The organism is Streptomyces mashuensis (assembly GCF_014654785.1).
Taxonomy (GTDB): Bacteria; Actinomycetota; Actinomycetes; order Streptomycetales; family Streptomycetaceae; genus Streptomyces; species Streptomyces mashuensis.
The window spans coordinates 169,466-225,308 of the sequence record NZ_BNBD01000008.1 but is presented as its reverse complement, the minus strand read 5'-3'; the positions used below and the strand labels follow the sequence as shown (position 1 = coordinate 225,308).

The window sequence follows — 55,843 nt, the reverse complement described above, 5'->3', positions numbered from 1 at the left end:
CCGGCGGAGCCGCGTTCGACCTGTCCCTCCGCCTGGGCGTGGCCCGCGACCGCATCCTCACGCTGGTCGAGCACGACCGGGCGGCGGAGGCCGGGGTACGGGTGACGCCGCCCACGCGGTCGGCGGCCCGGCTGGCCGGGCTCGCGGAGCGGTACGCGCGCGGCGAACTCACCTGGCACGTCCGGGCGACGTACCCCCTGGAGCGGGCGGCCGACGCCCAGCGGGACGTGGAGACGGGGCACGGCCGGGGCAAGGTCGTGCTGCTCATGGGGGAGTAGGGGAGCGGCGGGCGTGCGGTCCCGCCCGACGCGGAACGTCGGAGGGACAACGGCTCAGCCGGCCGGGGCCGCCGCCGTGGATGCGTGTCCGGCGGGACCGGGCAGGCCGTCGACGGTCAGCCGGCGTCCGTCCCAGGACACCGGCATCGGGTCGCTCACACCCCCGGTGAAGCTGCCGTCGGGCCCGGTGTGGTGGAAGCCCATCAGCACCCAGGCCCCGTCGCGCCGGCGGACCAGTTTGCCGCTGTAGTAGCGGTCGTCGGTGACCTGCTGGGCGGCGTCGATGCCGAACGGCCCCAGCAGGCTCTCGGCCGGGGCGGCCCAGATGCCGCCGCGGGTGCCGCCGGCCCGGCGGCTGCCGGACGCGTGCTCGGCGAGGCAGGAGAAGAGCAGCAGGGGCTTGCCGTCGACGACCTCCGTCTGGAGGACCTCCAGCTGTCCGAAGCCGTGCGCGGCGGGCGCGGACAGCGGGGGCCGCAACCGCCAGTTCCGCAGGTCGGCGGAGACGGCGTGGCCGACCACCCCGCGTTCGAAGGCCGGGCCGGTGGTGGCCCGGGCGGTGATCAGCATGTGCCAGCCGTCGCCGTCGGGGTCGGGGAACACCCACGGGTCGCGGAACGCCTCGTCGTGCCACTGGCCGCTGTCGAGGGTCTCGTACCAGGCGGGATCGGCGCTCAGCACCGGGTTCGTGCCGGCCTTGTGCCAGGTGGTCAGGTCGGTGGAGGTGGCGTAGCCGATCCGTTGGACGTTCCTGCCGTCACCGGCGCGCGTGGCTCCGGTGTAGAAGAGGAACCAGGTGCCGTCGGGGTGGCGGACCACCGAGCCGGTCCAGGTGGCGAGGTCGTCGAAGGCGGGGGCGTCGGCGCGGACGAGGGCGTCGGGGACGCGGGTCCAGTGCGTCAGGTCGGTCGAGACGGCGTGACCGATGGAGGCGCGGTAGTGCCGGGCCTCGGGGTCGTGCAGGGCGCGGGAGGCGTGGAGGAAGAAGAGGTGGTGCTGTGCGCCGTCGTCGGCGAACCAGAAATCCCAGACCCAGGAGTCGGGCAGCGTGAACATGTCGGCCTTTCGGGCAGGCCTCGCGGGCCCTGACCGCGGCGGGCGGCGGGGCCGGTGGAGGGGATCGAAGGGGGTGGGGTGCGCCCGGGTCAGCCCTTGACGCCGCTGGCGGCGACGCTGCTGACGAAGGCGCGCTGGAAGGCGAGGAAGACCACCAGCACCGGAAGCGTGATCATCGACGTGTACGCCATGACCTCGCCCCAGGCCGGGTTGTCCTGGAAGAAGTACTGCATGCCCACCATGACGGGGCGCAGCTTCTCGTCCTGGACCACCATGGCCGGCCACAGGTACTGGTTCCAGGCGGGCAGGAAGGTCAGGACCGCCACCGTGGCGAACGCCGGCCCGGACAGCGGCACGGCGATCCTGCGGTAGATGGTGAACCAGCCGGCGCCGTCGATCCGGGCGGCCTCGTCGATCGAGACCGGGATGGTGGAGAAGTACTGGCGGAACAGGAAAATGGAGAAGGCGTTCGCGACGAAGGGGATGATCTGCACCTGGTAGCTGTCGAGCCAGCCGATGTCCCACACCGGGACGCCGTCCTGGAAGAACACGATCGGCAGGTGGGCGACCCAGTACACCAGCGGCACCGCGATCGTCTCGAACGGGACGATCAGCGTGGCGACGACGATGCCCGTCACCAGTCCCCGGCCGCGCCAGCGCAGCCGGGACAGGGCGAAGCCGGCCATCGAGTTGACCACCAGGCCGAGCACCACCACCGCGGCGGTGACCAGCAGCGAGTTCAGCAGGAACCGGCCGACCGGGACCCGGCCGAAGACGGCGCTGTAGTTGTCCAGGCTGATGTCGCCGACCGGGAGGAAGGCGCGCCAGCTGCCGATGTCGGAGAGCAGTTGCCCGTCCGGCTTGAGGCTGGAGATGAACATGAACACCAGGGGGAACAGGAAGAACGCGGCGAGCCCGGTCAGTGCCAGGTAGGACCACGCGCGGCGGCGCCGGCGCAACTGCTGCTCGCTCGTGCCGGTGCGCGCCGGCGGCGCGCCTGGGCTTTCGGCCATGGGTCAGTCCTTGTCGCGGGTGAGGTGGCGCTGGATCAGCGAGACGGCGAGCACGAGCACGAAGAAGATCAGCGAGAGGGCGGAGCCATAGCCGGTCTGCTGCTGTCGGTAGCCGGTGACCACGGCGTGGTGGACCAGCGTCGTGGTGGAGTCGACCGGGCCGCCCTGGGTCATCACGTCGATCTGGACGAACAGGCCGAGCGCGGCGATGGTGATGGTGACGAGGACGAAGATCCTGGTCGGGCGCAGGCACGGCCAGGTCACGTCCCTGAACTGCCGCCACACCCCCGCACCGTCCATCCGGGCGGCCTCGTAGAGCTCTTCCGGGACGGTCTGCAGGCCGGACAGCCAGATCAGCATGTGGAAGCCGACGGCCTGCCAGACCGACAGCACGATGATGGCGGACAGGGCGGTGCTGGGGTTGTTCAGCCACGCGGTGCCCTGCCAGGCGCCGAAGGTGATCGAGTCGATGAGGGAGTTCACCAGGCCGTCCGGCTGGTACATGAACTTCCACAGGATCGAGACGACGACGATCGAGGTCACCACCGGGATGAAGAAGATCACCCGGAACGCGGTGACGCCGCGGATCCTCTGGTTGACCAGCAGCGCCAGGAACAGTCCGAACCCGGCCTGCAGCGGTACCACCACGGCCGCGAAGGCGAAGGTGTTGAGCGCGGAGCGGAAGAACACCGGGTCGAGGGTGAACGCCCGGACGAAGTTGTCGAGGCCGACGAAACGCGGCGGCTCGGGGGAGACCAGCCTGGCGTTGGTGAAGGACAGGGCGAAGCCCAGCAGGACCGGCACGATCAGGAAGGCCAGGAGCAGGAGCACGGCCGGGAGGGCCATGGCCAGGCCGGCCCTGGCCTCGCCGCGACGGGCGGCACCGGGCCGCTTCCGGCGCCGTACGGCAGGAGCGTTCGGGATCGCGGTCCCGGGGGGTGGGGCGTTGTGGCCGGGGTCGGCCGGGGGGTCGAGGCGCAGGGTCGCCGTCATGAGGTCACGCCTTTCCGGTGGCAGGCCTGCACGGATGCCGTCTGTCCACCGCTCGCCGGTGCGTCAGTGGGCGTAGCCCTTGTTGGCCTTGATGTCGCTGTCGATCGCTTTCACGGCCGCGTCGAGGGCCGGCTTCACGCCGGCGCCGTTCATGATGTCCTTGGCGGCCTTCTCGAAGCGGGCGGAGATCACCGGGTAGGCGGGGGTGGCGGGCCGGGGGACGGCGAACTTCTGCGACAGGACGGCGAAGGGGCGCAGCTTTCCGTCGGGGCCGAAGTACTTGGAGGCGGCGGTGGCGCCGGCGGTGGCGGGGATGACGACCTGGTTGTCGGCGAACCGGGTGAGGTACTTGTCCTGGAAGCTGAACGTCAAATAGGCGCGTGCCCCTTCGGACTGGGTCTTGCCGCAGCCGGCCGAGATGCCCCACTGCCAGGAGCCGCCGCCGGTCTTCGGGCCGTTGCCGAAGTCCACCGGCGGGAGGATCAGCAGGTCCGGGCCGACTTTTTCCAGGGCGTCCTTGGCGTTCCACACGCCGGTGTAGCTGAGCGCGACCTTGTCGTCGATGAACTTTTGGTTGCCGACCGGGCCGTTGCTGGTGGCCCATCCGTTCGTGAACGCCTTCTGGAACCAGGTGAAGAACGCCACCGCCTCCGGCCCGTTGAGCGCTCCCTCGGCGGTCTTCATGCCGTTGCGGTCGATCTCGTCGCCACCGGCGCTCTGCAGCATGGGCGAGTAGGCGTAGCTCCACCACTCACCCTTGTCGGCGGCGCCCAGGTCGAGCGGGGTCCGGTAGCCGGAGTCCTTCAGTCTGACGACGGCGGCGTCGAATTCGGCGAGGCTCCAGGGCCGTTCGGCGGTCGGGATGCGTATGTTGTTCTTCACCAGCACGGACTTGCGGGCGAAGACCGCCAGTGCTGCGTCCCAGTAGCCGGCCGAGTAGACCTTGCCCTTGTAGCGGCCCACGGCGGTGGGCAGCAGCGAGTCGGTGAGGCTGCGGGGCAGGCCGAGCGGTTTCAGGTAGCCGGACCAGGCCCAGTTGGGCATGGCCGGGCCGTCCACGTCGAGCAGGCAGGGCAGCTTGCGGGCGGCGGCGGCCGTGGTGACCGCGTCGTTGTACGAGCCTTGCGGGAAGTTCTGCTGGACGACCTTGTACGTGCTCTGCGAGCCGTTGAAGTCGTCGATGATCTTCTTGTGGACGGCCAGTTCGCCGGGATTGCCCGCCGAGTGGGTCCACATGGTGATCCGGGTCGGGCCTCCGCCGGAGGACGCGCCGTCGTGGCCGGCCCTGGCACAGCCGGTCAGCGCGACCGTACCGAGCAGGCTTGCCGCTGCTAGCATCGCGAGGGGATGACGCACAGGTGGTCCCTTCCCGGGGCCGACCGCCAAGCCGGCCCCGGAGTGAACGGCAGCGCCAACTGCCGTGTGGTTTCTCCAGATGGACGGCAGCGCCAACTGCCGTGTACTGCGAGGAGTCCGCCGCCGCTCTCAGCCTGCCTGTGGCGGCGGCGGACCCACGGAGCCCCGTCGGACGACCGGGCACTCCATGAGGTGTGGCGCGGCCGGGTCGGCCGCCCGTTCCCGCAGCGCCACCTCCATCGCCCAGCGCCCCATCTCGTAGTGCGGCAGGGCGACGGTGGTGAGCGGCGGGTCGAGGTCTGCGGCGATCAACTGCTGGTCGTCGAAGCCGACGACCGACAGGTCCTCGGGAATGCGCAGACCGCGGCGGTGGGCCGCGGCGTACGCGCCCATCGCCATCCGGTCGTTGAAGCAGAACAGCCCGGTCGGCCGGCGGTCGGCCGGCAGGTCGAGCAGTCTCCCGGCGGCGGCCCTGCCGCCCCCGGCGTCGGTCTCGCCGTGGACGTGCAGGGCGGGGTCGGGGGTGATGCCGGCCTCGGCGAGCACCTGGAGGTAGCCCTGGTGGCGGAGGGCGGAGGCGACGGCGCCCGATCCCTGCGGCGCGTCGAGGTAGGCGATCCGCCGGTGCCCGGCAGCCACCAGCTCCCGGGTCGCCGTGACGCCGCCCTCCCGGTCGTCGGGCACCACGGCCGGCCAGCCCCCCTGAGCGGGACGGCAGTCCAGGAAGACGCTGCCCTCGGCCAGGCCCGCCGGGGCGTCGACGACCTGGTGCCACATCCGTGCGTACACCATCGCATCGACCTGCTGGCCGGTCAGCGCCTCGATCGCCCGGCGCTCCTGCGCCCGTTCGCCGTCGGTGTCCACCAGCACCACCAGGTGGCCGTGTTCCCGGGCCGCGTCGTTCGCCCCCGCGAGCATCCGGCCGGCGAACGGCGTGGTGGCGATGGTGTCGGAGATCAGGCCGATCATGCGGGTGCGCCGGGTGCGCAGGCTGCGGGCCACCGAGTTGGGTGCGTAGCCGATCGCTTCGGCCGCCTCCCGGACCTTCGCCTGCGTCAGTGCCGAGATCCGGTCGCTGCCGGCCCCGCTCAGCACCATCGACACCGTGGCCGTCGACACCCCGGCAGCGGCGGCGACGTCCGACATCCGCACCCGTGCCATCGCGTCTCCCTCTCGGCCAGTGTGTGTTTAATCGATTAAACGCCGGGAGTGAGTATGTAAGCGAGCTGACGACCGGTCAAGAGGCAGCGGAGAGCGGCGTCGCGATGTCCTCCAGCGACCGGCGCTCGGCGGGCATCGCCAGGAAGGCCGCGACGATGCCGGCCGCGGTCATCAGCGCCGCGCCGATGCCGAAGGCGAGCACGGTGTCCCCGACGACGCCCGTCTCCGTCAGCCGGGAGAACAGCAGCGGCCCGCTGATGCCCCCGGCGGCCGTGCCGACGGCGTAGAAGAACGCGATGGCCAGCGCCCTGGTCTCCATCGGGAAGATCTCGCTCACCGTCAGGTACGCACTGCTCGCGCCCGCCGAGGCGAAGAACAGCACCACGCACCAGCAGGCCGTGAGGGTGACGGCGCTGAGCGAGCCCCGGCCGAACAGCCACGCGGTGCCGAAGAGCAGGAGGCCGCTCAGGATGTACGTGCCCGCGATCATGGGCCGCCGGCCGAGCGTGTCGAAGAGCCGGCCGAGCAGCAGCGGGCCGAGGAAGTTGCCGAAGGCGATGACGGCGAAGTAGTAGCCGGTGTGGCCGGACGGCACGGAGAAGAACCGGGTGAGGATGGCCCCGAAGCCGAAGGTGATGGCGTTGTAGAGGAACGCCTGGCCGATGAAGAGGGCCAGGCCCAGGGCGGCGCGGCGCGGGTAGGAGCGGAAGACGGTCCGGGCGATGGTGAGGAACCCGACGGCACCGCGCTGGTGGATCGTGATGCGGCGGTCCACCGGCTCCAGGGGCCGCCCGGTCGACGTGGAGACCTCCCGCTCGATGGACGTCACCAGCTCCTCCGCCTCCTCGCCGCGGCCGTGCATGAACAGCCAGCGCGGCGACTCCGGCACGTGCCGCCGCACCAGCAGCACGGCCAGCCCGAGCACGACGCCGAGCGCGAAGGTCAGCCGCCACCCCACGGCGGCCGGGAACACGCCGGTGTCCAGCATCACGATCGACAGCAGCGAGCCGCCGACCGCGCCGAGCCAGAAACTGCCGTTGATGACCAGGTCGACGCGGCCCCGGTAGGCGGCGGGGATCAGTTCGTCGACCGCCGAGTTGATGGCCGCGTACTCGCCGCCGATGCCGCAGCCGGTCAGGAACCGGAAGACGAAGAACCACCACGCGTGGAAGGACAGCCCGGTGAGCGCCGTCGCACCCAGGTACAGCGCGAGCGTCACCATGAACAGCTTCCTGCGGCCGTGCCGGTCGGTCAGCCGGCCGAACACCAGCGCGCCCACGCACGCCCCCGCCACGTACAGGGCCGCGGCCAGCCCCGTCACCTCGGCGCTCGTGATGGGCAGGCCACTGCCCGGCTCCGACAGCCGGGCGGCGATGTTGCCGACGACGGTGACCTCCAAGCCGTCGAGTATCCACACCGTGCCCAGCCCCAGGACCACCATCCAGTGCCAGCGGGACCAGGGCAGCCGGTCCAGCCGGGCCGGAACCGCCGTGCTCACCGTCGCGGAGTCGCCGGACCGCCGGTCCGTCATGGCCATGTGCACCCCTCCTGCCGTGTCCTGGCCGCGCCCGCGCGACCGGTGGAACCGACGGGGAGCGGCCGGCAGCCGGTTACCCGGGAACCCGCCGGTCATGCCTGGCGTGGCCGGCGGCGCGCGGGGCACACGACAGGTGACGGAAAGCGCAACGCACGAGGAAGGAGGGAAAGGAGGGATGGAACGTCATGCTGTTCCTCACCGGCGCTCTCTTCCTGCTCGGTCTGCTGTCCGGCACCGCCGCGCACGTCCCCGTACCGGTCACTCTCGTGTCCGCGGCGGTGATCTGCGCGTGGATCCTGCTGTTCGCCGCGCGGGAACGCCGGCGGACCCGCCGTCGGCACAGGGGGGCGCGCGGCGCGACGCCGACCTGATGGCCGTCTGGTCGTTCCTCACCGGGCTGACCGGCCTGCTCGTCTTCAACGTCGTCCTGGGCCCGTGCGCCCTGGCCCTGGGCACCGGTGCGCTCGTCCGGAACACGCGCCGGCGGTTCCGCGCCTGGCTGGGCATCGCACTGGGCGCCGCCGGACTGCTGCTGTTCGTGGGGCTCTCCTGGGCGCAGCACACGCCCAGCTGGTCCCTGGAGGACTGAGCCGGCCCGCGGCGGTCCCGGCCGGCCCCGGTACCTCCCGGAGGCCGGCCGGCACTGCCGAACTAGTCTGTGCCCCATGCCCGACGAGTCCTCATCCCCGCTGATCAAGAGCTTGCGCACGGCGGTCGACGCCGCCCCCGACGACGTGCCCCTGCGCCTGCACCTGGCCGGGCTCCTGCTCGGGCAGGGGCTGCGGCAGGAAGCCATCGTCCAGGCCGCCGCGGCCCTCCAGCGGGAGCCGGGCAACGCCGAGGCGCAGGCCCTGATGGCCCGCGCGGTGGTCCCCGCGCCCGCGCCGGAGCCGGCACCCGCCGCGCCGCAGCCGACACCTCCCGCGCCGGAGCCCGCACCCGTCGCCCCGCAGCCCGCGCCTCCCGCGCCGGAACCGGCACCCGCCGCCGAGGAACCCTCCGCCGAGCCCCCCTCCGGTGGCTACGATTGGACCCGCGCCGAGGACGAGGTGGCCGGCATCGTCCCGCCCCGCTTCGTCACCGCCACCCCACCGCAGGCCCCCGCACCGGAAGCCCCGGCACACCCCGAAGCACCCGCCCCCGGTCCGGCCCCCCACGCGGAACACCCTGAACACCCCCTGCCCGCACACCCCCACGGCGCCGACGACGACGGCGCCTCCCCCTGGGACGTCGAGACCGGCGGCACCCTCACCCTCGCCGACGTCGGCGGCATGCACGAGGTCAAGGACCGCCTGAACGCCGCCTTCCTCGCACCCCTGCGCAACCCCGAGCTGCGCCGCCTCTACGGCAAGAGCCTGGGCGGCGGCCTGCTGCTGTACGGGCCGCCCGGCTGCGGCAAGACGTTCATCGCCCGCGCCGTGGCCGGCGAACTCGGCGCACGCTTCATGTCCGTCAGCATCAGCGACGTCCTCGACATGTGGATGGGCAACTCCGAGCGGAACCTCCGCCAGCTCTTCGAGACCGCCCGCCGCAACGCCCCCTGCGTCCTGTTCCTCGACGAGATCGACGCCCTCGGCGCCAAGCGCAGCCAGATCCGCCACACCGGCATGCGCACCACCGTCAACCAGCTCCTCACCGAGCTCGACGGCGTCGGCGGCTCCGCCGACGACGGCGTGTTCGTCCTGGCCGCGACCAACCACCCCTGGGACGTGGACACCGCGCTGCGCCGCCCCGGCCGCCTCGACCGGATGCTGCTCGTGCTGCCGCCCGACCAGCCCGCGCGCGAGACGATCCTCCACCACCACCTCAAGGACCGGCCCGTCGCCGGCATCGACCTGGCCAAGCTGGCCCGCCGTACCGACGGGTTCTCCGGCGCCGACCTCAAGCACCTGTGCGAGTCCGCCGCCGAGCGCGCGCTCATGGACTCCGTGCGCACCGGACGGCCCCGCATGATCGGCATGGCCGACTTCGCCGCCGCGCTCGGCCAACTCCGCCCCTCCACGGGCCCCTGGTTCGCCGCGGCGCGCAACGTCGCCCAGTTCGCCAACGAGGGCGGCGCCTACGACGACCTGCTGGTGTACCTGAAGAAGCGGAAGCTGCTGTGACCACCGACACCGGCGCCGACCTGCTGCGCCGCGCCGGCGCCCTCCTCGACCTGGAACGCTTCGAGCAGGCCGCGGAGCTGTACGTCCGGTACCTCGCCGAGGAACCAGGAAACGCCTGGGCCTGGGGCGACCTCGCCCGCTGCAAAGTGCGGACGGGTGACCGCGAGGGCGCGCTCGCGGCGGCCGACGCGGCCGTCGCCGCGGACCCGCAGTGCGACTACGCGTGGCGCATGCGGGCGTTCGTCCTCCCCCTCCTGGGGCGCCTCGACGAGGCCGTCGAGGCGTCCCGGACCGCCGTCCGGCTGGGCCCCGAGGAGGCGAACAACCACAGCATGCTCGCCCGCAGTCTGGTCATCGCCGCCGACCACGAGGGCGCCTTCCAGGCGGCCCTCAAGGCGGTCGAGCTCCGGCCCGACGACGCGGGGCTGCACTTCAACCTCGCCCACCCCGCCCACCGGACCGGCCGCCACGACATCCGCGAGAAGGCGCTCCTCGAGTGCCTGCGCCTCGACCCGCAGAACGCCGACGCCCGCGCCCAGCTCGCCGAACTGCGCGACGAGGCCGGGCGGATCAAGCTGCCCGAGCTGGCGGGCGAGTACACCGCCGCCCTGGGCACCCGGCCCGACGCGCACTACATCGAGCTCAAGCTCAACGAGCTGGTGCTCCGGCTGCTGCGCCGCACCCGCTGGTTCGCCCTGCTCTGCCTGGTCATCGCCGCCCAGGCCGGCCGCGTCTTCCCCACCGGCGACGCGCCCACGGCCCTGCCCGTGCCCCTCGGCATCCGGCTGTGGGCCCTGGCGCTGATGGCCCTGGCCTGGGCCCTGGGCGCCTGGTTCCTGGCGTACCGCAAGCTGCCCCGGGGCGCCCGCAGCGCCGTGTGGTCCCTGCTCCGCCGCTACTGGCCGGCCCGTCTCCCCCTGGCCCACGCCCTGTGGGGCACGGTGTGCGCCGTGGCCCTGGTGCTGGTCCCCTGGACGGACCGCGGCGACGCGCAGGTCCTGGCCGTCGTGGGCGCCGTGCCGGTGGTGATCCCCATGTGGTTCGGCAACGCCTGGCGTCGCGAGGAGAAACACCGCCGCGAGAAGGCGCACGCCCCCAAGAAGGCGTGACGACGCCCCGGGGCCCGCTCCGGCGGATCGGGCCCCGGGGCGCCTACGCTCAGCCGCCGTTCCGGGTCACTGCCCTGCGCAGGGCCCGGTCGACCGCCGGGAGGGCCGCGGCGACGTCCGTGTGGAGGACGTACTCCACCGTGGCCACGGTGTGCAGGCCCTGGACGAGGAACGTGTAGTCCCGGCCCCGTTCCAGCAGCAGCACGATGGGTTTGCCGAAGGCGCTGGCCCAGCCCATCTCGATGTGCGTGCCGGGCGAGGCGGGGGCGCCGGGCAGGGCCACGAACGCGTCGGCCCTGCGGATCTCGTCCTGGTCGATGCGTGTGCACTCCTCGGGGCGCATCAGCCGTGCGCCCCACGCCTCCCGGCGGTGCGCGTTGTGCACGGAGATGCCCTGGGCCTCGAAGTGCTTGATGAGGATGTCGAAGGGGGCCCGGGCGTCGCCGGGCATCTCCCCGGTGGCCGGGTCGAGCAGCCCCAGGAAGGGGCCCGCCAGGAAGACCGAGCGGACGGGCGGCGGGGTGACGGGAGTGGTCATGGGCCGGTCCCCTCAGTCCTTCAGGAAGCACTGGATGTACGCGTCGCCCTCCGTGCCGTACGTGTACGACGTGGTGGCGTACGCCGTGTAGGGCCGGCGCTCGACGCGGATGCGGCGGAAGTGCGGCAGGTACTGCCACCGCAGCTCCGGCCGGGTGCTGAAGAACGGGATGAACACCCCGCCGGGCCGCAGCACCCGCACCACCTCCGGCATCGTGCGGGCCCACAGCTCCGCGTCCTTCCAGACCTCCATGTCCAGCGCCGGGTCGAAGAACATCCCGTCGATGCTCTCGGACGGCAGCTCGAAGACGCGGGTGAAGAAGTCGCCGCGCTCGATGGTGAGGTTGCCGGGCAGCTCGGGGTGGCGGGCGCGGAAGAGGTCCTCGACCTCGCCGAAGAGCTCCAGGACGGTGTGGCTGCGGGTGGCCGGGTTGCCCGCGATGCGCAGCGCGGACAGGCCCAGGCCGAGCCCCACCTCGTAGAAGTCGTGGCCGTACTCGCACAGCATGTCGGCACTGGCCCACATCAGGTCGCGCTCCCATGCCTGCATGGCCTGTTCGCCGCCGATGCTCAGGGTGACCTCGCCGTCCTGTTCCAGCAGTGTGACGGGGGGTGTCGTCGGGTTCTCCATGCGTCCGTCCTTCGTCCGTCCGGTGGGTGGGTCGGATGGTGCGGCCGTGCCGTGCGCTACGCGCGCCGTGGGACGACTCCGAAGTGCCGCCGGGCGGTCGACACCGCCAGGTCCTGCACCGCGAAGACCGTGAAGTAGTAGGCCTGGGGTGCGGTCCCGTCCGCGCACCGCACCCGGAAGGTGACGTCCCTCACCTCGCCGGCGCCGCCCCGCACCTTCACCGTGCGCGGCTCGACGGCGGTGTCGGCGCGCAGGTACGTCGGGACGAACAGCCCCAGCCGGACGGGCCCGTTGCGGGCGGGGGTCAGCGCGGCGCGGACCTCCAGCACGCCGCCCTGCTCCACCTCGTCGGCGGCGTACGCCCACAGCGCGGGCGACTCCGGCACCCGGAACGTGACGTCGCCGCAGCGCATGCACACCGCGCACGTGGTGTCCAGGACGTACGGCAGCAGGCCGCGCCGGGTGAACTCCTGCGCGGGCCGCCCGCAGTGGCAGGTGACCTCGCGCACCCGCGGGTCGAGGCGGCTGCGGTCGCCGAAGTGGGCGGGGTAGTTCATCACCTCGTCCTCGGGGTGGGCCGCGACCTGTTCCGCGAGGGCGTGGTCGAGCGACTGGAGGTCGGCGGCGAGCGAGGCGCGGATCTCCTCGGGCGACCGGTCGGCGAGGTGGGTGGGCCGGGCCGTCCACTGGTCCGTCTTGCGGGCCAGCCTGGTCAGGCGCGGGCGCAGCGGGTGCTGCGGCGGCAGCAGGCCGGAGGCGAGGAGGGCGGTGAGCCGCCGGCCCGTGGTGAGCAGCAGCGGGTCGGGGCGGTGGTCGGCCGGCGCGGGCGCCGGCGGCGTCCTCTCCGGCCGGCCCGGCAGGCCGAAGCGCAGGAACGCGGGGTACGGGTGGGAGCCCGCGAGGCTGGCGTTGAGGACGTCGACGGAGTCGGCGCCGGCGAGGGCGGCCCGCATCCACGCCACGTTCTCCGGCCGGTCGGAGTCGTGCACGGACACGGCCGCGACGACGGTGCGCGCGGGTCCGTCCAGGGCGTTGAGCAGCAGCTGGTACTTGGGGTCGTACAGCGCGAGGTCGGCCAGCGGCCCGCTGTTGCAGGCGCTGAGCACCACCTCCACGGCCTCGACGGAGTGCAGCGGCACCAGCTTGTCCTCGGGCTTGTAGCACGGCAGTCCGTAGGCGCAGCGCGGCCCGAGCAGGCCCGGCACGGCGGGCACGGCGGTGTTGCGGCCGCAGACGGTGAACTCGCCGAGGTTGACGCTGTCGTCCTTGCCGTGCCCCTGGAAGACGACCCGCCGCCACCGGGTGCCGAGGATCTCCGTCCGGATGTCGGCCCGTTCGAAGTCCCGGTCGTCGAAGACCTGCACCCCGGGCAGCGGCGGCGGCCGGTCGGTGTCGGTGAACAGGCCCAGCGCGGCCACGTCCGCGGCGGGGACCGCGTACTGCTTGGCCACGTTCCACGCCACGGAGGCGCCGTCGCGCCCGCTGAGCAGCGTCAGGGCGCGCTCGCCCCCGTGCCGGCCGGCCAGCAGCAGCGCCCGTAGGGGGTGGAGCGTGAGCCGGCCGTAGGGGCCGACGACGAGCAGCGTCCCCGGATGCCGCCCGGGGAACCCCCCGGCGTCCTCCAGCTCCTTTTCCGCCACCCACCGCCGGGCCAGCGGACGGGCCAGTTCCGCCACCCCCGCCGGCAGGTCCTCCGCCCCCAGCAGCACGCCGACGTCCAGCGGCGCGGGCCGGTCGAGGCCGCCGTACAGCCCGTCGGCCAGGGCCACGGCGCGTTCCAGGTCGGGCCGGCCGTGCACCGGTACGGGCACGGGTGTGCGGTCCGGGGCCGCGAGGAACGCCGCGACGGCGTCCGGGAAGCAGCCGGGGGCGACCGGGCGGAACAGCTCCGGTACCGGCGTGGGGGCCGGCCCGTCGTGCCGTTGCTCGCCGACGGCAGGGTTCATGGGAGGACACCTCGTGGTTCGTGCGCTGAGCGGAAGGAGAAGCGGAGGGCGGACGGGAGGACCGGCGGGCCGCGCGCGCCCACGCGCGCCGTCACGACACCCGCTCCGCCGCCGCCACCGGGCGGCGGCCCAGCAGTCCCCGGCACGCGTAGGCCACGCCCGCCCCGGCCAGGGCCACCCCGGCCGCCACCGCGAACACCCCGCGCGGCCCCACCGGCTCCACCAGCAGGCCGCCGGCCTGCTGGCCCACCGCGTCACCGAGCACCGTCGCCAGCGACGCCCATGTGAACGCCTCCGTCAGCAGCCGGCTGTCCGCCACCCGGCTCACCAGCGTCATCTCCGTGGCCGACACCAGGGCGATGGGCACGCTGCCCACGGCCAGCGCCACCCCCAGCGTCAGGTCGGAGACGGCCAGCAGCGGCAGCGCCGTGCCCACCGCGTACGCCGCCACCAGCCGCGGGAACCGCAGGTGCACGGCCACCTCCGTCTGCGACCGGCCCAGCCACAGCGCGCCCACCGCGCTGCCCACGCCCCAGCACGCGTACACGACGCCGGTGCTGCCGGGCGAGCCATGGCCGGCGACGAAGGCGGGGATGGCCAGCGTCATCAGGCCGATCGGCACCGCGCACACCACCATGACGGACGTGAGCGCCAGCAGCGCCGGCTCCCGCAGCGGCCCCAGCAGGTGACGCCCGCCCTCCTCCGCCGGCCCGTCCGCGCCCGCCGGCCCGGCGGGCAGGCGGGTCAGGGCCAGCCCCAGCGCCCCGGCCCCGCCGACGGCCGCCACCGCCGTCAGCGCCACGCCCGCCGATCCCGGCAGCATCAGCGCCGCCAGCATCAGCGGCGCACCGATCACCAGCACCTCGGTGAGCAGCGCCTCCCACAGGTAGGCGATCTCCCGCTCGTCGTCCGCCAGGGGCAGCCGTGCCCACAGCGAACGCATACAGGCGTTGGCCGGCGGCAGGGCCACCCCGGCGACGGCCGCCGCGACCGGCTGCGCCCAGCCGTCCGGCCGCGTCGCCCACACCAGCAGCGCCAGCGCCGACGGATAGACCAGGCCGGTGGCGACGAGCACCGGGCGCCGCCCCCGCCGGTCCACGTACCGGGCGACGAGCGGCCCGCCCACCGCCATGCCGGCCGTGTACACGGCCGCCACCAGGCCCGCCCGCGCGTAGCTGCCGCCCTGCTCCCGCACCACCAGCACCATGGCCAGCGACATCAGGTAGACGGGCAGCCGCGCCACCACGCTCCAGCAGGCCACGCCCACCACGTGATGGTGCGTCAGCAGGTCCAGGAACCGCCGGGGCAACCCGTTCGTCACTGTCTCGGTCTCCGTTCGTGGCCGTCACGGTCCGCGCGGTGCGGCAGGTCAGGGGCGTGCCGCACCGGCCTCCCGGGCCGGCGCCGGAGGGCCGACCTCGATGGTGAAGGCGTCGAGCACCGCCCGCATGCGCTGCTCCACCTCGCGGACCGACGCACCCGTCACGTGCACGTACCCGGAAGCGTTGTGCGAGGCACGACGTGCCGTCACCGGATCGCCGGCGCCCACCCTGAGAACGGCCGCCACGACCCCGGGGATGCGCAACAGCTCCTCCCTGGGGGTGACGGACCGGACGACGCCCGAGCCCGGCAGGGGCAGCAGCAGGTCGCCCGCGCAGCGCCGCGCCCCGTAGCGGAGGGCCGGGCGGCGCCCCAGGTAGACGTCGAGGGTGGCGCCGAAGACGTCGAAGCCGTACGCGTACCCGTGGTTCGCGGTGATCTCGCAGCCGGCGAGCCGCACCCCGATCTCGCCCGCGTAGGGCTCGCCGTCGACGAGGAAGAACTCCATGTGCAGGTAGCCGTGGTCGACGCCCATGCCCGTGACGATGCGCTGGAGCAGCGACCGCAGGTCCACGGGCGGGCCCTCGGCGGTGGCGACGCTGATGTTGGCGTTCATCGCGCCGTCGACGATGTCCAGCGGCCGGCACGGCATCGCGCTCGGCCAGGCGTCCAGCACCTCGCCGTCGTGGACGAGCCCGCACACCTCCCACTCCGTGCCGCCGAGGAACTCCTCCACCATCCACTCCCGGGCCCCGAAATCGACCCCCGCGAGCGAGTCCGGCCCGGTCAGCCGGAAGGTGTCCACGCAGGCGAAGGAGTCCACGGGCTTGAGCACCAGCGGCCAGCCGCACTCCGCCGCAAACCGCTCGACGCAGGCCGGCCCGGCCACGCGCGCGTACCGCGCCGTCCGCAGCCCCAGCTGCCGGAACCTGTCCTTCATGGCGTGCTTGTCCCGCACCCACCTCACCTGCTGCTGCGTCAGGTGCGGCAGCCCGGCCAGCGCGGCGAACCGCTGGGCCACCGCCTGCCGGGGCTCCGAGGGGTTGCAGAACCGGTCCGGGCGCACCGGCAGGCCGGCCACCCACGCCTCGTAGCGCCGGACCTCCTCCTCCAGCGGCACGCCCTCCCGCACCCAGAACGCGGGCAGGTGCGCGGTCTCCCGCAGGTAGTCGTCCGACAGGTCGCGGCGGACGGCGGCGAAGCGCAGCAGCACCAGCCGGCCGGCCATCTCCCGTGCCACGTACCGGGTGAAGGAACTCGCCCGGTCGTCCGCCATCAGCAGCACGGGCCCGCTGCCGGTCACACGGCCTCCAGGGTCTGGCGCAGGGCCTTGACGGCCAGGACCTGGTCCTGCTCGGACAGTTCGGGCGACAGCGGGACGCACAGCGTGCGGTCCAGCAGGTCCCGGGTGCGGGCGAAGCCGTCCCGGCTGAGCATGAGGGGCCCGTCGGGGGCGAGGCTCCAGGGGAAGCCGTCGGCGTACAGGGACCTGCGGCCGGTGATCACCGGGTGCTCGGGCAAGAGGTACTTGCCGAGCGTCCAGTTGGCGATGCCGCGCGCGGTGAGCGCGGCCACCGCCGCGTCCCGCAGCTCCCGGCTCTCCCAGCGGAACCGCAGACTGATCTTCACGTCGCCGGCGGCCCGCGGCAGCACCCGCAGGTCGCGGCGGTCGGGCAGCTCCTCCATGGCGATGGCGTGCTGCCGCTCCAGGCCGGCCAGCAGCTCGTCGAGGTGGCGGAACTGCTGGTACTGGATGGCCGCCACGCCCTCGCTGGTGACGAAGTTCTCCCCGTAGTGGGCGTCCGGGTTCCACGCGGGGTAGCATCCGGGCACCCGGGCCGACCCGTGGTCGTGGTAGCAGCGCATGGTGGCCCAGGCCTCCGGGTCGCCGGTGACCACCAGGCCGCCCTCGCCCGACGTCAGCACCTTGTTGTGGTGGAAGCTGAACGTCCCCGCGTACCCGGCGGTGCCGGCGTGCCGGCCGTCGGGGTGGACGGCGCCCAGCGCCTGCGCGCAGTCCTCCACCACGTAGGGGATGCCCTCGGGGACCGGGGCCACCGTGCCCTCCATATGGGCGGTGATCACCCGTTCGGTGCCGGGTGGCAGCAGACCGGGGTCCAGGGAGAGCGACTCGTCGACGTCGACGAGCACCGGAACCAGCCCGCTGGCGAGCACGGCGCCCGCCACCGCCACGAACGTCACCGCCGGGATGTGCACGAGGTCGCCGGTGCGCGGCCGGGTGGAGATCAGCGCCAGGCGCAAGGCCTCGGTGCCGTTGTGCACGGCCAGGACGTGCCGGGCGCCCAGGCGTCCGGCGACCCGGCGCTCCAGCCGCGAGGCGACGGACTCGCCCTCGGTCTGGTAGCGGAACAGCACGCCCTGCTCGATCGCCTCGCGCAGCTCGTGCATGTCCGACCAGTCCAGGTAGTTGGCCCCGTAGGGCAGGAAACGCTGCCCGAGGCGCTTGTCGAGGCTCATCGGGCATCGTCCTCCGTGACCGGGCAGGTGGCGGCGTCCAGGGTCATCTCCTGCCCGGCGTGGTTGCGCAGCCGCAGGCCGCCGGGCGTGGGCGTGAAGTACGGGCGGGCCACGGGAATCTTGCCGATCCGCGTGGTGAGGACGTACTGCGGCACCCCGAACCCGGTGATGTGGCCCTGGAGGCCCTCCATGACCTCCCAGCCCTTCTCCACCGTGGTCATGAAGTGCGAGACACCGGTGACGTTGTCGCAGTGGTAGAGGTAGTAGGGGCGCACCCGGATGCGCAGCAGCTCCGTCATCAGCTTCCGCATGGTGGCCACGTCGTCGTTGATGCCGCGCAGCAGCACGGTCTGGTTGCCCACCGGGACGCCGTGCCGCAGCAGCCGGTCGACGGCCGCCGCCGACTCCGCCGTGATCTCCTTCGGGTGGTTGAAATGCGTGTTCAGCCAGACGGGGTGATAGCGCGCCAGCATGGCGCACAGCTCGTCGGTGATGCGCTGCGGCAGCAGCACCGGGAAACGGCTGCCGATCCGGACGATCTCCACGGTGGGGATCGCCCGCAGCCCGGCGACGATCTCCTCCAGGCGGCCGTCCGGGTACGACAGCGGGTCGCCGCCGGTCAGCAGCACGTCCCGGATCTCGGGGTGCTCGGCGATGTAGCGCAGGTCCTCGTCGAGCGCACCGCCCTCGTCGTCGCGGAAATAGGTGCCGGACAGGTCCGTGGTGTGGAACTTGCGCGTGCAGTGCCGGCAGTAGACCGGGCACGCCTCGGTGACCAGCAGGATCACGCGGTCGGGGTACTTGTGCACCACGCGGTTGGTCACCCGGTAGTACGTGTCGCCCACCGGGTCGACCTCGGCACCGGGGTGCTCGGTCAGCTCCGCCGGAGCGGGGACGGCCTGCTGCCGCACCGGGCAGGACGGGTCGTCGGGGTCCATCAGGGACGCGTAGTAGGGGGTGATGGACCAGCGGTACTTGCCGGCCGAGCCGGCGATGGCCTTCTCCTCCTCGGAGGTCAGGTGGATCCACTGCCGGGCCTTCTCGGTGCTGTTGATGCGTTTCCGCATGTGCCAGCGCCAGTCGTTCCACTCCGCGGCCGGAATGCGGGGCCGGAAGCCGGCGGTGGCTGCGGTCGCGTCGTGTTCGCCGGGTGTGCCGGACATGGCGGCTCCAGGGTCGACGGCCGATCGGACGGTGGGACGGTGGGACGGTTCCGGAGCGAAGAGGGGGCCGGTCAGGGCGGGGCGAGGCAGAGCTGGCGTACGCCCCGGGCCACGCGCTGCGCCCCGCGCAGGTCGTCGGCGTCCGGGTCCAGCGACCGCCACGGCCCGCCGTCGGGCGGGTCCCACACGGCGTCGTCCGGCCCCCCGGCCACGGGCACCGGGAGCAGGCGCGCCACCCGGTCGGCCAGGTCCGCCTGCGCGGCACCAAGCGGCGGCAGGAACGCCAGGGGCGCACGGCGTGCCTGGGCGAGTCCGAGCGCTGCCAGGGTGGGGGATGCCAGGAGCACGGCGCACCCGGCGTGCAGCGCGTCGGCGTCGGTGTCCGCGGCCCGGTGCCACCGCACCTGCCGGGGCGGGTGCGGTCCGGTCGCTGCGGACCGGGCCCCGGCGAGGCCGGTGTCGCAGACGACGTCGCACCGGCCGGTGCGCTCCACCGCCGTCCGGACCAGTGCCCGGAGCGGCCCCGCCGCGAACCGCTGGGCCTCGTCCGGCGGGACGCCCCACAGGGACAGCAGCAGGAGCGCACCCGTACGGGTCCGGTCCCGTGCCGTACGGGCCGGCCCCAGCAGCCCCGTGGGCCGGGCGCCGGGCCCGGCGGGCGAGGGGCCGGGCAGCCAGCCCGGCCGGTGCACGCGGTGCAGCGCGCGCCCGATGCCGTACGCCCCGGCGTCGTGGGGCTCGTCGTCCGGGGTGTGCCCGGAGCGCAGGTGCACCACGGGGACGCCCAGGTCCAGCAGACGCCCGGTGACGGCCGCGTCGTCGCAGACCAGGGCCACGTCCGGCGGGGTGCCGGGAGACCGGCGCGTGGTGGTGGCGAGCCCGGTGAGGTGCGCGGCGACGCGGCGCCGGGCCAGCACCGAGTCGAGCTGCTCCTCCCGCGCGGCCAGCAGCACCCGGGGGCGCGGCGGGGCGGCGGGCCCGCCGCCGGCCGGGGTCAGTAGCGCCATGGCGGCACCGTGCCGAGCCGGGCGACGTCGTCGCTGTAGCCCGCGGCCGTCGTGGAGCAGCCCCCGCACACCTCGGGGCCGTGCTCGCGGAAGAAGTCGGCGTGCGCCCGGAAGACGGGCGTGTCGAGCAGCACGGTGCCGTTCTCCCGCAGCGGCGCGCCGGCGGCCGGCCCGTCGCCGTCCCGGTGGGGCAGGCAACTGCACGCGTACACGCGCCCGTACCGCCCGTCGATGTAGATCACGTCGTCGACGACGTGGCACAGCGGCCGGGAGGCGCGCGGCGTCACCGACTCGGTGAAGTACCGCTCCTGTTCCTCGGGCGTGTCGCCGTAGAACCGCTTGCCCAGCGGCACGAGCACGGTGTCCGGGTCGGCGTCGTAGACCGGGTCGCACACCTGCCGCACGTGCGCGGGGTCGGGGTAGGTGATGCTGCGGTCCAGCTTGAGGGCGGACAGTTCCCACTGCACCACGCCCGCCTCGGTGAGCACCTTCTGGAGCTGCGGCACCTCGGTGTAGTTGTGGGGCCCGACGACGGTGTTGACGCGCGGCAGGACGCCGAGCGCCGCGGCCGCGCGCAGCCCTGCCAGCCCGTTGCCGAACATGCCGGGGGAACGGCGGTACACGTCGTGCGTCGCGGCCGAGGCGCCGTCCAGGCTGACGATCACCTGGGCCAGTCCGGCCGCGGCCAGGCGCTCCGCCATCCGCGGCAGCAGCATGCCGTTGGTGATGAGGGACATCTTCATGCCCGCGGCGGCGCCCGCCCGCACCAGCTCCACCACGCCCTGGTGCATGAGGGGTTCGCCGCCGGTGAAGCGCACGTACGCCACCCCGGCGGCGCGGGCGCGCGGCAGCAGCTCCTCGAAGTCCTCCAGGGAGAACCGGTAGGCGTCGCGCGACAGCGCGAACTCGCACATGAAGCAGTCGGCGTTGCAGGCTTCCAGGATCCGTACGAACAGGTAGCGGTGACGCTCGCGCGCCGGACGCTCAGGCATCGGACGTGGCCTTTCGGACCGTTCACGGGCACCGGACGGGGAGGCGGCTCACAGGACCGTCATGAGCGGTCCCGCACTATCGCCAGCACCGCGTCGGCCACCTGGGCCGCGCCGCCGGTGCCCACGCCCGCCGTGAGCGCACCCCAGTCCGCTCCCTCCGCGGCCCGGTCCAGCGCCGCCAGGAGGGCGTCCCGCAGCGCGGTCACCGCCGGCGCGCCGCCGGCCCGCGCGGCCGCCTCGCCGATGCCCGCGTAGACGTGCTCCAGGGCGTGCTCCTCGCCCTTCGCACGGAGCGCGAGCGCGTCCTCCTCGCGGAAGACGTCGTCCGGCCACGGCACCCGCACGTCGGCGCCCACCGCCCGGCTGTGGGCGCGGCCGTTGAAGATCTGGCTGAGGTTCTGCGGCGGCAGGCACACCGTGGGCACGCCCAGCCGCCCCGCCTCCAGCAGGGTGGTGAGCCCCGGGGAGGCGAGCAGGACGTCGCAGGAGGCCATCTCGGCGAGGAACGCGCCGTGCGGCAGCGGCCCGGCCGTCACCCGCAGCGGCGGCCGCTCGACGAACCCGGCCAGCAGGCCCGGCGGCACGTTGCCGGCCAGGTGCGCCTCGCGCACGCCCTGCGCGGCGAGGGCCTGCAGGGCGGCGGGGACGACCACGCGCGGATAGCCGGTCCAGTCGGCGAGCCGAGGGGCGCGCAGGCCGCCGAGGCTCACCAGCGCCCGGCGCCACGGCCGGACGGCGGCGGGCGGCGCGAGGCGCGGCGCCGGGGCGTCCCCGGCCGTTGCCACGACCGCCTCGACCCAGCGCAGCGACCTGACGGAGGCCAGCACGTCCCGGCACTCCGGGGGCAGTTCGGTGGACCGCTGGGCGCAGTAGACCGTCACGTCCAGCGGCAGCGCGGCCCGGTCGCCCTCGGTCCACAGGAACGGCAGGCTGTCCACGAACACGGTGGGCACCCCGGCCGCCTCCAGGTCCATGGCGAGCGGCCCGTCGAGCACGACCAGCGCCGCCCGCACCCCCTGGGAGCGCACGATCTCGCCGAGCGCCGCCCGCCGCCCCTCGGCGGAGCCCGGCAGGTCGTACCAGGCGATGTCGGAGCGTTCGGCGAGGACGGGGCGGCCCAGGCCGGAGGCGAGGCCGACGAACCGCAGCGCCACCGGGGACCGGTCCCGCAGCGCGGAGAGCACGGCGCTCAGCTTCCCCGAGCTGCCCCAGCCGAACTCGGCGCCGGCGAGGGCGACCGCGACGGGTTCCCGGCCGGGGGCCGGCGGCGGTGCTGCGGCGGGTGTGCGGAGGACGGGCGGGCGCAACTCGGGAACACGGCGCATCGGTGTCTTTCCGGCTTCGTCGGGCGGGCGGGGCCCTGGGCGGACGGGGAAAGGTGCCGGTGCCAACGTTCACGTATCGCCCCCCGCCCGCACAAGCCACTATCGGCAGAATCCAGTCGGGGGAGAAGAAGTCAGGTGACAGTAGATAAGTACGTCAAATCCACTTTTTCGCATCCGTGGGGGCGAGGGACGGTGCAGTAGCGGGACGGCCGGGGCGCAAGGGCTGGGAGTGACGGTCACCCGGCCGGCCCCCGCCGAAGTGCGCCGGGGGCGCGCGGCACGGCCCCGGCCAACCCCATGGCCGTAATGAGCTGTGCCCCACCACCCCCCGCCCCGCTCAGCCCTCCGTACGGCGCCCCAGCGGCAGCAGGTACTGGAGCGGCCGGTCGAGGTCGTCCAGACCGAACACCTCGTGCGCCAGGTCGTCGTGGAACCCGCCCAGCGGCGTGCCGCCCAGGCCCACGGCCGCCGCCGTCAGCAGCAGCGTCTGCGTCAGGTGGCCCGTCTCCAGCAGCGCCAGGCGCAGCGCACGCAGCCCGTACCGGCGCCGCAGCAGCCCCAGCTCCACGTACACGCCCAGCACCACCGGCGCCCCCTCGACACCGATCCAGTCGGGGTCCTCCGGCGGCCGCGAGAAGTACGTCGACAGCGGCACGACGTCCGCGACCGGCGGCACCGGGCCGACCGGGCGCAGCACACGGCGTTCCGGCACACAGTCGTACGTCCCCGCCGGCAGCCCCGCGACGTCCAGGGCCAGCAGCCGCACCCGGACCGTGTAGAGCGCGCCGGCACTCGGGTACGGCCGGTGCACCAGGGCCCGCCCGGAGCCGTCCGCGAGACGCTGCCGCGAACGGCTGCTCTCCGCCAGCGCGGACCACAGCACCGTGCCCAGCCCCGCGGCGTCCAGCGGCCCGCCCAGCGCGCCGCGCACCGACGCCCGGGCCGCCAGCGCCTCGCCCAGCGACACCGCCGGCAGCGGACCCGCCGGCAGGGGGACGTCCGCCGGGCCTCGCCCGCCCGCCGGCTCCGCGTCAGCACCGGGCAGGGGCCGCAGCGCCGTGTCCTCGTTGCGGCCGATCTGGAACTTGCTGCGCTCCAGATACTGCACGTCCGGCGCCCGGTGCCCCACGGGGAAGAACGACGGCGGCTCACCCGCGTCCAGCAGCGTCCGGGAGGCGAGCCGGCACACGGCCCGCTCCTCGTCCGGGCCCACGCCCAGCCGGTTGAGGAGCATGTGCAGCTGCGACGCCCACACCCACGGCAGCACTCGGTCCGCCTCGCCGGCCTCCGCGTACCGGGCCCGCAGCCGCCCGTCCGCCTCCCGCACGGCGGCCACCCACTCCAGCAGCCACGGCGCCCCGCTGCCCCGCTCCAGCCCCTCGCGCAGCGCCTCCGCCCGGGCCACCAGCGCCTTCTGCTGGGCGGCGTACACCGCGTTCACCCGCGTGTGCACCGCCGCACCCGGCAGCAGCGGCACCTCCGTGACCCACCGCCAGCCCGCCGCCTGCCGCCGCAGCCACCCCGCCGCCGCGAGCCGGTCCATGCCCAGCGCGTACGCCGTGGCGTGCGCCAGGTCCGCCGCGACCGTCAGCCGTCCGGCGGCGCCGGGCCCCGCCCGCAGCTCGCGCAGCGCCGCGACCGCCACACGCGACGAGACGGCGAACACCTCCTCGGCCACCGGCAGCGCGCCCGGCCCGCCGTAGCGGTCGGTCTCCGGCACGTAGGCCACAGCGCGCAGCTCGCCGTGGCGCGACGGCCACGGCCCGGGCACGGCGGGCCGCGCCGCGGCGGCCCGGGCCAGCTCCGTGGCCAGCCCCGACGCCGCCCCGCCGTCGATCCCGCGCACCCGTACGCGTACGTGCGGCCCCTCCTCCCCGTACCGGATGAAGAACCACTCGGCGGCGCCGTCGAGCAGCGGGGCCACGTCCTCGGTCAGGAACGCGTCGGTGTCCTCCGTGCCGGAGTGCAGGAAGAGGTGGAAGCTGTGCCACCTGGTCAGGGTTGCGGCATCAGTCACGGCGTCGGTCACGGAAGGTCCTCACGGGAACGGGTGGGGGTGGATCGTCAGGTCCTCGGGCCGCAGCGGACGTTCCGTACGGCCCAGCCGGTACGGCACGCCGAGCAGCCGGGGCAGGCCGCGCGTGCGGTGGTTGACGTGCCCGAACGTCATCGGCAGCGCACCGGGCACCACGACCTTCGCGCAGTGCAGGCCGAGCCGGTCGCGCAGCCCCGGCTCGGTCTGGTCGACGGCGATCACCTCCAGGCCCGCGCCGGCCAGCCGCTGCACGACCGCGCCGAGCAGGGCCGACAGGTCGGCCACCGGCTCCGGGGCGCCGGGCCACGCCTCGGCGACCGTCCGGCACGGCGTCTCCGCGAACAGGAACTCCAGGCGCGGGCCGGCCTCGGGCAGCGTGTTCAGCCCGACGTGGTCGTCGAGGCCCACCACGAGCTCCGGCCGGCCGAGCATCGGCCGCAGCCGGTCCGGATCGTGCGTCCGGCTCTCGGCGCGGGCCCGGTGCGGCGCCTCCAGGACGTTGGTCACCACCTCCGCGACCGCCGAACGGATCGCCACGCGCGGATCGTGGTGCGCCCCGGCCGCCAGGAACATCCGCGGCGCCTCGGCGTGGCCGCCCTCGTAGCGGCACACGGCCACGACCGCCGGAATGCCGAAGTCGTTGGTGGCGTCGAGGAGCACGAGCCGGTAGCCGGCCAGGGCGGCGCGGTCGGCGAGCAGCGCCGTCCCGGTGTCACCGGGCGGCAGCGCCACGCGCGGCAGCGGCGTGGCCGTGTACCAGGCCATGAGGAACGCGTCGCGCTCGGCGATCTCGAACAGGCCGTAGAGGGCCGCCTCCTCGGGGCTGTTGCCCAGCCCGCAGCCGTTCGACGACTCGTACACCACCCGTGCCCGGCCCGGGCCGGGCACGTCCCAGTACGCGACGTGCTCGGGCACCGCGACCGGCCGGCCGTGGGTGAGGGACCAGCCGTGCACCCAGTCCAGCGGCAGGCCGGGCGTGTACGGCACGGTGGGCGACGACGAGTGGCCGTGGAAGGCCGGGTCGGGCAGGCCGAGCCGTTCGGGGTCGAGGGCCCGCTCCGGGCCGAGTTCGGCGAACGAGGCGCGCAGCACGGTGCGCCGCCCGGTGGGGCGCATGCCGGCGAACCGTTCGACGCTCTCGAACAGCGCCACCCGCTCGCTGCCGGCGAAGTCGGCGGCGCGGCCGTAGCCGCCGTCGTCCAGCAGCCGCCCGTCGGTCACCCACGCCGTGGTCAGGCAGAACGCCGAGTCCTCCGACCGGAACAGCCGGCGCACCGGCCCGAACCGCTCGTCGTGGAGGGCCGCCCGCAGCCCGGCACCGCTCGTACGGTCGTTGGTGCCGCGCAGCACCGCCGGGTCGGGCAGCGGGCGCGGGGCGGACGGCAGGGGCTCGACCGTATCCGCCGAGTCCGGCGGCAGGGGCCGGCAGACGGCACAGCCACCGACGGGACGCACCTCGTGCGTGGACCAGGTGGCCCGACCGTTGTGCAGCAGGTGCACGGTGGCGGTGGTGGCGGCCGGCTCCTCGTCCAGCAGCTCCTGGGCGAGCGCGTTGGCTGCCTCGGCGAGGGCGGGGGAGGGCACGCCGGCCAGCGCCAGGGCGGGGCTCTGCCACGGCACGCGGCCGCCGGCCGTGGCAAGCCGCTGGTACTCGGTGCACGCCAGGCACGCCGCCGCACCCGGGCGCAGCACGGGCCCGATCACGGTGACCGGCCCGTCGTACCGCACCGGCACGAGGGCCACGGAGTGGGCGAGGGCGTGCCGGCTCAGCTCCTCGGCGAGGCCGAGCGTCCACTCCGTGAGGAGGACGACGGCGGTGCCGCTCGTGGTCGCCAGCGCGGTCGCCGCGTCGAGCACGGTCGTCACTTGCTGCTCTCCTCGGTGTGCAGGACGGTGAAGCCGAGCGCCGTGAGGTGCGCGGCCAGGCCGGCCGGCGCCGGTGCCGGGCCGGTGCGGAGCCGCGTCAGCCGGTGCAGCGCGGTGTGCAGGGCGGCCTCCCGGCGCGCCACGCCGGCCAGCCAGCCGGCGGTCCAGCCGGTGTCCTCCCACGCCGCCAGGGTCACGCCGGCGGCGGCCAGCGGCGCGACCGAGCCGTCACCGGTGGAGAGGTACCGGTGGGTGACGCCCTGCTCGGCGGCGCTGCGCGCGGCGATGGCGCCGAGCAGCGCGAACGCGGCCGCGTCACCCGGCGTGGCCTCGACGGCCCGCGCGCCGCACACGACGGCCTGGTACACCTCCCCGTCCGCTCCGACGGGGAACACCTCCACGGAGGCGGTGACCCCCAGGCGTTCCGTGAGCGTGGTCCAGCCGTGGCGGGCCTGCGGATGCCCGGACCAGGCGGCCGCGGGCAGCGGTACGCCGCCGGGGGCGGGGACGGCACGGCGCAGGGCCCGGCCCCACGCGTGGCCGGGGTCCGCACCGACGGCGCACCCGGCGCCGCCGAGCCGGAGTTCGGCGGCCCGGCAGAACGCGTCGAGCCGTGCGAGATCGAGGCGCGGCGCCCCGGCGAGCAGCGTGCCGCCGGGCACCTCGCAGGCGGCGAGCGGCACGGGCAACTGCCGCAACGCCCCGGGCTCGGGCGCCGCCAGCACCCCCACCCGCTCGTCCCCCAGCACGGCAACCCGCCGCAACGCCTCGTCCAGCGTCCGCGCAGGCCGCAGCTCCACCCGCGCGCCCCCGGCCCACGCCCGGTACTCGGCCCGCCCGGGCCGGACGGTGGCAACGAGCACGGCCGGCACCCCGGCCGGCAACCGCGGGTCGTCCCCTTCCTCGGCGGGATCCGGCATGCCGCCGGCAGCACACAGCAACCGCTGGGCGCCGGCTCCCGCGAGGAGGGAGACGAAGGAAGCGGGGACGTCGCGGAGGGGGCGGCCGGCCGTCCGAACCCCGCTGTCCACGCCGCCGGCCGGCGACGGTGTCGTCCGCAACCGCGCCGTCAGGGCCGTCGCGTCCGCCTGAGCCTGCGCCGGGGTGCCCGGCGCGGTGACGTAGCCCGAGTCGTCCGTCGTGCCGGCCGCCACCGCGTGTTCCCGTCCCGGGCCCCAGGCGCGTACCAGCACCGCTTCGTCCGGCAGGCCGTCCTCCCCGGGCGCGTGCGTGCAGGTGACGCCGCTGCGGGCCAGGGCCCGTATCACCGCCCCCGCCAGTGCGCCGCCCCGCGCGCCGGACGTCACCTCCGCCCGCACCGCGGCCAGCGCGGCCGCCGTCGTGGCGGGATCGGCGGCCGACGCCGCGAGCCAGTCCGGGGCGTCCGCAGCGGCGGCGGGCATCAGCAGGTCGTGCGCGCGGAGCTGGGCGAACACCGTGTCCAGGGCTGCGCGGACCGGTGTTCCCGGTTCGGCCTGCCGTAGCAACGCCTCGGCCTCGCCGGCCCGTAGCGGCCCCTCGAGGAGGCGCCACAGGCCCGGCAGTGCCGTGCTGCCCTCCAGCGTGACGCTGCCGCGCCGCCCCCGCAGGTGAAGGCCGTTGCGCAACGGCGTGACCGCGACGCCCGGGCGCAGCCGCTCGTCGTCCGCCGTCATGCCCGGCCCTCCACCGCGTCGATGACCGCGCCCACCTCGGCGCGCCAGTCGCACCCCGTCAGGGCCGGGACCGCACGCACCACCAGGTGCGCGGCGAGGTAGCGCTCCAGCGGCCGCACGTCGCAGATGGCGAACAGCCGGTACAGGGCATTGGTGCACGCCCGGTACACCAGGTAGTCCGGTCGGCTCCACATCGCGCCCTCCGGGTCCGAGCGCCGCAGCAGCCGGTGGAACTCGCTGTACCGGGTGCGGATGTCCTGGTTCCAGCGCTCGGCCGCCGCCGGGTCCCCGGTCGCGGCCGCCCGCACCCGGTACTCCAGCGGCACGCCGTGCAGGTCGGCGCCCGCGTCGTACCGTGCCTGCGCGAGCGCCCAGGCGGCGGACGACCAGCCGGCCCAGGCCCGTTCCCAGCCCTGGGCCCCGCCGCCGGCGATCCGGCCCACGAGGGCCGTCACCGCCTCCCCGGCGGTCTCCCAGCGGCGTTCGAACGCGGCCCGCAGCCGTCCGTCGGGGTCGTCGTGCACGAGGAAGTCCTCCAGGTGCGAGACGTACGAGTAGTGGCCGCCCACCAGGCCCCCGGGGTGCGCGGCGGCGTGCGCGGCGAGCGCCGCCACCACCAGCTGCACCCGCGCCTGACCACTGTCGCCGTGCTCGCCCAGGAACGCGGCGCCCGCGCGCAGCGCGTCCAGCCCGTCGCGCAGCAGGTTGTCGCGGAGCGCGACGCCGTCGTCGCCGAGGAGGCCGCGCAGCGGGGCGAGGTCGACGGGCTCGGTCCGCACCGTGTTGTCGGGCACGACCGGCCCGTAGGGCGGGGCGACGAGCTCGGAGCGCCCGGCCTCGGCGGCCTGCGCGAGCAGCTCTGCCTCGGTGAGGTCGCTCCGCGACGGGTGCGTGTCGACCCACGCGCGCAGCGCGGCCGCGGCCTCCTCGGCGGCCGCGGGCAGGTCGCCGGGCCCCTGGAGGCGGAGCCGCAGGTGGGGGCCGTGCAGCCAGTGCCGTTCGACGTGCGGGGTGAAGCCCCGCGCCGCCCACGTGGCGGCGAGCGGCAGCACGGCCTCGCGCAGCAGTGCCGCCTTCACCGGCTGGTGGTAGTAGGCCACGACGTCGAGGGCGGGTGAGGGAACGGTCATGTCCTCGGCTCTCCGGTAAGGGGGGCGGTGGTGCGGGCCCGGCCGGCCCGGTACGTCTCCACGACCAGCTCCACCGCGCGGACGGGCGCGGCACGGCCGCCGGGCGCGGGCAGCGCCTCCTCGAGGACCGCGCCGCCGGGGTGGCGGGCCAGCCACTTGCCGAGGCAGCGCAGGTGGAGCGCGTTGCCCAGGTCCACGAACTGCGGCTTGGGCCGCGCGAGGTGGGCGTGGAAGTCCTCGGCCGCCCGGCCCGTCGGCACGGTGGCGGCCGGGTGCAGGAATACCTGGTCCGGCAAGCCGAGCAGGGCCCGCCAGCGTGCCACGGTCCCGGCCGGGACCGTGGCACGCGGTGACGCGGCGAGCTCGGCCCGCAGCGCGCCGAGCACCCCCGCGGGCAGCGCCCAGCGGCGCCGTTGCAGGACGACGTGGCGGTGACGCAGCCGGGGCGTGCGGATCACGCGGCCGCCCGGGGCGGGGACGGGGTGCCGCGGCACGAGCGGGCCGAAGTCGACGACGCCGTGCGGCTGGTCACCGAGGTACGCGCCGAGCCGGCGCGGCAGCATGAGGGGGGCGAGGAAGCCCGGGTAGAGGACGTCGAGCAGCTCGCCGGTGGCCCGCAGCCGCAACCGCACCTGGTCGCCGGCCTCGTCGTGGACGAGCTCGGGGTCCGCCTCGCCGATGGAGGCCGGGCGCGGGTCGGGGCCGATCTCGTCAGGGACGAGCAGCGGGTGGAGGTTGGCGTTGAAGCCGCCGACCGGGCGGACTTGCGCCGCCCGCGCGCCGGGTCCGAGGCCGCGGCGGACCTGCCGGGCCACGGCGCCGGCCGCGGCCGGGTCGAGGGCGTCGAGGAACCGGCTGGTGAACCGGCCCCAGCCGCCGTAGACGCGGTTGACGCAGAGCAGGCCGGCGCCGGGGTCGCGCTGGAGGAAGAACGCGTGGCTGAGCGGCCGTTCGAGGGCCCAGCCGGGCAGCCGCCCGGCCAGGCCCTCGACGAGACCGGCGGGCAGGACGACATCGCCGTCTCCCGCGGCATGGCCGGCGCCGGCGAGCTCGCGTCGCAGGGCAGCGAGCCCGGCGACACCGGTGGGGAAACGTTCCTCGTCGGCGGGGGAGAGGGCGGCGAGGCGCCCGGCGTCCTCCCAGGCCGCGGTGATGTCGTCGCCGAACTCCCACGGGTGGCGGCAGACGCCGCCGCTGCCGTACCGGGCGACGAAGCGGTCCCGCAGGACCTGCCGCACGATGTGGCCGAGGTCGTACAGCTCGGCCACCGCGCCGGCCTCGGCGAGCGCCTCGTGATCGGCGCGGTCGAGGAACCCGTCGAGCCGCAACGGCCGCGGCGCCACCACGTCCTCGGACAGGACGCTGAGCGGCACGGAGGCGGCGGGCACGGGCCGCCCGGCGTCGGCGAGGAGGGCGGCCCAGTCGCGCACGAGGGAGGAGAGGATCCCGGGCCGCTCCGCGGCGGCCGCGGCCCCGAACGCGCCGGTGGCACGGGCGATCCCTTCGACGCGGCGGGCCAGCGCCACGTCACCGCCGGCCCCGGTTTCTGCCCCCACCTCCCGCAGCCACTCCGCCAGGCGGCCCAACGGGTCGTCGTCCTGCGGCGCGACCGGGTCCGTGGGTACGAGCAGGCCCGCTTCCACCAGGCGGTCGAGGAAGCCGGCCGCCGCCGCCCGGCTGTCCGCCGCGCCCGGCAGCGCGGACGCGAGCGCGTCCGTCAGGGCGTCCAGTCCGGCCGGCGTCGTGGCCCGCTCCGTGACCAGGCGCAGCGGGCCGCTGTACGTCACTTCGGCCTCGTCCTCGTCGACGACGAGGTACCGGCCGCCGGCGAAGGCGGTGCGGGTGCGGGAGTACGTGGCGCGGCCGTCCGTGGTGCGGGCGGTGCTCGTGATGCGGTGGGGGAGTGCGGTGCGGCGGTGAGGGGCGTCCAGGAGGGCGGCGGTGAGGGCGGCCGTCAGAGCGCGGTTGACCTCGACCACCGCGGTCAACGGCCCGTCCAGCAGGGGCGCTTCGCCCCAGCACCGAACCCGGCGCTGCCCCGGCGCCGGTTCGGGCAGCGGGCCCCAGCCGACCGCCGTGAACCACGACAACGGGCTGGTCTTCGTGCTGGCCCGCAGGGCGTAGCGCAGGACGGTCGGCTCTTCCTTGCGGGACTTGCGGTCGTCCGCGCCCGTACCGGCCCGTTGCACCGCCCGCAGCAGGTCGGGGCTGGTCAGAGCCGTCGCACGGGCAAGCGCCGGCTCCCGGCACAGGGCGGCGAGCGCTGCCCGCTCGGCGGCCAGGGCCGGCCCCGCGGCGCTGTCCAGCGCGGCGAGGAGCGCGCCGCGGCGTTCGCGCAGAGCGAGCCACTCGGCGAGGCGCGGCACGCGGCCGGGCAGGTCGCCCAGGCGGGCCAGCAGCGCGGGCCGGGGTTCGCGCCCGTTGTGCAGGGCGCGGCGCAGCGGGAGGACGACGTCGCGGTGGAACGCCTCGGGGTGCCCGTCGCGGCTCGCGTACAGGTCGTCGCAGAGGGGGCCGGTGAGGGCCGGCAGTGCGCCGTCCAGCGCGGCCAGCCGGTCGAGCAGCGCCCGGAACTCCGTACCGGCCGGTCCCTGGGCCGGGTACGCGAGCACGGTCGCGCGGGCGAGCGCGTACGGCGCGGTGCTCGCGAGGTGGCCGGCGGCGGTGGTGTTCCCGCCCGCGGAGTGCGGCATGACGGCCCGTCCCTTTCGTGGTGCCGTGCCCGCCACGGGCCGCACCGTGGTACGGGTGCGGCCCGTGGCGGGCGTCAGTCGTCCCGCGCGGCGCGGGTCAGGCGGTGGGGTGCGGCAGCTGCGGCTGGGCGCAGGACGACGAACCGCAGGAGCACGAGCTGCCGCCGTTCGAGGCGCCGCCCTCGGGCAGCGCGACGGTGTCGCGCATCGAGGTCACGGTGAGCTCGCCGAGGTCGAGGTCGGCGAGCTCGAAACCGGCCGTGCCGGTGGTGGGTTCCATGGTGTCTCCCTTGTCGGAGGGTCAGGAGGAGTGGTGCCGGCGCCGGTGCCGGTCAGCCCACGTCGGGCGTGCCGGTCTCCAGCTGCGGGTGGGCGCAGGACGAGGAGGCCTGGCACGAGCAGGAACCCCACGAGGCGCCGCCCTCGGGGAGCGCGGCGGTGTCGCGCATCGAGGTGACGGTGAGGTCGCTGAGGTCGAGCTCCAGGTCCTGGAGGCCGAAGCCGGCGGCGGTGCGAGCGGAATCGGACATGGCGATCTCCTTTGAGGCGGAGGGCGAAGGCTGAAAGTGCACTGGTTGAGCGGTGAAGAAACCGTGCTGGTGGAGCCTGGCGGTCCGCGGAGAACGCGTCACATGACGGGAAACACGACAAGGTCATGCCCGTGACGCCCGATGACCGTGTGTGATCAGAGCGTTGCGGGCATGACTATATGGCCGTTAACTCACGACTGAGACTGGTCGCTTGGGGATTGGCTGGAATATGCCGATGGCTCATTTGTGACGGGAGGGATCGCGCCGCGGCGGAGGTGCGCCGATGTCGCCCGTCCGGCGGGGACGACCGGCGTCGTCGCGGCCCTGCGGCCGCCCCGCCTTCCGCCAGATCACCACCATCCCGATGGCCAGGACCACGACGGCCACCACCACGATCACGCCCTTGAGCGCGTAGTCGAGGAGCAGGTGGTGCAGCAGCTCGTCCCCCTCGGACGCGAGCGGGATCACCGCCCCTCACCCCTTCCGCCTCCGCCGCGACGGGCGGCGGACCCGCCCTCCAGCCGGCGGGCCGCCGCACGCATCGCCGCGCGGGCCGCCGGCTCGGCGTACCGGCGGACGTCCTCCAGCCGGCCCCGGCGCTTGAGCACCACGGCGACGGCGAAGGCGGCCAGGGCCAGCAGCACCAGTCCGCCGGCGATCAGCCCGAACCTGATGAGCAGGAAGTTGAGGTACGTCTCCATGATCCGCGGGACCTCCGTCCGTGTTCCGCCCCCGCCGGCCTCGTACGGCAGGCGGCGAGGTTCTATCACGCCTGTGATAAATCCAATGTATCACGGCCGTGATAAAAAAGAAGGGTGCCCAGATACGTGGATCCCGAGGCCCGCCGCCGCCATGTCGTCGACGCCCTCTTCCGGGTCGCCGCCCGCGACGGCCTCCAGCGCGCCTCCCTGCGCAACGTCGCCGACGAGGCGCAGCTCAACATCGGCTCCGTGCGCCACTACTTCGCCGGCCAGCAGGAGCTGATGAACTTCGCGATGCGCTCGATGCTCGACCGGCTCGCCGGCCGCCTGACGGCCCGTGTGGAGGAGGCCGGCGACCTCTCCCGCCACCCCCACGCCGAGCAGCGGCGCATCGCCGCCGGCCTGCTCGGCGAGCTGCTCCCGCTCGACGACCGGCGCCGCGCCGAGGTCACCGTCTTCATCGACTTCGTCACCGCCGCCCGCACCAACCCCGCCCTCGCCGGGCTCTCCCGCGAGGCCGCCCACGGCGAACGCGACCTGCTGCGCCGCGTCCTGATCCGCCTGGCCGCCAACGGCGCCCTCCGCCCGGGCCTCGACCACGACCTGGAGGCCGAACGCCTCGCAGCCCTCCTCGACGGCCTCAGCCTCTCCGCCGTCCTCCACCCCGACCTGGTGACCCCCGACACCTGCGCCCGTGCCGTCACCGCCCACCTGGAGGCCCTCGCCCCCGACTGACCGGCCTGCGTACGGGGGCGCGCGGGCGGTGGTGCACTATGACTCCGCGCGCCGGGGTCCCGCACCGGGAACCGGCGCCCTCACGAACCACGCGGACAGGCAGGTAGAAGTGACGAATCGTTACTCCGGATTCCAGGCGGCGCCCCCCGGCGCCACCGCCCCGCTCTCCGGAACGTCGGCCCGACGGCAGGAGGGCCGACGGTGACCCGGGACCTGACCCTGCACGACGTCATCGCCGCCGGCATCGCCGTGGCCGCCGGCCTCGCCACGGCCCTCGTGCTCCGGGTGATCCTGCGCTGGCTCGCCGAGCGGGCCCGCCGCACCAAGTGGGAGGGCGACGACATCATCGTCGACATCCTGCGCACCCTCGCGCCGTGGTCCGCCGTGGCCGGCGGCGTCGCCGCGGCGGCCGCCGCCCTCCCGCTGAACCGCGCGGCCGGGCACGTCGTCAACGAGATCCTCACGACCTTCGTCATCGGCGTCGCCACCTTCACCGCCGCCCGCGTCACCGGCGGACTGGTGCAGGCCGTCGCCCAGTCCCGCTCCGGCGTGGCCGGCTCGGCGACCATCTTCGTCAACATCACCCGCATCGTCGTCATGGCGATGGGCTTCCTCATCGTCCTGCAGACCCTGGGCATATCCATCGCGCCGCTGCTCACCGCCCTCGGCGTCGGCGGCCTCGCGATCGCCCTGGCCCTGAAGGACACCCTCGCCAACCTCTTCGCGGGCGTGCACATCCTCGTCTCGAAGACGGTCCAGCCCGGCGACTACATCCGCCTCAGCAGCGGCGAGGAGGGCTACGTCGTCGACGTCAACTGGCGCAACACGGTCGTCGAGCAGCTCAACAACAACCGGGTCATCATCCCCAACGGCAAGCTCGCCGGAACCAACATGACCAACTTCACCCGGCCCGAGCAGAAGCTCTCCGTCACCGTGCAGGTGGGCGTCGGCTACGAGAGCGACCTGGAACACGTGGAACGGGTCACCGTCGACGTCGCCGAGCAGGTGATGAAGGACGTCCCCGGCGCCGTCCCCGACCACGAGCCCGCCGTCCGCTTCCACACCTTCGGCGACTCCCGCATCGGCTTCACCGTGATCCTCGGCGTCGGCGAGTTCAGCGACAAGTGGCGCATCAAGCACGAGTTCATCAAGCGCCTGCACCAGCGCTACCGCGCCGAGGGCATCCGCATCCCCGCCCCCGAGCGCACCGTCTCCCTCCGCCCCGGCGCCGAAGCCGCCGTCCCGCGCCCCCGCTCCAGCCCCGACGCCGTGCCCGACCGGCCCGGCCCCACGGCCTGACCGGCGGCTACGCGCACTCCCTGACGGCGCGGGCGAACGCCCGCACCCGCCCGTTGTCCCCGTCCCGGTGCCGCACCAGGCCCAGCACCGAGTCCGGCAGACCCTCCACGGGCACGAACACCACGTCGTCCCGCCGGAGCTGACCGGCCGTGGGCCCGCACAGCACCAGGGCGCCCCGCCCCGCGGCGACCAGCGCCACCCCCTCCTGCAGGGTGGTCACCTCCGGCCCCGGCACGTCCGACGGGGCCTGCGCCGCCCGCCAGTACGCCGGCGCGGGCCCCGCCGGGCGGACCAGCGGCAGCCCCGCCAGCTCGGCCGCCGGCACCACCGCATGGCCGGCGAGGGGATGACGCACCGGCAGGGCCACCGTCTGCCGGTGGCGCGAGAAGACCGGACCGACCACCAGGTCCGGCTCCGCCACCGGCAACGGCACCACCGCCACGTCCACCGCCCCCTCCCGCACCGCACCGAACGGGTCGGCGAACGGGATCTCCGCGACCTCCGCGACACACGCCGGGTGCGCGGCGTGGAAGGCGCGCAGCGCCCGCGACAGCCCCGCACCCGCCGCCCCCACGAACCCGACCCGCAGCGTCCCCGCGACCCCCGACGCCGCCGCCCGCGTCTCCTCCACCGCCGCCGCCAGCGCCTCGTACGCCGGGCCGAGCCGCGCCAGGAACCCCTCGCCCAGCGGCGTCAGCCGCACCCGGCGGCTCGTACGCTCCACCAGCCGCCCGCCGACGCGGCCCTCCAGCGCGCGCAGCAGCTGGCTGACCCGGCTCTGCGAGACGTACAGCCGCTCACCGGCCCGCCCGAAGTGCAGCTCCTCCGCCAGCACCAGGAAGCACTCCAGCTCCCGCAGCTCCAGCCCGCCCACGCGACGCTCCTTCTCCCGCACGATCCGCTCACCCTTGGTTCCCCATCGATGAGCCCGCCTCATGGAAGCGTGAGATCTTCGCCGTTGTTCCCGGACGGGGCGCCGCCGAGGCTGGAGACCATGGAACGGACTCCCCTCCCCCCGGAACACGGCGGCCGGCTCCCGCTGCCGGTGTTCGCCCTGGCGGCGGCCACCTTCTGCGTCGTCACCGCCGAAATGCTGCCCGTCGGGCTGCTCACCCCGCTCAGCGCCGGCCTCGGCGTGTCGGACGGCACCATGGGACTCGCCGTCACCCTGCCCGGGCTGACCGCCGCCCTCGCCGCGCCCCTGCTCCCCGTCGCCGTCCGGCACGCCGACCGGCGCCGCGTCCTGTGCGGCCTGATGCTGCTGCTCGCCCTCGCCGGCCTCGCCCCCGCCGTGCTCCCCTCCTTCGGGGTGCTGATGGCGGCGCGGCTCGTGGTCGGGGTGTGCATCGGCGGCGTGTGGGCCGTCGCCGCCGGCCTGGGCGCCCGCCTCGTCCCCGGGCCCGCGGCCGGCCGGGCCACCGCCGTCGTCTTCAGCGGCATCGCCGTGGCCTCCGTCGCCGGCGTACCGGCCGGCACCCTCCTCGGCGAACTGGCCGGCTGGCGCTGGACGTTCGCCGCTGCCGGCGCCCTCGCCCTGGTGGTGGCCGGCCTCCTGGCCGCCGCCCTGCCCGCCCTCCCCGCCGACGAGGCCGTACGCCTGCGCACCCTCGCGGGCACGCTGCGCGTACCGCGGATACGGTCCGGGCTGCTGGTCGTCGCCGCCCTCGTCACCGGGCACTTCGCCGCCTACACCTACGTCCGGCCCGTCCTGCGGGAGGCGGGCGGCATCGGCGCCGGGGCCGTCGGCGCGGTCCTGCTGCTCTACGGTCTGGCGGGCGTCGCCGGCACCTTCGCCGGCGGCGCGGCCGCCGCCCGGGCCCCGCGCCGGACCCTGCTCGTCCTCAGCACCGCCATCGGCGCCACCGTCCTCGCCCTGACCCCGCTGGAGGGCCGGCCCCTGCCGGCGATCGCCCTGCTCGCCGTGTGGGGCCTGGCGTACGGCGGTGTGTCCGTGTCGGCCCAGTCCTGGCTGACGGCCGCCGCCCCCAAAGGCCGCGGCGAGGCGGTCTCCGCCCTCTTCGCCGGCGTCTTCAACGCCGCGATCGCCGCGGGCGCGCTGGGTGGCGGCCGGGCCGTGGACGCCTTCGGCGTCCGCGGGCCGCTGTGGTGCGGCGGCGCGCTGGCGATGCTGGCGACGGTGGTGCTGGTGGCCGGGCGCCTGGCCGGGCGCCGCATGGAGAAGGAAGACACGGAGAGAACGGGTAGGAACGCGCCATGGTCCACTTCAGCGTCGAACGCCGCTCACCGCTGCCCCTCGACACCGCCTGGCACCGCATCACGTGCTGGGAACGGCACGCCGCGCACGTACCCCTCACGGCCATCACCGTGACCACCCCGCCGCCGACGGGCGCCGGCACGCGCTTCGTCGCCCGCACGGGCCGCGGCCCGGTGGCGTTCGACGACCCGATGGAGGTCGTGCGATGGGAACCACCGGCCCCCGGCCGCTCCGGCTGCTGCCTCTTGGAGAAGCGCGGCCGCGTGGTGAGGGGATGGGCGCGGATCGAGGTGGGCCCCGACGGGGCGGGTTCGCGGGTCGTGTGGGAGGGCGACCTCCGCGTACGGGGCGTACCGGGCCTCTTCGGCCCGGTGGTGGCCCGGTCGGCCCGTCTGCTGTACGGGCGCGTGGCCGCCGGCCTCCTGCGGGAGGCGCCGCCCTCGGCAGGGCCCGCCCCGCCCCGATGAGGCACCGTCGCCCCGATGCGGCACCATGGGCCGCATGGTGACGTTGCGCGTGGTGACCACCGACGACTGGCCGTTGTGGCGGGATCTGCGGGTCGCCGCCCTCACCGAGTCGCCGCACGCCTTCAAGGCGCGGGTCGCGGACTGGCACCGCGGCGGCGAGGAGGAGTGGCGCGCCCGGTTCGGCCGGCCCGGCGCCCACCACCTCGTGGCGTTCCTGGACGGCCGGGGCGTGGGCCTGGCCCGGGGAGTGCCGGTGGGCGACGGGGTGAGCGAGCTGCGGTCGCTGTGGGCCGGCTCCCGCGTACGGGGCCGCGGGGCCGGCGACCTGCTGCTGGGGGCGGTCGAGGCGTGGGCCCGCGGATCCGGTGCCGCGACGCTGCGGCTGACCGTGATCCCGGGCAACGACCACGCGATGGCGCTGTACCGCCGCCACGGCTTCGCCGTCACGACGGAACACGGCCCCCTGCTGCCGGACGGCGTGACCAGGGAGCTGGTGATGGCCAAGGCGCTGCGCTGAGCGGGCGCGGGCGGGCCCCCGGCCCGGAGGCCGGGGGCCCGCCGCCCCACGCGCACGTCACCGGCCCGGCAGGGGCCGGGGTCAGTGCCGGAAGGCGTCCTTGGCGTGCTCACCGGCCTGCTTGACGTCCGCCTTGGCCTGTTCGCCCTTGCCCTGGGCCCTCTTGGAGTCGTTGCCGGTGACGGCGCCCGTGGCTTCCTTGACCTTGCCCTTGGCCTTCTCGGTCAGGTGCTCGGCCTTCTTCTCGGCACTCATCCTTTCCTCCCAGCTGTCGCTTCGGTCGGACTCCTGCCGTCTTCCTCGCGAGGCGCGGGGCAAACACCCTCCTCACGTGTCCGCCGCCCGTCAGGCAGCGGCGAACGGTCCTTCCGCGCCGAAGGCGTGCTCGGCGAAGCGCTCGCCGATGCGCTGGTGACCGGCGGTGTCGGGGTGGAGCCCGTCCGGCAGCGGCAGCTCGGCGAAGTCCGCCTCGCCGTAGAGCGAGCGCCCGTCGACGTAGTGCAGGTGGGGATCGTCCTCGGCCCGCAGCGCGGTGATGCGGGCGAGCTGGTCCCGGACGACGTTGAGCGTCAGCTGCCCGGCGGCACGGCCGGCCGGGTCGCCCGCGGCCCGGAACCGCAGCTTCCCGTCACCGAAGTCGGGTGCGGTGGGCCCGGGCGTGTCCTCGTGCATGGGGCACAGGACGGGCGAGACGACCAGCAGCGGCGTGTCCGGGTGCCCCTCGCGGACGGTGTCGAGGAAGCCGTGGACGGCGGGGCCGAAGGCCCGCACCCGCATCAGGTCGGTGTTGACCAGATTGATGCCGATCTTGATGCTGATCAGGTCGGCGGGGGTGTCGCGCAGGGTACGGGCGACGAACGGGTCCAGCAGCGCGTTGCCGCCGAGGCCCAGGTTGATCAGCTCGACGTCGCCGAGGCCGGCGGCCACGACCGGCCACGTGGCGGTCGGGCGCCCGGCCATGGACCCGTGGCTGATGGAACTGCCGTGGTGCAGCCACACCCGGCGGCCCCGGTCCGGCGCGGGCTCCACCGGCGCGTCGGTGCGCAGGGCGATCAGCTCCGCGATCTCCGACAGCGGCAGCCAGATCTCGACGTCCTTGTCGCGCGCGGGCAGTCCGGCGAAGCGCACGGTGCCCGGCGGGCCGGGGCGCTGCTCGACGTCCTGCGTGAACATGTCGACGACGAGGACGTTGCCGCCGTCCGCCGTGGCGCTGCCGGCCGGGCGGCCGTCGACGACCAGGTCGTACACGCTCTCCGGCCGGGGCGGCGCGTTGCGGTAGACGGTCTTCGTGGCGAGGACGTCCAGTTCGACGACGGTGGCCCGGGTACGGAAGGCCAGCCGTACGCCGGCGGGCTGGCTCTCGATCAGGGCCAGCGCCGGGTCGGGGAACTGCCGCCGGGCCCGTGCGGGCAGCCGGTGCGGCAGCAGGCCGTGCGGTGTGCGTTCCGTCTCGAGTGCGCCGCGCAGCAGGCCGGGCTCGACGGGGGTGCTGATCCACTCGGTCACCGTCGGTCTCCTCCATCCGTGGGCCGGGGGCGGGTTGACCGGATCTGCACTGGCCGCGCCCATCGTGTTCGAGCAAATGATGTCACGTCAGGTCCGAGACGCATTCGGCGCACCATGGTTCACGTGGGGGGACATCATGCGCACCAGGACGCACGGCCGCCGGAGGCGCGGCGCGATGCCCGGCACCGTCAGTGCCCTGCTGGCGACAGCCCTGGTCACCGGCCTCGCGACGGCCACCCCGGCCCGGGCCCAGGACGCGTACTACGGGTGCCCGGCCGGGGCGGTCTGCCTCTACGCCCGGGACGCCGAGAGCGGCTGGTCGGGGCTCGACCCGAAGAGGATCACCAACGTCTACTGGAGCTACGGCGCCCACAACCTCAGCAACGTCGTCGGTCTGCACTGGCTGGCGAACAACCAGACCCCCGACTCGTCGCCGAACGCCTGGGCCGAGACGTGCACCCGCTACAACGGCGTGAACTGCACCAAGCAGATCCTGCCGCGCATGGCCATCCAGCTCGACTTCACACCCATCAACTCGATCGTGCTCGACCGGCCCTGAAGGCGAGCGCGACGGCGTGAGGGTGGGGCGTTGAGGGCGCGCCGCACGGCGTCACCGGGGCGCGCGGCCCCCGGCATGCCCGCTACCCCGCGCCGGCGCCGCTCTCCACCGGCCGCAATGCGAGCAGTACCGCCGTCGTGGCCGCCAGCAGCGCGACGCACGCGGTGAACACCAGCCCCGACAGCCGCAGTCCCAGGGCGACGGCCATCGCCCCGACCCCGACCACCGGGATCGAGATCGCCACGTACAGCACCACGAACAGCGCGGACGTCACCTCCGCCCGCCGCTCCGGCGGGCTGTACGCGCCGACCGCCGTGACGCCCGCCCGGAACGACAGCCCCTGGCCGGTGCCCGCGACCACCGCGCCCGCCACCATCAGCGGAAGCGACGCCGCCAGGAGGGACGCGAAGATCACGGCCATGCCGGCGACGAGCACCACGCAGCCCCACGGCAGCGCACGGTGCACCCCGACGCGCCCCATCAGCATCTGGCCGGCCGTCGAGGCGGCGAAGAGAACGAAGACGACGGTGCCGGAGACCGCCGGGGCACCGATGCCCACCACGTCGCTCAGGAAGCTCGGCGCCACCGAGGTGAAGAGGCCCATCGTGGCGAAACCGGCGAACCCCGCCATCGCCGCCGGTACGAACGCGGGGCGCACCGACGGCGGCACGTGCAGGCGCCGCGGGCGCAACGCCGCGCCCCGGCCCCGGTCCCGTACCGTCTCCGGGATCAGCAGGACGCCCACGACGGCCACCGCCACGAGCGCGAGGTCCACGAGGAACACCTGCCGCAGCGGGTCCGGCGCGTACTGCGCCAGCAGGCCGGCCAGCAGGGGGCCGCTGCCCAGCCCGCCCATGTTGGCGGCGGTGGCGGCCAGCGTCGCGGCGCCGGCCCACCGCCGTGGGGCGAGCTCCACCACGGCGGCCGTGGCGGTCCCCGTGAACAGCCCGGCGGACAGGCCCGACAGCACCCGCCCGGCGAACAGCTCCGGCAGCCCCCGTTCGAAGAGGAAGCACGCCGCGCTCAGCGCCGACAGCGCCAGCCCCGCCAGCAGGACCGGCCGTCTGCCGACGCTGTCGGACACCTGCCCCAGCAGGAGCAGCGCCACGATGACGCCGACCGCGTACACGGCGAAGATCACCGTCACCATGAGCGGGGAGAACCCCAACTGCCGCTGGTAGTACTGGTACAGCGGCGTGGGCAGGGTGGTGCCGCACATGGCGACGGCGAAGGCGTAGGCGGCCAGGAGGAACGGCCGGCCGGTGGTGTCCTGCTGCACCCTGACTGCCTATCAGCAATGCGCACGCGGAGCGGCGCGCCCCGCGTGCGTGGTGCGGACAAGCAGTCGGCCGGGTCAGTTCCGGCCGAGCCAGAGGTCGGGGCCGAAGACCTCGTAGTGGATGCGGGACGCCGGGATGCCGAGCTCCAGCAGCTGCGTGCGGACCGCGCGCAGGAACGGCAGCGGGCCGCACAGGTAGGCAGTGGTGTCCGCCGGCAGCGGCACGGTGGTGAGGTCCACCAGGCCGGTGCGCTCGGCCGGCCAGGGGCCCTCGGGCTGCTCGTACCAGACGTGGGCGGTGCCGTCCGGCAGCTTCGCCACCAGCTCCTCGAGGTCCGCGCGGAAGGCGTGGCTGCTCTGCGTGCGGTCGGCGTGGACGGCGACGACCCGGCGCTGCGACCCGGTGTTCACCAGGTGGCCGAGCATGGAGATCATCGGGGTGCAGCCGATGCCCGCCGAGGCGAGCAGCACCGGTGTGTCGTCCTCGTCGAGCGTGACGTCGCCGAAGGGCGCGCTCACCCGCAGCAGACCGCCCTCCCGCACCTGCTCGTGCAGGTGGTGGGAGACCTCGCCGCGGGGCTCGTCGGTGACCTTCCTGACGGTGAACTGGAGCGCGTCGCCCGGGTTTCCGGACAGGCTGTACTGGCGTATCTGGCGGGCGCCGTCCGCCAGCTCGACCTGGACGGAGACGTACTGGCCGGGGCGGGAGGCCGGGACGGCCGAGCCGTCGGCCGGCTCCACCCGGAAGGTCATGACGTCGTCGGTCTCCGGGGTGCGGCTCACCACGCGGTACGGGCGCCACGTGTCGCCGTCGCGGGCGCCGGCCTGCTCGTACAGGCGGGCCTCGATGGCGATCAGCGCGTTGGCCATCAGCCAGTACACCTCGTCCCAGGCGGCGGCGACCTCCTCGGTGACGGCCTCGCCGAGCACCTGGACGATGGCGGCGAACAGGTGGGTGTGGACGACCTGGTACTGCTCGCGGGTGACGCCGAGCGAGGCGTGCTTGTGGGCGATGCGGTCGAGCATGGCGTCGGGCCGGACGTCCGGGTGCTCCAGCAGGGCGGTGGCGAAGGCCGCGATGGAGCCGGCGAGCGCCTGCCGCTGCGTGCCGTTGGCCTGGTTGCCGCGGTTGAACAGGTCCCGCAGCAGCTCGGGGTGGGCGTCGAAGAGCCGGTCGTAGAAGACGGCGGTGATGTCACCGATGGCGCCGCCGACGGCGGGCAGGGTTGCGCGGATCGTTTCGGCTGACTTCTCGGACAGCATCACCGGCCTCCAAAGGCGCAGATGAGATTCGTATTTTTGGGTGTGCGACATGACCGGGCCGGTGCGCGCGGGGCTCTGCCCCGCCGCGGCCGGAGCGGCCGGCGGTCAGCCGGGGGAGGGGCGGGACACCGGGGGCAGACCCAGCAGGACGGGCCCGGCCGGGGCGGCCACCAGGCTCTCGACGGTGACCGGGTCGAGCGCGGCGTAGAACGCCTCCTGCGCCGCACGCAGTGCCGTGCGCAGCCGGCAGGCGTTCCGCAGCGGGCACGGCGGGTCGTCCTCGCAGCCGACGACGTCGCCCACGCCCTCCAGTTCGCGGACCAGCCGGCCGACGGAGGCGGAGCGTCCTGCCGCCGTGAGACTCAGGCCGCCGCCGCGGCCGCGACGGGCCTCGACGACGCCGAGGTGCTGGAGCCGGGTGACGACCTTCGCGGCGTGGCTGTAGGGCACGGCCACGGACTCGGCGACCTCACGGGTCGTCGGCGCGCTCTCGTCGCCGATGACCGCGAGCCGCATGGCGATCCGCAGTGCGAGATCGGTGCCCTTGGTCAGTCGCATGGATCGACCCTAGCTAATACGAATTTTGGAGTCCAAATAAGGGGGGAGTGGTCTGCGTCACGGACGGAACCGGCCGCGGCGCACCCGGCCCGGCGCACCCGGACCCGGGCACCATGATTCACTCGGTTGCGCAAGGACTAAAGTGTGCCGCAGGGAAACCGGCAGAACATGTGGGGAGGAAGTGGATGGGTGTGCCCCTGAGCAAGGGCGGCAACGTCTCGCTGAGCAGGCAGGCGCCCGGCCTGACCGGGGTGACGATCGGCCTCGGCTGGCAGACGGACCCCGGCTGCGAGCTCGACGCCAGCGCCCTGCTGTGCGGCGAGTCCGGGAAGGTGCTGTCCGAGCGGCATTTCGTCTTCTTCAACAACCTGACCAGCCCGGACGGTTCCGTCCGGCACGCCGGCAGCGGCGGCTCCGGCACGGCCGGCGGCGACGTCCAGCAGATCCACGTCGACCTGACCCGCGTCCCCGCGGATGTCACCAAGGTCGTCTTCCCGGTGTCCCTCTACGACGCCGCGACCCGCGGCCAGGACTTCCGCCAGGTCCGCGCCGCCCACATCCGCGTCACCGACCAGGGCGGCGGCACCGAGCTGGCCCGCTACGACCTGGCCACCGGCGGCCTCGGCGCCGAGACCGCCCTGGTCTTCGGCGAGCTCTACCGCCACGGCGCCGAGTGGAAGTTCCGCGCCGTCGGCCAGGGCTACGCCTCCGGGCTCGCGGGCATCGCCACCGACTACGGCGTCGACGTCCTGCGCGAGGAACCGGCCGCGACGCCCGCCACCCCGGCCCCGGCGCCCCTGGAGAAGACCGGCACCATCCCCGCGCAGCCGCCCGTACCGCCCGCCACCCCCCTGCCGCCTCCGCCGCCGGAGGCCGCACACCAGTACACGACAGGGAGTTGTTCTTCGATGACGTGCTTCTTCGACCCGGGCCACGGCCCCGGCATGACGACCGTGACCTGGTCCCCGCAGTGGGGCGTGCCCCGGCAGATCCAGGCGTGCGGCGGCTGCGCCCAGCGCGTCCAGACGACCCCGCCGCCGTACTACACCCCGCCCGCCCCGGCCCAGGCCGGCTACCCGCAGGCCGGTTACCCCCAGCCGGTGCAGCAGGGGTACCCCCAGCAGGGCTACGCCCAGCCGGGCCAGCCCGTCCAGGCCCCGCACGGCGACCAGCAGCAGGGCGGCGGCCGCCGCTTCGGCACGGGCGCCCTCATCGGTGCCGGCGCCGCCGGCCTCGTCGGCGGAGCGCTGCTGAACGAGGCGTTCAGCGACGACGAGCCCGACGTGATCGTCAACAACTACTACGAGGACTGACCCGCACCGGGGCGTCCGCGCTCGGCGGCGCGCGGACGCCCCTACTCCGCTTCCTCCGCCTCCGCCCTGGCCCGCCCCGCCGCGTCGCTGATGCGGATCAGCAGGGCGATCATCAGCCAGTTGGCCACCAGCGACGACCCGCTCTTGGCGAGGAACGGCAACGCCTTGCCCGTCAGCGGAATCAGCCCCATCACCCCGCCCGCCACGACGAACACCTGGAGCGCCAGCGCCGCCGCCAGCCCCACGGCCAGCAGCTTGCCGAACGGGTCGCGCGAGCGCAGCGCCACGCTGAAGCCGCGCTGGGCCAGCAGGCCGTACAGGACCAGCACCGCCATCGTGCCGGTCAGCCCCAGGTCCTCGCCCACCGTGGTGAGGATGAAGTCGCTGCGGCCCGCGAAACCGATGAGCTCCGGGTGGCCCCGCCCCAGCCCCGCCCCCGTGACCCCGCCGCTGCCCATGCCGAACAGCGCCTGCGCGGCCTGCGGCGAGAACGTGCTGTGCGGCTCGAACGCGGCGAACGGGTGCAGCCACGCCTCGACACGCCCCTTGACGTGCGGCTCCAGAGACCCCACGACGCCCGCGCCCACCGCCGCCATCAGCACGCCGCACAGCACCCAGCCGGTGCGCTCCGTCGCCGCGTACAGCATCACCACGAACAGCCCGAAGAAGATCAGCGACGTGCCCAGGTCCCGCTCCAGCACGAGCACCAGCAGACTCAGCACCCACACCGTCACGATCGGCCCCAACTGCCGCCCCGGCGGCAACCGCACGCCCAGCACCTTGCGCCCCGCGAGGGCCAGCGCGTCACGGTGCACGACGAGGTAGCCCGCGAAAAACACCGCGATCATCGTCTTCACGAACTCGCCCGGCTGGAACGACAACGGCCCCAGGAAGATCCACCGCTTTGCCCCGTACGTGTCGCCCGGGAAGAACGCGGGCGCCATCAGCAGCACCAGCGCCACGGCCATCGTCAGATAGATGTAGCGCTGCAACCGGCGGTGGTCCCGCAGCACCACCAGCACCCCGACGCACAGCGCCACGCCGATGACCGTCCACATCAGCTGGCCCGACGCGGTCGCCCCCGCGTGGTACCGCCGCTCGTAGGCGGGGTCCAGCCGGTACAGCAGCACGAGCCCGAACGCCGACAGCAGCACCGCCAGCGGCAGGATCAACGGGTCCGCGTACGGCGCCCAGCGGCGCATCACCAGATGCGGCACGAACGCCAGGCACACCGTGCCCACGGCGAACACCACCACGCCGTCCGGCACTTGGCCCGCCCCGGCCAGACCCGTACTGACGTAACCGAAACAGCTGATCAGCACGGCCAGGACGAGCAGCACCGCCTCGCCGCGCCGGCGCACTGCGACGGTACGGACGGTCTCCGGGTCACTCCAACGGTTCACACGGCTCACACCCGTGAGGATGGGCGGCGAGCCCTGAAGGAAAACGGACGGTCCTGAAAAAGCCTTCAACACGCCCCGGCAGGCTCCCGGGCAAGCCACGGCAGGTAGGGGCTGCCCCAGGCCGGATGCGGGGGTGTGCCGGAGTGACCGGGGCCCGCGCCGGGTGATCAGCTGGGGGCACGGCAGTTGGTGCGAAAGCAGGGGGACAGGTGAAGGCTCGGTGGGGAAGCGCCGCATGGGTCGTCGGTGCGGTGCAGTTCTTCGCGCTGCACGGCGTCGTCGAGTCGGCGTGGGAGAAGCCGTACAGCTGGGCGGGGAACAACATCAGCGACCTGGGCAACGCCCTGTGCGCGACGCAGCCGGAACCCGAACCGCGGTACATCTGCTCGCCCGAACACGCCCTGATGAACGGCTCGTTCGTCGCGCTGGGCATACTGCTCGCCGTCGGCGCCGTGCTGACCGGTGCGCTGTGGCGCAGAGGCGGCACTGCGACAACGGCCCGGCTGTTGCTCGCCGGTGCCGGAGGCGGGTTCGTGCTGGCCGGCCTGGCACCGGCGGACCTGCACGAGAACCAGCACATGCTGGGGGCGCTGCTCGTCATGGGGATCGGTAACACCGGTCTGCTGCTGGCGGGGGCCGGCCTGGCCGGCGACGGCCGCGGCGTGCTCCGCTGGGTGACCGGCCTGTTGGGCCTCATAGGCCTGACGGCCTTCGGGTTCTTCCTCTCCCACCACTATCCGGGTCTCGGCATGGGAGGCATGGAGCGGGTGGCGGCGTTCCCGCTCCTCATAGGGACGCTGGCTGTCGGCGCCCACGGCTTGCTGCGCCGGGAGGCGGACGGGCCGGTGGCCCGCACCCGCTGAACGGGTCCCGCGAGCGGGCCCGGCTGCGGCGGGGGAGTGGCCCCCGCCGCTGCGGGCCGCCGGGCCTACTTGTCGGCGGTGAGCTTGCCCGCGACGCCCCAGCTGTCGGCGGGGACCTCGTGGATCCAGACCTGGACGGCCTCCGCGGGGATCTTCAGGGAGTCGACGAAGGCGTCGGTGACGCGGGCGACCAGTTCGCGCTTGAGCTCGATGTCGCGGGGGCCCTGCTGGATGGTGACGATGGGCACGGTGTGCTCCTTGGGTCGGTGAGGGGCGCTGCACCGGCGGTTCCGGTGCGGTGTCGCCGCCTGGGAACACTTCATCGCAGGGGAGGGGGTCCGACCCAGACCCGAATGCCTCTCGCAACGATCACAAAAGATGATCGTTGCTGGTCAGAGTGGCTGTCAGCAGCTCCAGCAGGGGTGAGACGGTTCCGTTGCGGACCACGAGCTCGACGGGCAGCCGCAGGCCGGGGCCGGCGAAGGGGACGAAGGCGACCCTGGGCACGTGCATGCGGCGGGCGTTGCCGGCGTAGACGACGGTCCACATCGGGGCGGCGCCCGAGCCGATGGCGGCCAGCGTGTCCTGGAGGTTGCTCGTCGCGGGTCCCGGCAGCGGGCTGAAGCCGGCCTGCCCGCACGCCGTGAGGAGGAGGCCGACGAGCGTCGGGTGGTTGCGGCGTTCGGTCAGGCACAGCGGGAGCTCCGCAAGGTCCGCCAGCGCGACCGCCTCCTGCCGCGCGAGCGGGTGCCGGGCGGGCATGGCCGCCACCAGCTCCTCGTCCCACAACCGGCGGCGCTCCAGCGGCGCCTGCTCCTGCGACGGCTGCTGCGGCGGCGCCCCGCGGACGAACGCGGCGTCCAGCTGCCCGTCGGCGAGCCGGGCCAGGCGTTCCCGTACCGGTACGGAGACCAGCTCCACCCGCACGTCGGGCGCGTGCTCGCCGAAGGCGTCGAGGAGCTGGTCGAGCCGCTCGCCGAGACCTGTGACCGTGCCGAGCCGGAAGACGCCCTGCCGGCCCTCGGCGAGCCGCGCCGCCACGGCCCGGGCCTCGTCGTGCGCCGCCAGAACGGCGCGCGCCGCCGGCAGGAAGGCTTCGCCCGCCGGGGTGAGGCGGACGGTCCGCGGAGTGCGGTCGAACAGCCGGAGCTTCAGCTCGCGTTCCAGCCGCCGGACCAGCTGACTGACGGCGGGCTGGCCGATCACCAGCCGTTCCGCGGCGCGCCCGAAGTGCAGTTCCTCCGCGACGGTGACGAAGTAACGCAACTGACGCAGTTCCACGAACCCTCCCCCTCCAGCCGGTCTACCGCGGACGATCCTCCCCCATGGCTCCGGCCGTCCGGCCGAGGGGCCGGGAAACGGAATCCCGGCCGTCGCCCGCGAGAACCTCGCGCGCCAGGGCGAGCAGGTCCGGTACGGCCGGGTGCCCCGGCCCCCGCCGCCAGGTGAGAAAGACGGGCACCGGCGGCGCGTCCACCAGCGGGCGGTGGACCAGCGACGGGTGCATGTGGCTGCTGGGCGTGGCCGACGTCGACACCCCGATGGCACGACCCGCGGCGATGGTCATCAGCCACTCGTCGGTGTTGGTCACCTCGATCGTCGCGGCGGGCCGGGCCGCCACCGGCCACAGGCCGAGCGTGGTGGTGCCGGAGACCGTGTTGAGAGCGACCGGATACGCGGCCAGGTCGGCCAGGGTCACCCGGGGCAGGCCGGCCAGCGGGCTGTCCGCGGGCAGGACCGCCACCCGCTCCTCCGACAGCAGCAGTTCCGTGTGGAGCCCGTCCACGGCGACCGTGCCGCGCAGCAGTGCCGCGTCGACCCTGCCCTGCGTGAGCCCGGCCGTGGGGTCGTCGATGCGGAGCAGGTGCAGGGGCGTACGGGGGTGCGTCTCGTCCCAGCGGCGCAGCAGCGTGACGGTGCGGTCGCCCAGCGCCGCCCAGGTGTGGCCGAGACGCAGGGGCCGGCTCCGCAGGCCGGCGGGGTCGAGGGCCGCGTCGACGGCGGCCACGGCGGCGAGGGCCTTGTCGCGGAAGGCACGGCCCTCGGCGGTCAGCTCCAGGTGGTGCGTGGAACGGTCGACGAGGCGGGTGCCGAGGCGGTCCTCCAGCTGGCGCAGGGTGCGTGAGAGCGCCGGCTGGCTCAGGTGCAGGCCCGCGGCGGCACGCGTGACGTTGCCCGCCTCGGCGATGGCGAGGAAGGCCCGCAGATGCCGCAGCCCGATGGTCATGTCCGCAGAGTATAACCGCAGCGGAGGAGGCATTTCACAGGGCGCGGTCCGGGTTTCTACCGTGGAGGGCATGACCACCCCCGTGCGCAGTTCGTCCCCGGCCACCCGCCCGCCGGCCACCCGTCCACCGACCGTCCTCCGTGGCCCCGCCATCCGCGGCAGTGCGGGCGGCACCGGTATCGGCGTCGGCCTCGTCCTGGCCGGGGCGGTGTCGGTCCAGTTCGGGTCGGCCTTCGCCGCGCTGCTGTTCCCCCGCGCCGGGGCGCTCGGCACGGTCGCGCTGCGGGTGACGCTGGCCGCGTCGCTGCTGCTGCTCGTGACCCGGCCGCGGCTGCGCGGGTACACGCGCGGCGACTGGGCGGTGGCCTGCGGGTTCGGCCTGGCCCTCGGCGGCATGAACATCCTCTTCTACCAGGCGATCGACCGCATCGCGCTGGGTCCGGCGGTCACCCTGGAGGCGCTGGGCCCGCTGCTGCTGTCGGTCGTCGTCTCCCGCCGCCGCGCCACCGTGCTGTGGGCCGCCCTGGCCCTGGCCGGGGTCTGCCTGCTGGGCCGGGGCGGCTTCGGCCGGCTCGACCTCACGGGCACGGCCTTCGCGCTCGGCGCCGGGGTCATGTGGGCGGCGTACATCCTGTTCAGCACCCGCGCCGGCGCCCGCTTCCCGCGGCTGGACGGCCTGGCGATCGCCATGGCCGTCGCCGCCCTGGTCAGCCTTCCCCTGGGCGTCGGCACCGCCGGCGCGGCCCTGCTCGAACCGGGCGTGCTCGGCCTGGGCCTGGCGATCGCGGTGCTGAGCTCGGGCGTGCCCTACGCGCTGGAACTCCTCGCCCTGCGCCGGTTGCCCGCGGCAACCTTCGCGGTGCTCACGAGCCTGGCCCCGGCCCTGGCCGCGCTCGCCGGCTACCTGGTGCTGGACCAGGCCCTGTCGCTGCCGCAGTGCGCCGCGATCGCGATGGTCGTCACAGCCGGTGCGGGCGCCGTACGGACCGGTACCCGCTGACCCCCGCCCCGGCCCCTCCGGCACCTTTTGGGACGTGATGTGTGCTTAAGCGGGTGCATCCGTGGTACCCGCACGGGTGTGCCGGGCGCGACGGCCCCACCGCCGCGCCGCCGTCCCGAGAGCGAGGGAGAATCCCTGATGAGCATGGTGAAGGAGACCGTAGAGGTCGACGTCCCGGTCCACACCGCGTACAACCAGTGGACGCAGTTCGAGGAGTTCCCCAACTTCATGGAGGGCGTCGAGGAGGTGCGGCAGGTCGACGACCGCCACAACCACTGGACCACCAAGATCGGCGGCGTGCGCCGGGAGTTCGACACCGAGATCGTCGACCAGCTCCCCGACGAGCGGATCACCTGGCGCACCATCGGCGGTGACACCCGCCAGAAGGGCACCGTCAGGTTCCAGCGCGTGGACGAGGCCCATACGCGGGTGGAACTGGCCATGGAGGTCGAACCGAGCGGAGCCGCCGAGAAGGCCGCCGACATGACCGGCACCATCGGCCGGCGCGTCAAGGGCGACATGCGGCGCTTCAAGGACTACATCGAGCACCGGGGCGACGAGACGGGCGCCTGGCGCGGCCGGATCAGGCCGGGAGGCTGACCGCCCCCGCCCGGGCCCTCGCCCGGGCCCCGCACGGGCGCGAGGCGTAAGGCCGTACGGCCCTACGCCTCGCCCCGCCCCGCTGCGGCCGTCAGCCCCGCGCGCCCCCGCGCGGCAGGCGGGTCGCCAGCACCGCCGTCACCGCGAGCACGGCGCCCACCACCACGAGGCCCCAGCGCATCCCGGAGAGTGAGAAGTCCTCCCCGCCGTCCTGGAGCAGCATCCCGAACAGGGCGACGGACAGGGCGCCGCCCGTCTGCCGCAGGGCGTTGAGCAGACCCGAGGCCGTGCCCGCCCGGTGCTCCGGGACGGCCTCCATGAGCAGGGCGGTCAGCGCCGGGACGGCCAGGGCCCCGCCCACGCCCGTCGGGGCGAGCAGCAGCACGACGGCCCACACCGGCGTGGTCCCGGTGAGCGCGAGCAGCACCCCCATGGCCAGGGCCATCAGCGTCATGCCGGCCGCGATGACCGCGCGGCGGCCGAACCGTTCCGCCAGGCGCGGCGATATGAGGTTCATCGCCGTGGTGACCGCCGCCAGCGGGACGAACACCAGCCCCGCCGCCGTCCCGGACAGGCCGCGCAGCTGCTGGAGGTACAGGCCGATCAGGAAGACGACGCCGTAGAAGCCGGCGTTGAGCGCGAAACCCGCCGCCAGCGGCACGGTCACCTGCCGCCGGCGCAGCAGGCCGAGCGGCACCATCGGTGCCGCGTGCCGCTTCTCCGCCGTCACGAAGGCGGCGCCGCCGGCCACCGCCACGGCCGCCGCGAGGAGCACCGGCCCGGACGTCCAGCCCCGGTGGCCGCCCTCGATGACCGCGTACGCCAGACCGGCCAGGGTGGCCACGGCGCTCAGCTGCCCCGGGAGATCCAGCGGCGCGGGACGGCGCGCGGACCGCGCGGTACGCGCCAGCAGCACGAGGATCACCACGCCGACCGGCAGGTTCAGGAGGAACACGGCACGCCAGTCCACCGCTTCGGTGAGCACGCCGCCGAGCACCGGCCCCGCCGCCATGGCCACCGAACCGCCCACGGTCCACAGCGCGATGGCGCGGGCCCGCAGCCGCGCGTCGTCGTACGCCTGGCGGACGAGCGCCAGCGAGGCCGGCATGACGACGGCGGCCGCCGCGCCCTGCACGATCCGCGCCCCGATGAGCGCACCGATGCCCGGCGCCACCGCGCAGCCGAGGGAGGCGAGCGTGAACAGCGCCACGCCCCAGGCGTACGCCCGCCGCGCCCCGGCCCGGTCGGCCAGCGCCCCGGCGGAGAGCATCAGGGCGGCGAACATCAGCGTGTACGAGTCGACGACCCACTGCAGGCCGGTCATCCCGCCGTGCAGGGACGAGCGGATCGCGGGCAGGGCGATGTTGACGGCGGAGACGTCGATGGTGATGACGCTGAAGCCGAGCAGCGAGGCCACCAGGGCCACGGCCCCGGACCGTCGGCCCGGGGCGGCAGCAGCCGGGGCGGCCGCGGCAGCGGAGGACACGACGGACGGAGCCGGGGACGGAGCGGACGGGGCGGGCGGGGCGGCGGGGCGCTGCTGCGGCGGGACCGTGGCGGGCGGCATGGGGCGGGACCTTTCCTGGCGTTTCCTGGGGCCGGCACCGGCCGGCGTTCACCACTTTCGGCCCTCGCCGGGCAGGGCGACAGACCGCGCCGTGCCGGGGTGCCCGGTGCCTGGCCGTGACACGGCCCCCCACGACCGGCGGCAGCCTGCGATCATGGAGGGATGACACACGCCACCGAACTGGGCCGGTACCTGCGGGCCCGCCGTGCGCGGATCTCCCCGCAGGAAGCGGGGCTGCCCGCCGGCACCGGCATACGCCGCACACCGGGCCTGCGCCGCGAGGAACTGGCCACGCTCGCCGGCGTGAGCGTCGACTACTACACGCGGCTCGAACGCGGCCGGGAGACCAACCCCTCGCCGGCCGTCATCGACGCCCTCGGCCGGGCCCTGCGCCTGTGCGGCGACGCCCACGAACGCCTCCAGGACCTCGCCGACCTGGCCTCCGGACGCCAGGACCGGTCACGGGCCGGAACCGGCCAGTACACCGTCCGGCCGTCCGTGCAGCGCATGCTGGACGCGCTGCGCCCGCTGCCCGCGTACGTCGTCACGCCGTTCAACGACCTGCTCGCCGCGAACCTGCCCGGCCGGCGGCTCCTGCCGGGCCTGTGGGACTGGCCGGCGGAACAGCGGAACGTCACCCGCTACCTGTTCCTGCACCCCGAGGGGCGCACGCTCTACGAGCCGTGGGAGGAGACCGTCTCCATGTCGGTGGCCCACCTCCGCGCGGTCGGCGGCGCCGACCCGGACGCGCCCCGGCTGGCCGCGCTGGTCGGCGAACTGCTGCTCAAGTCACCCGACTTCGCCCGCCTGTGGGAGCGGTACGACGTCAAGGAACGCTCCGGCGGCCGGAAGACGTTCGCCCACCCGAAGGCCGGCCGGATGACGCTCACCTTCGAGGTGATGAAGCTGTCCGGTTCGGGCGGACTGCGGCTGGTCGCCTACCAGGCGGAGCCCGGCAGCGCCGACGAGGCGGCCATGCTCACCCTCGACCCGGCGGCCCGCATGTCGCAGCCGGAGACGCACGAAACCGTCTAGAGGCGTATCAGCGCGCGCCGCCGCGGAAAGCGGCCCGGTACGCCTGCGGGGTCGTGCCGGTGACGCGCTTGAAGCGTTCCCGGAAGGCCGTCGCGGAGCCGAAACCGGCCTGGCCTGCGATCCGTTCGACGGAGTGGTCGCTGTGCTCCAGCAGGTACTGTGCCCGCCGGACACGGGCGCGGAGCAGCCATTGCAGGGGCGTCGTGCCGGTCTGCTCGCGGAAGCGGCGGCCGAACGTCCGCGTGCTCATGCCGCAGCGCGCCGCCATGACGTCCAGGGTGAGGTCCTCGCCGAGGTGGTCCTCGATCCACGACAGGGCCGGTTCCAGCCGCGACCCGCGGGGCACGGGCGGCCGTTCGTGCACGATGTACTGTGCCTGACCGCCTTCCCGTTCCAGAGGGGCGACGGCCAGCCGGGCGGCGTCCGCGGCCACGGCCGACCCGAGGTCACGGCGGACCATGTGCAGGCACAGGTCCAGCCCGGCGGACGCCCCCGCGGACGTCAGCACCTGGCCGTTGTCCACGTACAGCACGTCGGGCCGTACCTCGACGCGCGGGTACAGCTCGGCGAGGCGCGCGGCCGCGGCCCAGTGCGTGGTCGCGGGCAGGCCGTCCAGCAGACCGGCCGCGGCCAGCGTGAACGCACCGGCGCAGACGGAGGCGATGCGCGCCCCGCGCGCCGCCGCGTCCCGCAGTGCCTCCAGGGCCCGTTCCGGCGGCGGGCCCGCGTCCTCCTCGCGCCCCGGCACCACGATGGTGCCGGCGCCGGCCAGGGCCTCCAGCCCCCACGGGGCGTGCAGGGTGCACGCCGCGGTCGGTACGTCCGGCTGCGTGCCGCACACCCGTACCCGGTACGGGCGGCTCCCGTCGGGGAGCCGGACGCGGCCGAACACCTCGACCGGTACGGCCAGGTCGTAGACCACCGTCCCGTCCAGCGCCAGGATCGCCACCGTGTGCACCGGAGCAGCCTACGTCGCGTCCGCCCGCGGAGTGTGGCGAGAACCCGGTGGGACCTGTCGGTCCTGCCCATGTCGGGGCCGTCCGCCGCTGCCTAGCGTGAGCACCGCTGCCGCTCCCCGGCGGACGAGTCGCCGGCGCAACGGAAGCGCACCGCAAAGCGGCACGGCAGCGGAATGCAGCGGAACGAGAGGAATCACCGGCATGCTCGCGCAATTCGCCCTGTTCGACGGCTTCGACCCCCTGGACGTCATCGCTCCGTTCGAGGTCTTCTGCGCCGCGAGGGCCTTCACCGACCGGGTGGACGCCGAATTCGCCTCCGCCGAAGGCGCCCGCGACGTCCCCAGCTCGATTCGCGCCGTCTCCTTGCGGGCCACCGCCCCTCTGGACCCCGACCGCGCCGGCCTGATCGTCGTGCCCGGCGTCGCCGGCACGCTCCCTCCGCAGGGCAAGGACGCCGCTCCGCGCGGACCGCAGCCGGCGGACACGGTGCCCGACATCATCAGGCGTGCCCTGGCGACGGGGCTGCCCGACGTCCTCGCCAAGGCGCTGGCCACGCCCGGCACCACCGTGGCGACGGTGTGCGGCGGCTCCCTGGTCCTGTCGATGGCCGGGCTCGTCCGGGGCCGCCACGCCACCACCCACCACCAGGGCCTGGAACTGCTCGGCCGGGGCGGCGTGCACGTCACCCGGGCCCGCGTCGTCGACGACGGCGACCTGGTGACCGCCGGCGGCGTCACCTCGGGCCTCGACCTCGGCCTGTACCTGCTGGAACGCGAGACCGGCCCCGGCGTCGCCCTGGCCGTCGAGGAGCTCTTCGAGCACGAACGCCGGGGCGTGGTCTGGCGCGCCCCGGCGTGATCACCCGTGCCCGGGCCGCGAGGGCCCGGGCTCAGGGACGGATCAGAGGTGACCCATGGTGCGGACGGCCTGGTAGTACTTCTTGGCCACCACGAGGCAGGCGTCGCGCTGCGTCTGCGGGATCGGGCCCCACTGGGTGCGGCACACGAACTGCATGTCGTCGAGGAACGTGTCGTCGACCCGCTTCTTGGCGCCCTCGGTGAAGGCGTTCATCGCCTTGTAGTTGCGGTACCCGAAGTCGTGGTGCCGGCAGGCGAACCCGAAGTGGAAGCCGAGCGGGCTGTCCGAGGCGTTGGTGCAGCCGTCGCTGTTCCAGTTGAACTTGTACGGGTCCTTGCCGTGCTTGGCGTCGTCGTACGCCCGGGCCCAGATGCTGTTGATCGTGTTCTGGCCCGTCAGCTCGTGGAGCCGGTTCAGCTTGGCGGCCCGGCTGACGGCGTCGAGGCCGGAGCCGTCGTCGGCTCCGGTGTCGCCGTCGTCGGCCGTCACGGCCGACACGGCGGCCGGCTGTGCGGTGCGGCCGGCGGCGCCGTCCTGGGCGAACGCCGGAGTGCTGATCGAGAAGGCCATGACGCCGCTGAGCGCGGCACCGGCCAGGGCAGCACTGAGTTTCTTCACACTTCCCCCTGGGAATGGTCATCGAGACGAAGCGATGCGTCCCGGGCGCGGGGGCCGCGGGGGAGGTCCCCCCCACCGGCCCCAGTACCACCGCGAGCTGCGGTGTTCCCCCGTGGTGCCCGAGCGCCGACGCAGGCTATCCCAGGAACTCCCGTACCCCCTCGCTCACTTGCACGCCACTCGCACCCGCACGGAGCGCATGGTTCCGCGGTGCGCGGCGTCGCCGCTGACACCTTCCGTACCGCGTTGTCCGCGGTATCCGTGTCGTCCCCATAGGGGCCGTCGTTACGGAGATGACCAGCCATGAGGGACGATCCGGGACGAGGTGTGCGATGAGGAGACGGACGAGGGGACGGCTGATGTCCGCGGCCGCCGTGCTGTTCAT

General features: G+C 74.6%; 55 protein-coding genes and 1 pseudogene (2 of these 56 cut by a window edge). 18 read left to right on the top strand and 38 right to left on the bottom strand.

Annotation, left to right across the window (positions count from 1 at the left end; translation table 11 throughout):
• A protein-coding gene (locus tag IE305_RS20395) for an NADP-dependent oxidoreductase (RefSeq protein ID WP_190131108.1) crosses the window boundary here: on the top strand, positions 1-278 show its final stretch. 637 nt of this gene lie to the left of the window's left edge; only the last 278 of its 915 coding nucleotides appear in the window; its start codon lies beyond the left edge, outside the window; its stop codon occupies positions 276-278.
• Positions 279-332: 54 nt separating this feature from the next.
• Here the strand turns inward: IE305_RS20395 and IE305_RS20390 are convergent, their stop codons facing one another.
• The 6 genes from IE305_RS20390 to IE305_RS20365 form a co-directional block, all read right to left on the bottom strand.
• Positions 333-1,334, bottom strand: a complete 1,002-nt coding sequence (locus tag IE305_RS20390) for a glycoside hydrolase family protein (protein WP_190131107.1) — start codon at positions 1,332-1,334, stop codon at positions 333-335.
• 89 nt (positions 1,335-1,423) lie between these two features.
• Positions 1,424-2,347 carry a carbohydrate ABC transporter permease gene (locus IE305_RS20385; RefSeq protein ID WP_190131106.1) on the bottom strand — a complete coding sequence of 308 codons (924 nt, stop codon included), beginning with the start codon at positions 2,345-2,347 and terminating at the stop codon, positions 1,424-1,426.
• Between the two features lie 3 nt (positions 2,348-2,350).
• Entirely contained in the window at positions 2,351-3,340 is a 990-nt protein-coding gene (locus IE305_RS20380) for a carbohydrate ABC transporter permease (protein ID WP_229891252.1), read from the bottom strand.
• 63 nt (positions 3,341-3,403) lie between these two features.
• Positions 3,404-4,678 carry a sugar ABC transporter substrate-binding protein gene (locus tag IE305_RS20375; RefSeq protein WP_190131105.1) on the bottom strand — a complete coding sequence of 425 codons (1,275 nt, stop codon included), beginning with the start codon at positions 4,676-4,678 and terminating at the stop codon, positions 3,404-3,406.
• A gap of 147 nt (positions 4,679-4,825) precedes the next feature.
• Entirely contained in the window at positions 4,826-5,857 is a 1,032-nt protein-coding gene (locus IE305_RS20370) for a LacI family DNA-binding transcriptional regulator (protein WP_190131104.1), read from the bottom strand.
• A 76-nt stretch (positions 5,858-5,933) separates the two neighbouring features.
• Positions 5,934-7,394 (bottom strand): MFS transporter, encoded by a 1,461-nt coding sequence (locus IE305_RS20365; protein ID WP_190131103.1) that lies wholly within the window; start codon positions 7,392-7,394, stop codon positions 5,934-5,936.
• 185 nt (positions 7,395-7,579) lie between these two features.
• On the opposite strand from IE305_RS20365, the gene IE305_RS20360 reads away from it, so the two are divergent.
• From IE305_RS20360 to IE305_RS20345, 4 genes are all read left to right on the top strand, one after another.
• Positions 7,580-7,765: a hypothetical protein gene (locus tag IE305_RS20360; protein WP_190131102.1), complete on the top strand. Its 186-nt coding sequence runs from the start codon at positions 7,580-7,582 to the stop codon at positions 7,763-7,765.
• Positions 7,765-7,983 (top strand): hypothetical protein, encoded by a 219-nt coding sequence (locus IE305_RS20355; RefSeq protein ID WP_190131101.1) that lies wholly within the window; start codon positions 7,765-7,767, stop codon positions 7,981-7,983. Before IE305_RS20360 ends, IE305_RS20355 begins: the two co-directional genes overlap by 1 nt.
• Positions 7,984-8,059: 76 nt before the next feature.
• Positions 8,060-9,499: an ATP-binding protein gene (locus IE305_RS20350; RefSeq protein WP_190131100.1), complete on the top strand. Its 1,440-nt coding sequence runs from the start codon at positions 8,060-8,062 to the stop codon at positions 9,497-9,499.
• The gene (locus IE305_RS20345) at positions 9,496-10,608 is read left to right on the top strand and encodes a tetratricopeptide repeat protein (RefSeq protein ID WP_190131099.1); all 1,113 of its coding nucleotides are present in this window, start codon (positions 9,496-9,498) and stop codon (positions 10,606-10,608) included. Before IE305_RS20350 ends, IE305_RS20345 begins: the two co-directional genes overlap by 4 nt.
• A gap of 49 nt (positions 10,609-10,657) precedes the next feature.
• Here IE305_RS20345 and IE305_RS20340 read toward each other — a convergent pair whose 3' ends face one another.
• The 19 genes from IE305_RS20340 to IE305_RS20250 all read right to left on the bottom strand — a co-directional run bounded on the left by IE305_RS20340 (position 10,658) and on the right by IE305_RS20250 (position 32,617).
• Positions 10,658-11,146 (bottom strand): nucleoside 2-deoxyribosyltransferase, encoded by a 489-nt coding sequence (locus IE305_RS20340; RefSeq protein ID WP_190131098.1) that lies wholly within the window; start codon positions 11,144-11,146, stop codon positions 10,658-10,660.
• A 12-nt stretch (positions 11,147-11,158) separates the two neighbouring features.
• Positions 11,159-11,776 carry a class I SAM-dependent methyltransferase gene (locus IE305_RS20335; protein WP_190131097.1) on the bottom strand — a complete coding sequence of 206 codons (618 nt, stop codon included), beginning with the start codon at positions 11,774-11,776 and terminating at the stop codon, positions 11,159-11,161.
• Positions 11,777-11,832: 56 nt separating this feature from the next.
• A complete protein-coding gene (locus IE305_RS20330; RefSeq protein ID WP_190131096.1) occupies positions 11,833-13,722 on the bottom strand; it encodes a hypothetical protein in 1,890 nt (629 codons plus the stop codon).
• Positions 13,723-13,813: 91 nt separating this feature from the next.
• Complete coding sequence (locus tag IE305_RS20325; protein WP_190131095.1) at positions 13,814-15,043, bottom strand: MFS transporter; 1,230 nt, start codon at positions 15,041-15,043, stop codon at positions 13,814-13,816.
• Positions 15,044-15,091: 48 nt separating this feature from the next.
• The gene (locus IE305_RS20320; RefSeq protein ID WP_229891250.1) at positions 15,092-16,345 is read right to left on the bottom strand and encodes an ATP-grasp domain-containing protein; all 1,254 of its coding nucleotides are present in this window, start codon (positions 16,343-16,345) and stop codon (positions 15,092-15,094) included.
• Entirely contained in the window at positions 16,342-17,520 is a 1,179-nt protein-coding gene (locus IE305_RS20315) for a DegT/DnrJ/EryC1/StrS family aminotransferase (RefSeq protein WP_190131094.1), read from the bottom strand. Before IE305_RS20315 ends, IE305_RS20320 begins: the two co-directional genes overlap by 4 nt.
• Complete coding sequence (gene blsG, locus IE305_RS20310; protein WP_190131093.1) at positions 17,517-18,683, bottom strand: arginine 2,3-aminomutase; 1,167 nt, start codon at positions 18,681-18,683, stop codon at positions 17,517-17,519. Before blsG ends, IE305_RS20315 begins: the two co-directional genes overlap by 4 nt.
• Positions 18,684-18,754: 71 nt before the next feature.
• Positions 18,755-19,690: a CGA synthase-related protein gene (gene blsF / locus IE305_RS20305; RefSeq protein WP_190131092.1), complete on the bottom strand. Its 936-nt coding sequence runs from the start codon at positions 19,688-19,690 to the stop codon at positions 18,755-18,757.
• Entirely contained in the window at positions 19,678-20,682 is a 1,005-nt protein-coding gene (gene blsE, locus IE305_RS20300; RefSeq protein ID WP_190131091.1) for a cytosylglucuronate decarboxylase, read from the bottom strand. The genes blsF and blsE overlap by 13 nt, the downstream gene beginning before the upstream one ends.
• A gap of 59 nt (positions 20,683-20,741) precedes the next feature.
• Entirely contained in the window at positions 20,742-22,007 is a 1,266-nt protein-coding gene (locus IE305_RS20295; RefSeq protein ID WP_190131090.1) for a hydroxymethylcytosylglucuronate/cytosylglucuronate synthase, read from the bottom strand.
• Between the two features lie 337 nt (positions 22,008-22,344).
• Complete coding sequence (locus tag IE305_RS20290) at positions 22,345-24,036, bottom strand: thiopeptide-type bacteriocin biosynthesis protein (protein ID WP_229891249.1); 1,692 nt, start codon at positions 24,034-24,036, stop codon at positions 22,345-22,347.
• Between the two features lie 9 nt (positions 24,037-24,045).
• Positions 24,046-25,908 carry a TOMM precursor leader peptide-binding protein gene (locus IE305_RS20285; protein WP_190131089.1) on the bottom strand — a complete coding sequence of 621 codons (1,863 nt, stop codon included), beginning with the start codon at positions 25,906-25,908 and terminating at the stop codon, positions 24,046-24,048.
• Positions 25,905-27,563, bottom strand: coding sequence for a hypothetical protein (locus tag IE305_RS20280; protein ID WP_190131088.1), 1,659 nt, complete (start codon positions 27,561-27,563; stop codon positions 25,905-25,907). Before IE305_RS20280 ends, IE305_RS20285 begins: the two co-directional genes overlap by 4 nt.
• Positions 27,560-28,693, bottom strand: a complete 1,134-nt coding sequence (locus IE305_RS20275; RefSeq protein WP_190131087.1) for a lantibiotic dehydratase C-terminal domain-containing protein — start codon at positions 28,691-28,693, stop codon at positions 27,560-27,562. Before IE305_RS20275 ends, IE305_RS20280 begins: the two co-directional genes overlap by 4 nt.
• Positions 28,690-31,386 carry a lantibiotic dehydratase gene (locus IE305_RS20270; protein WP_190131086.1) on the bottom strand — a complete coding sequence of 899 codons (2,697 nt, stop codon included), beginning with the start codon at positions 31,384-31,386 and terminating at the stop codon, positions 28,690-28,692. The genes IE305_RS20275 and IE305_RS20270 overlap by 4 nt, the downstream gene beginning before the upstream one ends.
• Positions 31,387-31,483: 97 nt before the next feature.
• Entirely contained in the window at positions 31,484-31,666 is a 183-nt protein-coding gene (locus tag IE305_RS20265; RefSeq protein WP_190131085.1) for a thiazolylpeptide-type bacteriocin, read from the bottom strand.
• A gap of 52 nt (positions 31,667-31,718) precedes the next feature.
• Positions 31,719-31,916: a thiazolylpeptide-type bacteriocin gene (locus IE305_RS20260; protein ID WP_190131084.1), complete on the bottom strand. Its 198-nt coding sequence runs from the start codon at positions 31,914-31,916 to the stop codon at positions 31,719-31,721.
• 240 nt (positions 31,917-32,156) lie between these two features.
• Positions 32,157-32,384 carry a hypothetical protein gene (locus tag IE305_RS20255; protein ID WP_190131083.1) on the bottom strand — a complete coding sequence of 76 codons (228 nt, stop codon included), beginning with the start codon at positions 32,382-32,384 and terminating at the stop codon, positions 32,157-32,159.
• A complete protein-coding gene (locus tag IE305_RS20250) occupies positions 32,381-32,617 on the bottom strand; it encodes a hypothetical protein (RefSeq protein ID WP_190131082.1) in 237 nt (78 codons plus the stop codon). Before IE305_RS20250 ends, IE305_RS20255 begins: the two co-directional genes overlap by 4 nt.
• Before the next feature lie 114 nt (positions 32,618-32,731).
• Here IE305_RS20250 and IE305_RS20245 point away from each other — a divergent pair, with 114 nt between their 5' ends.
• Positions 32,732-33,352 (top strand): TetR/AcrR family transcriptional regulator, encoded by a 621-nt coding sequence (locus tag IE305_RS20245; RefSeq protein ID WP_190131081.1) that lies wholly within the window; start codon positions 32,732-32,734, stop codon positions 33,350-33,352.
• A 201-nt stretch (positions 33,353-33,553) separates the two neighbouring features.
• Entirely contained in the window at positions 33,554-34,651 is a 1,098-nt protein-coding gene (locus tag IE305_RS20240) for a mechanosensitive ion channel family protein (protein ID WP_190131080.1), read from the top strand.
• A gap of 7 nt (positions 34,652-34,658) precedes the next feature.
• Here IE305_RS20240 and IE305_RS20235 read toward each other — a convergent pair whose 3' ends face one another.
• Positions 34,659-35,525, bottom strand: a complete 867-nt coding sequence (locus tag IE305_RS20235; RefSeq protein ID WP_229891247.1) for a LysR family transcriptional regulator — start codon at positions 35,523-35,525, stop codon at positions 34,659-34,661.
• Positions 35,526-35,645: 120 nt separating this feature from the next.
• Here IE305_RS20235 and IE305_RS20230 point away from each other — a divergent pair, with 120 nt between their 5' ends.
• From IE305_RS20230 to IE305_RS20220, 3 genes are read left to right on the top strand one after another with little or no spacing between them, the layout of a single operon-like run.
• Positions 35,646-36,980, top strand: coding sequence for an MFS transporter (locus tag IE305_RS20230; protein WP_190131078.1), 1,335 nt, complete (start codon positions 35,646-35,648; stop codon positions 36,978-36,980).
• Positions 36,866-37,333 carry an SRPBCC family protein gene (locus IE305_RS20225; RefSeq protein ID WP_190131077.1) on the top strand — a complete coding sequence of 156 codons (468 nt, stop codon included), beginning with the start codon at positions 36,866-36,868 and terminating at the stop codon, positions 37,331-37,333. Before IE305_RS20230 ends, IE305_RS20225 begins: the two co-directional genes overlap by 115 nt.
• A 34-nt stretch (positions 37,334-37,367) precedes the next feature.
• On the top strand, positions 37,368-37,850 hold the full coding sequence (locus IE305_RS20220) for a GNAT family N-acetyltransferase (RefSeq protein ID WP_190131076.1): 483 nt from the start codon (positions 37,368-37,370) through the stop codon (positions 37,848-37,850).
• Positions 37,851-37,931: 81 nt separating this feature from the next.
• Here the strand turns inward: IE305_RS20220 and IE305_RS20215 are convergent, their stop codons facing one another.
• Positions 37,932-38,105, bottom strand: a complete 174-nt coding sequence (locus IE305_RS20215; RefSeq protein WP_190131075.1) for a CsbD family protein — start codon at positions 38,103-38,105, stop codon at positions 37,932-37,934.
• A gap of 90 nt (positions 38,106-38,195) precedes the next feature.
• The gene (locus tag IE305_RS20210; RefSeq protein ID WP_190131074.1) at positions 38,196-39,419 is read right to left on the bottom strand and encodes a GDSL-type esterase/lipase family protein; all 1,224 of its coding nucleotides are present in this window, start codon (positions 39,417-39,419) and stop codon (positions 38,196-38,198) included.
• A gap of 73 nt (positions 39,420-39,492) precedes the next feature.
• On the opposite strand from IE305_RS20210, the gene IE305_RS20205 reads away from it, so the two are divergent.
• Entirely contained in the window at positions 39,493-39,915 is a 423-nt protein-coding gene (locus IE305_RS20205; RefSeq protein ID WP_229891243.1) for a hypothetical protein, read from the top strand.
• Positions 39,916-39,997: 82 nt separating this feature from the next.
• Here IE305_RS20205 and IE305_RS20200 read toward each other — a convergent pair whose 3' ends face one another.
• The 3 genes from IE305_RS20200 to IE305_RS20190 all read right to left on the bottom strand — a co-directional run bounded on the left by IE305_RS20200 (position 39,998) and on the right by IE305_RS20190 (position 43,015).
• Positions 39,998-41,194, bottom strand: a complete 1,197-nt coding sequence (locus IE305_RS20200) for an MFS transporter (protein WP_373311687.1) — start codon at positions 41,192-41,194, stop codon at positions 39,998-40,000.
• A 75-nt stretch (positions 41,195-41,269) separates the two neighbouring features.
• Complete coding sequence (locus IE305_RS20195; RefSeq protein WP_190131073.1) at positions 41,270-42,457, bottom strand: globin domain-containing protein; 1,188 nt, start codon at positions 42,455-42,457, stop codon at positions 41,270-41,272.
• A gap of 105 nt (positions 42,458-42,562) precedes the next feature.
• Positions 42,563-43,015, bottom strand: a complete 453-nt coding sequence (locus IE305_RS20190) for an RrF2 family transcriptional regulator (RefSeq protein ID WP_190131072.1) — start codon at positions 43,013-43,015, stop codon at positions 42,563-42,565.
• Positions 43,016-43,200: 185 nt separating this feature from the next.
• On the opposite strand from IE305_RS20190, the pseudogene IE305_RS33140 reads away from it, so the two are divergent.
• Positions 43,201-43,764: pseudogene (locus IE305_RS33140) on the top strand (TerD family protein); the annotation flags it as partial.
• A gap of 605 nt (positions 43,765-44,369) precedes the next feature.
• On the opposite strand, the gene IE305_RS20180 reads toward IE305_RS33140, so the two are convergent.
• A complete protein-coding gene (locus IE305_RS20180; RefSeq protein ID WP_229891241.1) occupies positions 44,370-45,731 on the bottom strand; it encodes an FtsW/RodA/SpoVE family cell cycle protein in 1,362 nt (453 codons plus the stop codon).
• 209 nt (positions 45,732-45,940) lie between these two features.
• Here IE305_RS20180 and IE305_RS20175 point away from each other — a divergent pair, with 209 nt between their 5' ends.
• Entirely contained in the window at positions 45,941-46,594 is a 654-nt protein-coding gene (locus IE305_RS20175; RefSeq protein WP_190131070.1) for a DUF998 domain-containing protein, read from the top strand.
• Between the two features lie 65 nt (positions 46,595-46,659).
• On the opposite strand, the gene dmpI is transcribed toward IE305_RS20175, so the two are convergent.
• From dmpI to IE305_RS20160, 3 genes are all read right to left on the bottom strand, one after another.
• Complete coding sequence (gene dmpI / locus IE305_RS20170) at positions 46,660-46,842, bottom strand: 4-oxalocrotonate tautomerase DmpI (RefSeq protein ID WP_229891239.1); 183 nt, start codon at positions 46,840-46,842, stop codon at positions 46,660-46,662.
• Between the two features lie 121 nt (positions 46,843-46,963).
• The gene (locus tag IE305_RS20165; RefSeq protein ID WP_190131068.1) at positions 46,964-47,875 is read right to left on the bottom strand and encodes a LysR family transcriptional regulator; all 912 of its coding nucleotides are present in this window, start codon (positions 47,873-47,875) and stop codon (positions 46,964-46,966) included.
• Between the two features lie 22 nt (positions 47,876-47,897).
• Entirely contained in the window at positions 47,898-48,821 is a 924-nt protein-coding gene (locus tag IE305_RS20160; protein WP_190131067.1) for a LysR family transcriptional regulator, read from the bottom strand.
• A gap of 70 nt (positions 48,822-48,891) precedes the next feature.
• Between IE305_RS20160 and IE305_RS20155 the strand changes: the two genes are divergently transcribed.
• Positions 48,892-49,821, top strand: a complete 930-nt coding sequence (locus tag IE305_RS20155) for an EamA family transporter (RefSeq protein WP_190131066.1) — start codon at positions 48,892-48,894, stop codon at positions 49,819-49,821.
• A 138-nt stretch (positions 49,822-49,959) separates the two neighbouring features.
• Positions 49,960-50,421, top strand: coding sequence for an SRPBCC family protein (locus IE305_RS20150; protein ID WP_190131065.1), 462 nt, complete (start codon positions 49,960-49,962; stop codon positions 50,419-50,421).
• Between the two features lie 91 nt (positions 50,422-50,512).
• Here IE305_RS20150 and IE305_RS20145 read toward each other — a convergent pair whose 3' ends face one another.
• Positions 50,513-51,988 carry an MFS transporter gene (locus IE305_RS20145; protein WP_190131064.1) on the bottom strand — a complete coding sequence of 492 codons (1,476 nt, stop codon included), beginning with the start codon at positions 51,986-51,988 and terminating at the stop codon, positions 50,513-50,515.
• Between the two features lie 162 nt (positions 51,989-52,150).
• On the opposite strand from IE305_RS20145, the gene IE305_RS20140 reads away from it, so the two are divergent.
• Complete coding sequence (locus tag IE305_RS20140) at positions 52,151-53,023, top strand: helix-turn-helix transcriptional regulator (protein WP_190131063.1); 873 nt, start codon at positions 52,151-52,153, stop codon at positions 53,021-53,023.
• Between the two features lie 7 nt (positions 53,024-53,030).
• On the opposite strand, the gene IE305_RS20135 is transcribed toward IE305_RS20140, so the two are convergent.
• A complete protein-coding gene (locus tag IE305_RS20135; protein WP_190131062.1) occupies positions 53,031-53,981 on the bottom strand; it encodes a GlxA family transcriptional regulator in 951 nt (316 codons plus the stop codon).
• A gap of 202 nt (positions 53,982-54,183) precedes the next feature.
• On the opposite strand from IE305_RS20135, the gene IE305_RS20130 reads away from it, so the two are divergent.
• Positions 54,184-54,840, top strand: a complete 657-nt coding sequence (locus IE305_RS20130) for a DJ-1/PfpI family protein (RefSeq protein WP_190131061.1) — start codon at positions 54,184-54,186, stop codon at positions 54,838-54,840.
• A 42-nt stretch (positions 54,841-54,882) separates the two neighbouring features.
• On the opposite strand, the gene IE305_RS20125 is transcribed toward IE305_RS20130, so the two are convergent.
• Positions 54,883-55,458 (bottom strand): phospholipase, encoded by a 576-nt coding sequence (locus tag IE305_RS20125; RefSeq protein WP_190131060.1) that lies wholly within the window; start codon positions 55,456-55,458, stop codon positions 54,883-54,885.
• A gap of 359 nt (positions 55,459-55,817) precedes the next feature.
• Here IE305_RS20125 and IE305_RS20120 point away from each other — a divergent pair, with 359 nt between their 5' ends.
• Positions 55,818-55,843, top strand: the start of a protein-coding gene (locus IE305_RS20120) for a peptidase inhibitor family I36 protein (protein WP_190131059.1). It continues 352 nt past the right edge of the window; only the first 26 of its 378 coding nucleotides appear in the window; its start codon is at positions 55,818-55,820; its stop codon lies off the right edge, out of view.

Coding starts and splice junctions, on each gene's coding strand:
- IE305_RS20350 (WP_190131100.1), top strand. CDS start 8,060: ATGCCCGACGAGTCCTCATCCCCGCTGATCAAGAGCTTGCGCACGGCG.
- IE305_RS20205 (WP_229891243.1), top strand. CDS start 39,493: ATGCGCACCAGGACGCACGGCCGCCGGAGGCGCGGCGCGATGCCCGGC.
- IE305_RS20230 (WP_190131078.1), top strand. CDS start 35,646: ATGGAACGGACTCCCCTCCCCCCGGAACACGGCGGCCGGCTCCCGCTG.
- IE305_RS20265 (WP_190131085.1), bottom strand. CDS start 31,666: ATGGAACCCACCACCGGCACGGCCGGTTTCGAGCTCGCCGACCTCGAC.
- IE305_RS20130 (WP_190131061.1), top strand. CDS start 54,184: ATGCTCGCGCAATTCGCCCTGTTCGACGGCTTCGACCCCCTGGACGTC.
- IE305_RS20145 (WP_190131064.1), bottom strand. CDS start 51,988: ATGCCGCCCGCCACGGTCCCGCCGCAGCAGCGCCCCGCCGCCCCGCCC.
- IE305_RS20160 (WP_190131067.1), bottom strand. CDS start 48,821: ATGACCATCGGGCTGCGGCATCTGCGGGCCTTCCTCGCCATCGCCGAG.
- IE305_RS20190 (WP_190131072.1), bottom strand. CDS start 43,015: ATGCGACTGACCAAGGGCACCGATCTCGCACTGCGGATCGCCATGCGG.
- IE305_RS20270 (WP_190131086.1), bottom strand. CDS start 31,386: ATGCCGCACTCCGCGGGCGGGAACACCACCGCCGCCGGCCACCTCGCG.
- IE305_RS20250 (WP_190131082.1), bottom strand. CDS start 32,617: ATGGAGACGTACCTCAACTTCCTGCTCATCAGGTTCGGGCTGATCGCC.
- IE305_RS20385 (WP_190131106.1), bottom strand. CDS start 2,347: ATGGCCGAAAGCCCAGGCGCGCCGCCGGCGCGCACCGGCACGAGCGAG.
- IE305_RS20390 (WP_190131107.1), bottom strand. CDS start 1,334: ATGTTCACGCTGCCCGACTCCTGGGTCTGGGATTTCTGGTTCGCCGAC.
- IE305_RS20195 (WP_190131073.1), bottom strand. CDS start 42,457: ATGCTGTCCGAGAAGTCAGCCGAAACGATCCGCGCAACCCTGCCCGCC.
- IE305_RS20365 (WP_190131103.1), bottom strand. CDS start 7,394: ATGGCCATGACGGACCGGCGGTCCGGCGACTCCGCGACGGTGAGCACG.
- blsF (WP_190131092.1), bottom strand. CDS start 19,690: ATGGCGCTACTGACCCCGGCCGGCGGCGGGCCCGCCGCCCCGCCGCGC.
- IE305_RS20330 (WP_190131096.1), bottom strand. CDS start 13,722: ATGAACCCTGCCGTCGGCGAGCAACGGCACGACGGGCCGGCCCCCACG.
- IE305_RS20295 (WP_190131090.1), bottom strand. CDS start 22,007: ATGCGCCGTGTTCCCGAGTTGCGCCCGCCCGTCCTCCGCACACCCGCC.
- blsE (WP_190131091.1), bottom strand. CDS start 20,682: ATGCCTGAGCGTCCGGCGCGCGAGCGTCACCGCTACCTGTTCGTACGG.
- IE305_RS20360 (WP_190131102.1), top strand. CDS start 7,580: ATGCTGTTCCTCACCGGCGCTCTCTTCCTGCTCGGTCTGCTGTCCGGC.
- IE305_RS20225 (WP_190131077.1), top strand. CDS start 36,866: ATGGTCCACTTCAGCGTCGAACGCCGCTCACCGCTGCCCCTCGACACC.
- IE305_RS20140 (WP_190131063.1), top strand. CDS start 52,151: ATGACACACGCCACCGAACTGGGCCGGTACCTGCGGGCCCGCCGTGCG.
- IE305_RS20220 (WP_190131076.1), top strand. CDS start 37,368: ATGGTGACGTTGCGCGTGGTGACCACCGACGACTGGCCGTTGTGGCGG.
- IE305_RS20380 (WP_229891252.1), bottom strand. CDS start 3,340: ATGACGGCGACCCTGCGCCTCGACCCCCCGGCCGACCCCGGCCACAAC.
- IE305_RS20215 (WP_190131075.1), bottom strand. CDS start 38,105: ATGAGTGCCGAGAAGAAGGCCGAGCACCTGACCGAGAAGGCCAAGGGC.
- IE305_RS20150 (WP_190131065.1), top strand. CDS start 49,960: ATGAGCATGGTGAAGGAGACCGTAGAGGTCGACGTCCCGGTCCACACC.
- IE305_RS20335 (WP_190131097.1), bottom strand. CDS start 11,776: ATGGAGAACCCGACGACACCCCCCGTCACACTGCTGGAACAGGACGGC.
- IE305_RS20260 (WP_190131084.1), bottom strand. CDS start 31,916: ATGTCCGATTCCGCTCGCACCGCCGCCGGCTTCGGCCTCCAGGACCTG.
- IE305_RS20375 (WP_190131105.1), bottom strand. CDS start 4,678: ATGCTAGCAGCGGCAAGCCTGCTCGGTACGGTCGCGCTGACCGGCTGT.
- blsG (WP_190131093.1), bottom strand. CDS start 18,683: ATGTCCGGCACACCCGGCGAACACGACGCGACCGCAGCCACCGCCGGC.
- IE305_RS20210 (WP_190131074.1), bottom strand. CDS start 39,419: ATGGGCGCGGCCAGTGCAGATCCGGTCAACCCGCCCCCGGCCCACGGA.
- IE305_RS20275 (WP_190131087.1), bottom strand. CDS start 28,693: ATGACCGTTCCCTCACCCGCCCTCGACGTCGTGGCCTACTACCACCAG.
- IE305_RS20340 (WP_190131098.1), bottom strand. CDS start 11,146: ATGACCACTCCCGTCACCCCGCCGCCCGTCCGCTCGGTCTTCCTGGCG.
- IE305_RS20280 (WP_190131088.1), bottom strand. CDS start 27,563: ATGACGGCGGACGACGAGCGGCTGCGCCCGGGCGTCGCGGTCACGCCG.
- IE305_RS20370 (WP_190131104.1), bottom strand. CDS start 5,857: ATGGCACGGGTGCGGATGTCGGACGTCGCCGCCGCTGCCGGGGTGTCG.
- IE305_RS20315 (WP_190131094.1), bottom strand. CDS start 17,520: ATGAGCCTCGACAAGCGCCTCGGGCAGCGTTTCCTGCCCTACGGGGCC.
- IE305_RS20355 (WP_190131101.1), top strand. CDS start 7,765: ATGGCCGTCTGGTCGTTCCTCACCGGGCTGACCGGCCTGCTCGTCTTC.
- IE305_RS20155 (WP_190131066.1), top strand. CDS start 48,892: ATGACCACCCCCGTGCGCAGTTCGTCCCCGGCCACCCGCCCGCCGGCC.